The following is a 56,067-nucleotide window of genomic DNA, read 5'->3' on the forward strand; positions in this document are numbered from 1 at the left end:
CGGTCGCGCGCGCCCGGAACACGACAAGAAAGGCATGAGAACAATGGGGTTCAAAACAGGCGATTTCCCCCCGGTGGATACGGAGACATTTCTCGATCTGCCACTGCGCGACCGTGTGCGCACCCTGGCCCTGCACTGGGTCGAATACGGCTTCGGCACACCGAAGATGATCCATACCGTCTATGTGCTGAAACTGCTGGTGCTCTACATCTTCGGCGGTGTCCTGGTGTCGACGCTGACCTCGGGAACCGGCCCGTTCTGGGACATCGGCGCCTGGTGGGATCAGCCGATCGTCTACCAGAAGCTGGTGGTGTGGACCGTGCTGCTGGAGGCGATCGGCGTGGCCGGGTCCTGGGGTCCGCTGGCGGGCAAATTCAAGCCGATGACCGGTGGCGTGCTGTTCTTCGCCCGGCCCGGAACCATCCGGCTACGACCGTGGCGGCGGGTGCCGTTCACCGCGGGCAACACCCGCACGCCTCTGGATGTCGTGCTGTACCTCGGCTTCCTCGCGACCCTCGGGCTCGCGCTGCTGGCGCCGGGACGTACATCCCAGTCGCTACTGGAACGCCTGCCCGACAACACTTCCGGGCTGATCAGCCCCGCGCTGCTCATCGTCGCGATCGCGCTGTACATCCTGTGCGGGCTGCGGGACAAGACGATCTTCCTGGCCGCGCGTGGTGAGCAATATCTGCCCGCGCTGGTGTTCTTCGCCCTGCTGCCGTTCACCGACATGATCATCGCCGCCAAGCTGCTGATCGTGATCGTGTGGGTCGGTGCCGGGGTGTCGAAGTTCGGCAAGCACTTCGCCAATGTCGTGCCGCCGATGGTGTCCAACAGCCCTTCCGTGCCGTTCCGGTCGGTCAAGCGAGCCCACTACCGCGACTTCCCGCACGACATCCGCCCTTCCAGGCTGGCGGCGTTCATGGCGCATGTCGGCGGCACAACCGTCGAGGTGGTCACCCCGATCGTGCTGCTGTTCTCCACCAACCACTGGCTCACCCTGGCCGGCGTGGCGATGATGGTCGTGTTCCACCTGTTCATCACCTCCACCTTTCCGCTGGCGGTGCCGCTGGAATGGAACATCCTGTTCGCCTACCTGACGGTGTTCCTGTTCCTCGGCTACCCGAACGGCGAAGGGTACGCGGTGTTCGACATGTCCTCGCCGTGGTTGACCCTGGCGATCGTCGCGGGGCTGGCGTTCTTCCCGATCGTCGGGAACCTGCGCCCGGACCTGGTGTCGTTCCTGCCGTCGATGCGTCAGTACGCAGGCAACTGGGCCTCGGCGCTGTGGGCCTTCGCCCCCGGAGCGGAGCAGAAGCTGAACACCATCGAGCACCGGCCCACGGTCAACCAGCTCGAACAGCTCCAGGCCATGGGTTACGACCCGGCCGTCGCCGAGATCACGATGCAGCAGACCATCGGCTGGCGTTCCATGCACAGTCAGGGCCGCGGCCTGTTCTCCCTGCTGTACAAGCACATTCCCGATATCGACCGCTGGACCGTGCGCGAAGCCGAGTTCGCTTGCAACTCGCTGATCGGCTTCAACTTCGGCGACGGGCACCTGCACAATCTCGACCTGATCGAGGCGATCCAGCAACGGGTCGGGTTCGCGCCCGGAGAATGGGTCGTGGTCTGGGTCGAATCGCAGCCCATCCACAAACCCACCCAGGAGTACATGGTGATCGACGCCGCCGTCGGCGTGATCGAGCGCGGCACCTGGCGGGTCGCCGACGCGGTCGAGGCGCTGCCCTGGCTGCCCGGTGGTCCTATCCCCCATCAGGTGACCTGGCGACGCGAAGACGTCGACGCCCCGATCGTGTCGCACCGGCCGGACACCACCGTCCAGCCCGCCGAATAACCCGGAAACCGCAGACAGACAGGACGAGTCGATGAAGACGGCGACAGTGGTCGGCAGCGGCCCCAACGGGCTGGCAGCGGCGATCACCCTGGCCCGGGCGGGCCTGGAAGTGACAGTGCTGGAAGCGGCCGACACCGTCGGCGGCGGCACCCGCTCCCACGAGGCGATCGTGCCCGGCCTGCTGCACGACCACTGCTCGGCCATCCATCCGATGGCCGTCGGCTCGCCCTTCCTGCGCACCGTCGACGTGGAAGGGTACGGATTGCGGTGGGCGCACGCCGAATTGGACTGCGTGCACCCCCTCGACGACGGCACCGCGGGAGTACTGCACCGCTCGGTCCGCGACACCGCCGCCGGACTCGACGCCGACGAGCGACTGTGGCGGAGGCTGTTCGAGGGCCCGGTGGCCGGCTACGACAACACCAGCGCGGACATCATGCGGCCGCTGCTGCACCTCCCCCGGCATCCGATCCGGCTGGCCCGCTTCGGGATTCCCGCGACGCTGCCCGCCACGTTTCTGGCACGGGCCTTCCGCACCGAGCAGGGTCGGGCGCTGTTCGGCGGCGTCGCCGCGCACGCCTTCCACCCGTTGCACCGGCCGCTGAGCGCCAGTATCGGTCTCGGCATCCTCACCGCAGGCCACCGATACGGGTGGGCGGTGGCGGTCGGGGGTTCTCAGCGCATCGCCGACGCCATGGTCGCGGTCCTCGGTGACCACGGCGGCAAGATCGAAACCGGTGTCCCGGTGCGCTCGACGGCGGATCTGCCGCCCTCGGATATCACGATCTGGGATCTCGCGCCGACCGCGGTCGCCGAGATCCTCGGCGACCGGCTACCCGCCCGTGTCGCTCGCGCCTACCGTCGATTCCGTTATGGGCCGGGCGCTTTCAAAGTGGACTTCGCTGTCGAGGGCGGTGTCCCGTGGACCGCGACCGCCGCGCGACGGGCGGGCACGGTGCACCTGGGTGGCGACTTCCCCGAGATCGCCGCATCCGAACGCGACATCCACGCGGGCCGGATGCCCCAGCGCCCCTTCGTCCTGGTCGGTCAGCAGTATCTGGCCGACCCCGGCCGCTCGGTGGGTGACATCCACCCGGTGTGGACCTACGCCCACGTGCCCAACGGCTACACCGGTGACGCCACCGAGGCGATCATCGCCCAACTCGAACGCTTCGCCCCCGGCTTCCGCGACCGGGTGATCGGCATGGCGGTCCACAGCACAGCCGAATTCGCCGCGGGCAACCCGAATTTCGTCGGCGGCAACATCATGACCGGCGCCAAGGACATCACGCAGCTGGTCTTCGGCCCGCGAAAGACCCTCCAGCCCTACGACATCGGCGTGCCCGGCCACTATCTGTGCTCGGCGGCGACGCCACCGGGCCCTGGCGCGCACGGCATGTGTGGCGCGAACGCCGCCCAGCGAGCGCTGCAGAACGCGCACTCCTCACGGCGGCGATGACCAGGGGCGTACGCGGGACGTAGCTCAATCCACCGCGCGTCGGACCGAGTCGAGTCGGTGCACGGTGAGGGCGGCCGCGAGCATGCGGGATTCCCGGGGGACGGTGGGGTCGAGGCCGGTGAGTTCGGCGATGCGGTGCAGTCGGTAGGTGAAGGTGTTGGGATGGACGTGGAGGCGGCGCGAGGCTGTTTTGCGGTCGGCACCGTAGTGCAGATGGGCTTCCAGCGCGTCGAGCAGGTGGGGGCTGGCCAACAACGGAATCACACGTTGCGCCAGTCTCGCTCGGGCGGGTCCCGGACGCGTGAGCTGATATTCCAGCAGCAGATCGTCGAGCCGGTAGCAGCCACCCGGTTTGCCGCGCAGGCGCGCCAATTCGGTCAGTTCGATCGCGTCCTCGGCGGCGGCCGGAATATCCGCACGGCTGATGCCGGGGAGTTCGGCCAGATACACGGTGGCGCCGAATTGCTCCGACAACCGCGCGGCGAGGCGGTCGAACTGCTGGGATTCGAGGGCGCCGGTCTCGGAGCTGTCGCTCACCAACGCGATTCCACTCTTCCCGTCGAAAGTGGCCGGCGTGGTGGTGCCGGTGAGGTCGTCGAGTGCGTGCTGTAGCACCCGGATCCGGCGCCGGGCCACCAGGTTCGCGGCGCTGCCGGTCAGCGACGGTTCGTTCAGGTGTATCGCCAAGACGGTGTAGTGCTCGGCGAGAACCGTGTCCGCGCGTGCCGCGAGTTCCTCGGCGGGCAGGCCACGCACCAGTGCCGAGCACAATTCGCGACGCGCCTCCCGCTCGGCGTGATAGATCGAGCGCTCGACCTCGGTATACGCCTCCACTACCGTCAGATTGATATCGCGGAGCAGATCGAGAAGTCTGCCGAATGCCACCAGGAACTCGTCCATCTCGTCCGGTTCGACCAATTCCGATGCCTCGGCGAGCAACGACTTCGCCGAGGCGTGGATCGCGGCGATCAGCATTCGCAGCGGCAGCCGGTCCTCGGCGTGCCGTTCGGCGACGGGTCCGACGAATACCGCCACCTCCGCCTGACTGAAATCACGACCCGCGGCGATGGCCTCCAAAACCGCACGGCCGCAGGTGAGGATCGTCGGCAGCACCTCCGCGGTGAAGTGGTCGGCGGGTAGGTCGGCGGGAGTGGTCGCACCGAGACCTTCCGCGAGCATGCGCTCGGAGACCTGCGGCCATCGAGCGAGCATGCGGGCGGTCAGAGCGGGTCGCACGGAAACAGGCTTTTCGACGAGCATGCCCCGATTGTGTTCCGAAGACAGGCCGACAGTGGTAGGTCCGGTCGAATACACCCAAACCCTTGCGTCCGCACCAATTTCGTCGCCGCCATCTCGGCGCGCGAGGCAACGAACGTCGCCGACTACAACGTGTTACCACTCGTTATCGTCGCTCAGTGGAGTGACGGCGCAGTCGTGTGCACGGCAAACTTTCGTGACCCTACTCGCGGAGATGCGGCTCATACCAACGATGATCATGTTCGACACCAGTGCCATACCCCTCGCGCCACCCGCGCAGATCTCGCGGGCGACGCAGCGGATCGTCGACGGAGTTCTGCACGCGATTCGCCCGCACAGTGCGCACGGCGATGTCCTACGTGACGAAATACATGCCGTTGTCAGAGAGTGCCTCGAATTGGTGAGCGGTGCGCGCGAACACGATGTACCCGCGGCACTCCGCCCCGCTGCCGCACGGTGGGCGACCACCGGTGTTCCCATCGAAACCGTCCACCGGCTCGTGCGGACAGGATTCCGCGTTCATTTGAACGACCACATCTCGAATCCGCCGTATCGAAAGAATCTCGGCGACGTCACCAAGATCATGGAGGCAATGCACACGGTCGACGCGACGATCTACCGGGTCTACCTCGAGGTCGATCGGTTCGTCTCCGATCACCACGGTCGGCAGGCAGTCGCCCGCGCCCTGCTGAGCGGGCGAAACGCATCCGCGGTTGCCCGTGAACACGGAACATCGCTCACCGAGCGGTACATCGTCTTGTCGGTGGCCGCCCACTCGTCCGGGCAAGGGGCCCTTTCGCCCGGCAACTTCGTCGAGATGCTGGAAGACACTCTCGCACAACCCGTTTCCGCGCTACACAGCACGCTCGGTGGCACCGTCTTGATTCACGGCACGCCGGATACCGAGACCATTCGGCACATGCTCGTGCCGACATCGCTGGTCGTGATCGCGATGGAGGCAGCGCGTGACGACATTCCGGCGGCCACCGAAATCGGCCACGAATTGCTCGACGTCGTGCGCAGACTCCGCAAACGACCGGGCCTCTACCACTTCGACGATCTCGCGGTCGAATATCAGCTGACTCGCCCCGGCCCCGGCCGCGATCGCCTCGAAGCCGCGCTCGATGCGGTTGCGGTAGATCCCGAGCTGGTGGCTACGCTGCGCGTCCATCTGAACAACGGACTGCATCGTCGGCTCACCGCACGTGAGATGCATATCCACGAAAACACCGTCGACTATCGGCTTCGCCGGATCTACCGACTCGCCGGACTCGACCCCCGCAGCCCGGAACTCATCACGAGACTGCGAGCAGCCCTGACCGTGCGCGAGTACATGCAGGCCGCACGTTCCCACCGCGCGGACGAAGCTGACGGGCCAGGCTCCTGATCTGCACCGAGGGGCGCCCCGGCGTGGTGGTTCCATCACCGCCGAAGATCTGTTTCGGGAGGAGCTGTTTGGGTTCAACGCGCCTCGAGAGGCGTGGTCGCACCTATGACGGACAGCAGCTGCAGTTTCTCGTAGCTTTCGCTTCCTGGTACCGCTGTGTAGACGAGCAAAAGATTTGATTGGTCCGGGTCCAGAAGGATTTGGCAGTTCAGTTCCAATGGTCCGACGGTCGGGTGCAGGTATCGCTTGACCGCTCGTGGTTTGATGCCGACTTCGTGGTCTTTCCACAGGGTGCGGAACTGCTCGCTTTCGGTGGTGAGCAACTCCGCGAGATGGGCAGCTTTGGATGTCGGCCCGCGAAGGGCGAGCACGCCTCGAAGACCCGAAACATACATTCTCGACAAGAACTCGTGGTCCTCGGCAGGGTGGATGGCACGGGCCGCTAAATCGGTGAACCATCTGTATCCGATGCTGCGCGAAGGTCCGGTGTATCGAGTCAGGTCGCCTACGAGCGCGACACCGAGCGGAGTCTGGCGCAACGTTTCACCGAGTTCGGTCACGATCTCGGCCGGAGTGTCGTCGGTCAGTCTGTCGAAAATCCGCATCATGCCCGGACTGATGAACTCGCTGTCGCCATCTCGGCTCGGCGGCTGGTGTCCGGCTAGGCGGAAGAGATGATCGCGCTCGTCCCGCGACAAGTGCAGCCCCTGCGCGATGGATGCGATCATCTGCTCGGAGGGCTGCGGACCGCTTGCTCTTTCGAGACGCGCGAAATAGTCCGGGGACATGTGGCACAGCGCCGCGACCTCTTCGCGGCGCAAACCACGAGTTCGACGACGTTTGCCACGCGGGAGACCGACATCTTCGGGCTGCAATGCCTGCCGCCTGCCAAGGAGGAACTCCGCGAGTCCCGGTCGATCGATCATCTGTACATCCTCCCCCTTCTCCGCCCGGACGCGGTCTCTCAGCCACTGATCGTCGAGTCCTGGATAAGTTCCGTAGCGAGCGGAAGGCTTGTCCTGAGGTACCGAAACGGTGCACAACGCAGGTCGACATCAGGAGTAGCCCATGGTGCGCGAAAACTACGACATCGCGATTCCCGACCTTTCCGGAAAACGAGCGGTCGTGACGGGAGCAAGCGATGGCATCGGACTCGGTATCGCGACGATGCTCGCCGGCGCGGGCGCCGAAGTCGTTTTGCCCGTCCGTAATCGCCGCAAAGGCGAAGCGGCCATTGCGAAGATCCGCGAGCAGCACCCTGACGCGATACTTGTTCTGCGCGATATGGACCTGTCTTCCCTGGCGTCGATCGCGGCGCTCGGCGAGCGGTTGCGTGCCGACGGTTCACCGATCCATTTCCTGGTGAACAACGCGGGCGTCATGACCCCGCCCGAACGGCAGGCCACCACCGATGGATTCGAGCTGCAGTTCGGCACCAACCACCTCGGCCATTTCGCATTCACCGGCCACCTCCTACCACTCCTACGCGCCGGTCACGCGCGGGTGACCACGCAATCGAGCGTCGCGGCCCGCAATGCCGAGATCAACTGGGCAGACCTGAACTGGGAACGGAAATACGACGGAATGCGGTCCTACCGACAATCCAAGCTTGCATCTGGGCTGTTCGGGCTCGAACTCAGTCGCCTCAGCCGCGCGAAAGATTGGGGAATCACCAGCAACATCTCTCATCCCGGTGTCGCACCGACAAGCCTCCTCGCAGCGCGCCCGGAAATCGGACGGACCGGCGACACCATGCAGGTACGGATCATCCGCTGGCTTTCGGCACACGGAATCATCGCAGGGACCGTGGACAGCGCGAAACTCCCCGCGCTCATGGCCGCGGTCACTCCTGAGTCGAGAGACGGTGGCTTCTACGGTCCACAATGGCCGGGCCGAGTCGGCGGCCCGCCCGGAGCGCAGAAGCTGTGGAAACCGTTGCGCGACACCGACAGCGCCTCGCGACTGTGGAAGATCTCGGAGGATCTGACCGGCGTTTCGTACGGGTGAGCGGTTGGCTGTGCGACGGTGACGACGACTGCGGCGACGGGAGCGACGAACGCAACTGCCAGTAGCGTCCGAGTTCGCGGACCGGTCCGGGAACCACTAGCTTCGACCCATGTCGGTTGGTGCGCGCGAGCTCGCGGAGTTCGAGAACTCACGGGCGCGTTTGGAGGCGATCGCGTATCGCCTGTTGGGGTCGGCGAGCGATGCCGAGGACGCGGTGCAGGACACCTTCGTGCGCTGGCACGCCGCCGACCACGAATTCGTCGAGACGCCCGCCGCCTGGCTCACGAAGGTGCTCACCAATATCTGCCTCAACCAGCTCACGTCGGCGCGGGTGCGCCGGGAGGCGTATGTGGGCCAGTGGTTGCCCGAGCCGGTCTTCGCCACCGACCCGATGGCGGGCCCGGCCGACACCGTCGAGCAGCGCGAGTCGGTGTCGATGGCCGTCCTCACGCTGATGGAACGGCTCTCGCCGAGGGAACGCGCCGTGTACGTGTTGCGCGAGGCGTTCGGCTACGCGCACAACGAGATCGCCGACATCCTCGATATCACCGAGGCCAACAGCTACCAGATCTACCGGCGCGCCAAACAGCACGTGACCGACGACCGGACCCGCGTGCACGTCGACGAGGCGGCCGCGCGCAAGGTGGTCGAGGAGTTCCTGGCCGCCACGCTCAGCGGCAACACCGCCTCGCTGATCCGGTTGCTGACCGACGACGCGATCAGCGCGGGCGACGGTGGTGGGGTGGTCCCGTCGCTGGACCGGCCGATCACCGGTTCGCTTCAGGTGGCACGGTTCCTGCGCAGGCTGTTCGTGCCGAACGAACACAAGTGGGCGATGATCGGCGGCCGCGCCGACCTGTACGCTGCCGTCGCCAATGGCGTTCCCGCCCTGGTGATCGTGGCCGCCGACCGCATCGTCGCCCTCATCACCTTCGAGGTGACGACCGACGGGATCGTGGCCGTGCACACCCAGGCCAACCCGGCCAAACTCGAGCGCGCAACCCGGCACTGGGCGACCACCCCGCACGCCGACCCACTCCTCACCGGCTGGTGACCTAGCTCACATCACGCTGCTGTCAGGTTTCGCGTCGCTGTCCGGTTCAGGAAGCGAACAACACCCGGACAGGAGTGAGACCATGAAGCATCGCATCGTCGTTCTCGGCGCCGGCTACGCCGGAGCCAATGCCGCCGGACGTCTGGCCAAGCGGCTGCACCCGGCCGACGTCGACATCACCCTCGTCAATGCCGACCCGGAATTCGTCGAACGGGTCCGCATGCACCAGCTCGCGGCCGGACAGGACCTGCGGAGCCGCCCGCTGACCGAGGTCTTCGCGGGTACCGGGGTGCGCGTGCGACTGGGGCGCGTCACCGCGGTCGATGTCGACCACAAGACGGTCACCGTCGACGACGGGAACGACATCGCTTACGACACAATGGTTTACGCCCTCGGCAGCATGGCCGCCTCCGGCGCGCCCGGTGTGGCCGAGCACGCGTACGACATCGCGGGCAAGCTTCCGCGCTCCGGACACGTGCGCGGCTGGCGAGCCTGGGCGCCGGTGCGACCGTGCTGGTCGTCGGTGGTGGCCTCACCGGCATCGAAGCGGCCACCGAGATCGCCGAGGCCCGACCGGATCTCGGCGTCGTGCTCGTCGCGCGCGGTGGCCTGGGCGACTGGCTGAGCGACAAGGCGCGCCGACACCTGTACGCCGCGTTCGACCGGCTCGGCATCACGGTGCGCGAGCACACCGATATCGCCCGCGTACTGGAGAGCGGTGCAACCACCGGCGACGGCGACACCATCCATGCCGAGATGACGGTGTGGACAGCAGGTTTCGCGGTCCATCCGATTCCCACGGCCACCACCTTGACCGTGTCGGACACCGGCCGGATCGTCGTCGACGAGACGATGCGCTCGATCTCGCATCCCGACGTCTATGCCGTCGGTGACGCCGCGTTCGCCCCCGGCGCGGGCGGTGACCCGCTGCGCATGTCCTGCGCGTCCGGCGTCCCCACGGCGTACCAGGCGGCCGACGCCATCGCCGCCCGCCTGACCGGGCGCGCGGTGCCGCGCAACGATATCGGCTACACCGGCCAGTGCGTGAGCCTCGGCCGCCGCGACGCCATCGTGCAGTGGGTCACCCCCGACGACCGGCCCAAGTCCTCCGCGCTCACCGGACGACCCGCCGCACGCCTCAAGGAGTTCGTCTGCAAGAGCGCGGCCTGGAGCGTTTCGCACCCGACCACGATGATGCCGTCGCGCAGGCGACGCATCACCGCGGCCACGCCGAACTCCGCGCACACGGCCTGATTCGCCGCGCCTCGTCCGCGCGTCCGTGCCACTATTTCGCCGGTGCGATGTTCTGATTGAGATGGAACAGGTTGGCCGGGTCGTAGGCCTTCTTGACCGCCGCCAAGCGGTCGTAGTTGGGCCCGTAGTTGGCGCGGATGCGGCCCTGGTCGTCGGAGGCCATGAAATTGATGTAGCCACCATCGGCGGTATGCGGTTCGAGCGCGGCGTGGTAGTCCCGCACCCATTCGATGTTGGCGTCGTTGTCGGCCGGATCCGGCCACATGCCCGCGATGACCGGGGCGAAGTTCGCGGTCCGGTAGGCGAACGCGGTGTCCTCCGCCGCGACGTCGTGGACGGCGCCGTCGATGGGGTACAGGTGCATGGTGGACTGCATGGCGGGCACCCGTGGACCGAACTCCAGATGCGCGGCGAGGGCGCCGTCGGTGAGTTCGGGTTGGAACGCCGCCTTCCAGTAGTGCTGCAACCCGGCGGGGAGCAGCGCGTCGAACGCGCCGTTGAGGGCCGGGTAGGGCATCCGGCCCACGTGCTCGGCGACCGGTGTCGCGACCGCGCGCAGGTCCGCGAGCAGTGCTTCGGCCTCCTCGTCGCTGCCGTTGAAGCACGACACCAGGAGCATGAAGGGCTCACCGACCCGGTCTTCGGGGATGAACGGTAGCGGCGGGGCGATCTGGAAGGCGGGGAAGGCACCCATCGCGCGCGGTGCCGCGGCGATCCAGTCGCGGTAGGTCCGCAACAGTTGTTCGGCGGCTTCGAGTTCGAAGAACATGGGTCCGCCGTAGATGGTGTCCACCGGGTGCAGGTCGAACTCCATCTCGGTCACCACACCGAAGTTGCCGCCGCCGCCGCGCAACGCCCAGAACAGGTCGGGATGCTCGGTCGCGTTCGCGGTGACGAAGGTGCCGTCGGCCAGGACGACGTCGGCGGATCGCAGGTTGTCGATCGAGAGCCCGTAGGCACGGGCGAGGTAGCCGATGCCGCCGCCGAGCGTCAGGCCGGCCACACCGGTGGTCGAGATGATGCCGCCGGTGGTGGCGAGGCCGAAAGTGTGTGCGGCGTGGTCGAAGTCGCCCCAGGTGCAGCCCGCCTGGACCCGGGCGATCCGCCGCTCGGGATCGATGCGGATGCCCTTCATCGCGCTGAGGTCCAAGACGATGCCGTCGTCGACGGTGCCGAAACCGGGCACGCTGTGCGCGCCCGCACGCACGGCGAGGTCGAGGCCGCTCGCTCGGGCGGTGTCGACGGTGACGCGCACGTCGGCGACGTCGACCGCGCCGACGATGGCGAGGGGTTTGCGGTCGATCATCCCGTTGTAGACCGAACGGGCCTGGTCGTAGCCGGGTGACTGCGCGGTGATCACCTCGCCGCGGACCGCTTCGAGCATGGTCAGTGCTGGTGTGCCGTTCATTTCTGCTCCCTGAGGGTCGGCCGGTGCGGCGGTCAGCCGAACAGGCGCAGGACGTGGTCGTGGAATCGACGCATCTGCGCCACCGGGCCGACTTCGAGGAAGACGGCTCCCCCGGCGGAGGTGGCGGTGTGCCCGGCAGGCCAGTGGTAGACCTCCCCCGCGGCGGCGGTCTCCACCGTGCCGTCGGCGTGCTCGAGCCGCAACGATCCTTCCAGCACGATCCCCCAGTGCGGGCTGGGGCAACGGTCGTCGGGAAGGCCCTGCAGGACCGGGCCGAAGTCGGTTTCGGGCGGCACGCTGGCGTACCGGACCGCCATGTCGCCCCACTCGATATACCGGGTGGTCAACTCGCCCTGGGCGACCTCGATGGGCAGGTCTTCGATCCTCGTCGCCATGATGTGCTCCTCGGTCGGCGTTACCTGTGACGCTACGGAGAACCGGTGCCGCGCACCTGACCTGATCTGACCGAATCGGCGCGAGCGCGAGGGGGTCGGATCGGACTATCTCGATGGGCGTCGAATCCGGCTAAGGTCGAGGAGTGACCGAATCGGCGTCGCCGAGCAGCGGTACGGCCTTTGTCGGTCGCGGCGCGGAAGTCGCGCGGCTCGAGGCCGTGTGGGCGGCGGTCGAGAGCGATCGGCGGCAGGTCGTCTTCGTCGGCGGCGAACCGGGCGTCGGCAAGACCCGGTTGGTGAGCGAGGCGGCCACCGCGTTGCGCGCGCAGGGTGCCACCGTGCTGTGGGGCGTGTGCCGCGAGGATCTCGACATCCCGTACCGGCCCTTCGTCGCGATCCTCGAGCAGGCGATCGAACAGGCCCCGCCCGAGGCTCTGCGCGCTATCGCGCCCACCGCGGCTGCCCCGCTGCTGCGGCTCACCACGAGCGTGTCGCGGTACTGGCCGTCGGCGCGACCGAATCCGGGTGACCGGGACTCGCGACCCGACCTCTTCGACGCCCTCATGCGTGTCTTGCTGGCGGCCGCCGAGCGCTGCCCGCTGGTGCTCGTCCTCGAGGATCTGCACTGGGCCTCGGAACCGACGTTGGCGATGCTGTCTCATCTGGTCGAGTCCACGGCTGGTGAGCGGTTACTCGTGCTGGCGACCCTTCGGACGACCGCACCGGACCGCACGGACGCGGTGGGCTTCGCCCTCGCCGATCTGCATCGTCTCGACGGTGTCGCCCGGATCGACCTCGCCGGGCTCAGCACCGACGAGGTGGCCGAGTACCTCGTCCGGGCGGCCGGGGTGTCGCGGGGGGCGGCGCTGTCGGCCGCGCCGGTACTGCGTGACCACACCGGCGGGAATCCGTTCTTCCTCCAGGAGTACTGGCACGACCTCGCGACCCGCGGCGGCTTGACCGCGGTACGGTCCGCCGTCGCCGCACCGCGATCGGTCCAGGACGCGCTGGCCCGCCGACTCGCGGCCTTCGATGTGGACCACGCGCGGGTGATCGAACTGGCGGCGGCCGCCGGTGATGTCGTCGACATCGACATCCTGACCGACGGACTCGACTCGAACCAGGTCCTCGCGGGGATCGACTTCGGTGTGCGCGCCGGACTTCTCGTCGCGGGGGCCGCGGACGGCGAGTATCGCTTCGCGCACGCCCTCGCTCGCCAGGCCGTCCTCGACCGGATGTCGGCGGTCGACCTGGCGGCCGCGCATGCCCGGGTCGCGGTTGCCCTCGAGCAGCGCGACCCCACCCGGGTGGCCGCGCTGGCGCATCACTATTTCCGGGCCCGTGCCCTCGGATACGCGGACAAGGCGGTGCACTACCTGGTGCTCGCGGCCCGCCAGGCCGAGCGTGGCATCGCTCATCGCGAGGCGGCGGCGCTGTACGAGCGCGCGGCGCAGGCGCACGCCGCGCGCGGACCGACCCGGGTCGAGCTCCTCTCGGCGGCGGCGCGCTGTCGCCTGCACGGCGGTGACTTCGACACCGCCCGTCGGCTCTACGAGGAGCTCGCGACGGACGGGGACCCACGTGTCCGGCTGGCTGCCGCAATCGGGCACGAGAACGCGTCGTGGCGGCCCTCCGCGAGTGGTCAGCGCTCGCTGGCGCTGCTCAGCGAGGCGCTGGGCGCCGCCGCACTGGACCCTGACGACCCGCTGTCGGTGCGCGCTCGCGCGAGCATGGGGCGGGCCGCGTCGTTCACCGGCGATTCCGGGCGGGCTCGGCGGATCGGTGAGGACGCGTTGGCGCGGGCCAGGGTCATCGGCGATCCGGAATTGCTCGCGCACGCCCTGTGCACGACGCTGTGGCAGGGTATGCGCCCGGATCTGGCGCCCGAATTGCTGGCACGGGCGCTGGAGCTCAACGACATCGGGGCGCGCCTCGGTGACGACGACTACCGGGGACCCGCCGCCTTCCACCGCGCGGTGTTCGCCTACCTGCTCGGCGACGCGGTGGCGTGGAGCAGCGCCCAGCGCGACCTGACCGAGTTGGCGTTGGCTCGGGGTCAGCCGTTCTTTCGGTATGTCGCCGGATGCTCGCGATGCGCGCACCGGTTCGCCGTCGGCGATTTCGCGGGTACCGAGCGGATCATCGACTGGCTCGACGACCAGTTCGCCCAGGAGTTCGGCGGCGCCACCGAGGGCTCATGGGGTGTGCAGCAGTTCATGCTCCGGCGGGTCACCGGTGGCCTGGAGCAGGTTCGTCCGCTCGTCTCCGGCCGCGAGAGCTTCGACGATCACTGGTTGCCGGGCCTTTTGGCCTTGTACACGGAGCTGGAGATGTGGCAGCCTGCCGCGCGTCTGCTGACCCACCTCTGCGACCGGATCGCGGATCACCGTTTCGGCGCCCAATGGGCAGGGGTCCTGGCTTTCGCCACCGAGGCAGCGGTCCGGCTCGACGACACCGAGGTGGCGGCGATGCTGCGCCCGTTGGTCGCCGAGTACTCCGGTGCCAATCTGATGGCCGGTGCGAGTGTCGCGGTATTCGGCAGTGCGGATCGCTATCTCGCCGAACTCGACTCGGTGCTCGATGCAGGCAGTGCCGACCTGCACTTCGAGCATGCTCTCGCGATGGACCGCCGGATGGGAGCGGTGACCCACCAGGCCGAGACATTGGCGGCTTGGTACCGGCACCGGCTCCGTCGTCCCGCCGCCGTGCCCGGACCCACCGCCGCCGACCTCGCCACCGAGGCACGCGCGCTGGCACGGCGGATCGGGCACCGTCGCATTCTGCGCGATCTGGATGCGGACCCCGCGCCGCACCGGGAGCACGTGATCCTGCCGAACGGGCTGACCGACCGCGAGGTGGATGTGCTGCGCCTGGTCGCCGACGGGCTGTCCAATCGCGAGATCGGCGAGCGCTTGTTCATCAGCGCCAACACCGCTGCCAATCATGTGCGCAGCATCCTGATCAAGACGGCCGCGCCCAACCGGACGAGGGCCGCCATCTTCGCCACCGAGCACGGGCTGCTCTAGCCGGTGGTCGGCCCGCCTGCGGTCGACAGCGGGGCGAAGGCCCCGTCCGGGGTGATGGTGCCGGACAGTTCCATGATGGCGTCGGCGGGGATGCCGGCCCTGACCGCGGCGGCGCGGATCGCGTCGACGTTGTCGGCCTCGTAGAGGCAGAACGTCTTGCGTTTGTCCAGCGACAGAAACGAACTGAGCCAGCGCACACCGAACTCGTCGTTGATCCGGTTGATCTCCGCGGCGGTCTCCGGGGCCACCTCGAGCTGTTCGGCGAATTGCCGCTCCACCATGAATATCGGCATCGGATGCCCCTTGGTTGTGCTCGAGCGCGGCCCACACGGTGCACCGGTCCGAACGGCGGTCCCCGGTCTTCACGGTACTCGCTCCAGCAAGCTGTGATCTCGACCTGATTCCGAATGATGCTTGTCAACGCTGTAGGTCTACACTGGCAAGGAACTGGATCAGACGGAGGTGCCCTCGTGGCCGAGGATTCGACAGCCGGCACCCGCCGTTCCACCAGCGCGGTGACCAGGGAGTCCGTGCTCGCCGCGGCGCTGATGATCGTCGATCGCGACGGCGTCGACGCGTTGTCGATGCGGCGGCTGGCCGAAGCGGTCGGCCGGGACCCGATGGTGATCTACCGTCACCTGCCCAACAAGGCAGCCGTGCTCGACGGCGTGGCCGAGATGGTGTTCGAGCAGCTGGTGGTCGATGCCGACGATCCGGACTGGGCGGCACAGCTGCGCGCGGTGGCGCGCGCGTTCCGCGCGTTGGCGCTGGCGCACCCGAATGTTGTGCCGCTGCTGGCGATCCGGCCGCTGTCTACCCCCCTCGGTATGCGCCCGATCGCGGTGGTCCGGCCACTCGAGAGCATCCTGCGGCTGCTCACCAATGCCGGGTTCTCCGGCGCCGACGCGCTGCACGTCTACCGCGCGCTGTTCGGATTCCTCTACGGTCACGTACTCAACGAACTCCAAGAGGTGATCGAGCGGCCGGAGGAATCGGACGAGGTCCTGCGGCTCGGCCTGCACCGGCTCCCGATCACCGAGTTCCCGCTGGTGCGGGCACTCGCGCCGGTACTGGCCGCCTACGACGGCGCGGCCGAACTCGAGCGAGGCCTGGACATCCTGCTCACCGGCCTCACCGCGACCCTGACGCCACTCTCGAGCTGACCTACTCTGGCTCGCTTTCACCTCGGACCTCCACCCTGCGCGGCGGACTCGACGTCGACCGTGCCACCCGCAGGTGTAGCCGCACTGTCCGGCTCACGCCTACTCCGTCACACAGCGGTCACCGTGGGCATCTATACCGTCAGTCTACGGTGTAGACGTCTGCTGTAGATGGACGTAGAATCAGCAGTACGACCAGCGAGGAATCATGGCCATTACCGAAGTCGCGGTCTACGCGCACCTGAGCAAGGCCGATGTCGAAGCCCTCGGCGAGGAACTCGACACGATCCGACGCGACATCGAGGAGCGGCGCGGCACCCCCGACGCCGAATACATCCGGCGCACGATCGCGTTCCAGCGAATCCTGGACGCGAGTGCGCGACTGCTCCTGGCGGGCACCGGCTCACGACTGGGCTGGCTCGTCGGCACCTCGGCGCTGGCCGCGGCCAAGAGCATCGAGAACATGGAGATCGGCCACAATGTGTCGCACGGCCAATGGGATTGGATGAACGATCCCGAAATCCATTCCCGCACCTGGGAATGGGACATGGCCGGGGTGTCGTCACAATGGCGCTACTCGCACAACTACCGCCATCACATGTTCACCAACGTGGTCGGCATGGACGACGACGTCGGATTCGGCGTCATCCGGGTGACCAGAGACCAGCAATGGCGACCACGCCTGCTCCTGCAACCGCTGCAGAACCTGCTCCTGGCAGCCACGTTCGAATGGGGCATCGCCCTGCACGGGCTGTATTCCGAACGCGACCGCGCCGCGACCGCCACCGAGAAGACCGCGCACACCCGGGCACTGCTCCGCAAGATCGGCAGGCAGACGGCCAAGGACTATCTGTTCTTCCCGATCCTGAGCGGACGGCGCTGGCGCCGCACCCTGACCGCGGGCATCACCGCCAACGCGCTGCGCAATCTCTGGGCTTACGTCGTGATCTTCTGCGGCCATTTCCCCGACGGCGCGGAGAAATTCACGCCGGAAGCGATCGAGCACGAGACGCACGGCGAGTGGTACCTGCGCCAGATGCTCGGCACCGCCAACTTCGACGCAGGCCCGATCCTGGCCTTCCTCAGCGGCCACCTCTCACACCAGATCGAGCACCACCTTTTCCCCGACCTGCCGAGCAACCGATACGCCGAGATAGCCACTCGGGTCCGCGCACTCTGCGACAAATACGACCTGCCCTACACCACCGGTCCACTGCCCCGGCAGTACCTGCTCACTCTGCGCACGATCCACAAACTCGCCCTCCCCGACACCTTCCTGCTGGCAACCACCGACGACGCACCCGAAACCGCATCCGAACGCAAGTTCGGCACCGCGGTCCCCGCCGAGCCGGGAACGATCCGGCGTGGCCTGCGCACCGCACTGCGCGAGGTGAGCGCTCGACGCCCGGGCGGCCTCCGTCGTCGCGGCCACGCTGGTCAGTAGTCGAGGACGTGTTCGGGCTGGCAGACGTACATGGGTGACGGCAGATAGCGGACGACCGCGTCCAGGAGTGCGGCGATGTCGTCGCTCGCCCGGGGTGCGTCGCACAGGATGGGAACGATGTCGCCGTTACGGGTGCGGCCCCGGATGCAGTTGTGCAGGTCCCGGACGGTGAGGCAGTCCGACACCGCAGGGTCCGGTTCGGTCAGCGTCTCGACGAGCGCGCGGCACCAGCGCTCGGCTGACTCCCGATGTTGTCCGGCAGCCCCGAGCACCGCGGCCGAGACCAGATCGATGACACCGCCGAAGTCGCCTCCGGTGCCGACCGGGACCTGTAGTGCCAGCGGCGTTGCCCCGCGAATGTCGGCGATCGCATGAAGACAGCGGTCGAAGTCGGCGGTGGGTCCGTCGAGCCCGGTGACCAGGCACAGGCGCGCGACCTGATGGTCGTCGGCGACCCGCAACATGGTGTCCAGCCGCGGCGTGCTCTGCGCGGCGGCGTCCACGACCACGACGACTCCGTCGGCTAAGCGAATGCAGCGTTCCAGGTCGGCGATGAGCGCCTCGCTCGCCGGCGCGGTGACACGAATCGTGTGCTCGACCCCCTCCGTCGACCAGCGGACGGTGTTCTCGGTGTCGCCGAAGCACCGGCGCAGGCGATGGGTCAGTCGGGTCGCCCCGCCTGGATCGCCGATGATCGTGACGTTGCGGATCGCCTGCGGGTCAATAGCTTTGGTGCCCATCGCGTTGCGGTACTCCAGATCGACGTCATCGCATCCTCGACGCGCCAACCGTACCTCCGCCCGAGCGGCGCCGGATCGGAATTCCGCCCCAAAGTAGAACGTGTTCCTATACCGTCGGCCACGTGCAGAAAGAACAACGCCCCGCCGTGGCTGACTGGTTCACTGCGGACGACGGCCAGGTACGCCTCAAAGGCACCCGCTGCAACGACTGCGGCACACCGTACTTCCCGAAGAACACGCTCGCCTGCCGCAATCCGCAGTGCACAGGTACCCACGACGGCTCCGAGCTCGTCGAGTATCTGTTCTCTACGCGCGGGCGGATCTGGTCGTACGCCGACGCTCGGTACAAACCGCCGGCGCCCTACGTCTCGGCCGATCCGTTCGTGCCCTACGTCGTCGCGGCGGTGGAGCTCGAGGTCGAGCAGATGGTGATTCTCGGGCAGGTCGAGCGCGGTCTCACCGTGGACGACCTCGCCGTCGGCATGCCGGTCGAATTGACCGTCGGCACGCTGTACGAGGACGACGACGCCGAGCACACGGTGTGGATGTGGAGGCCGGTCGATGACTGACACCAATGATCGCGACATCGCCGTCCTCGGCGCGGGCATGCACCCGTGGGGCAAGTGGGGCCGCAATTTCGTCGAATACGGTCTGGTGGCGGCGCGTGCCGCGCTGGCCGATGCCGGGTTGGACCACCGCGACGTCGGCTACATCGCCGGCGCCGACACCATCCGCAACGGTTACCCCGGCTTCGTCTCGGGCGCGACGTTCGCGCAGGCGCTCGGCTGGTCGGGTGCGCAGATCTCGAGCAGCTACGCCGCGTGCGCCTCGGGCGCACAGGCCATCGCCAACGCGCGTGCGCAGATCCTGGCCGGACTGTGCGAAGTCGCGCTGGTAGTCGGCGCGGACACCACCCCGAAGGGGTTCTTCCAGCCGGTCGGTGGCGAGCGCCGTGACGACCCGGACTGGTTGCGCTTCCATCTGCTCGGTGCGACCAACCCCATCTATTTCGCCCTGTACGCCCGCCGCCGGATGGCCTTGCACGGTGCCACCCTCGACGACTTCGCCGCCGTCAAGGTGAAGAACTCCAGGCACGGCCTGAACAACCCGAACGCCCGCTACCGCAAGGAAGTCCCGGTCGAGGAGATCTCCGCCTCGACGATCGTCTCGGACCCGCTGCGGTTGCTCGACATCTGCGCGACCAGCGACGGTGGCGCCGCCCTGGTGCTCACGTCGATGGACTACGCCCGCCGCCACGGCATCGCCGATCCGGTCCGGATCTCCGCACTGTCGACGATCACGCCGACGTTCCCCAAGACCGTGCTCGATCTGCCGGACTTCTCGACGGATTCGGCCGTGGCCGTCGAGCCGCCCTCGCGCACCTTCCGGTCGGCCATCGCGCACGCCGCCTACGAGGAGGCCGGGATCGGTCCCGAAGACCTGTCCCTCGCGGAGGTCTACGACCTGTCCACCGCGCTGGAACTGGACTGGTACGAGGACATCGGGCTCTGTGAGACGGGCGAAGCGGAGGCTCTGCTGCGCAGTGGCGCAACGACATTGGGCGGACGGGTGCCGGTGAATCCGAGCGGGGGCCTGGCCTGCTTCGGCGAAGCAATCCCCGCTCAGGCCATCGCCCAGATCTGTGAACTCACCTGGCAGCTGCGCGGGCAGGCCGAGGGCCGCCAGGTGGACGACGCCCGCGCGGGCATCGCGGTGAACCAGGGCCTCTTCGGCCACGGATCGGCGATCATCGCCACGCGCTGACCCACGGCGTCGCTCCCCGCGCGCAGGATCGGATCCGCCGACCTGCGCGCGTGGGGTATCGGCACCGCGCGGATTTCGGGATACTGTTCGTTACCCCATCGACCGGGCGCTTCGACACATCGGAGGACTGCCGTGTCCACAGCGATATCCGCTCCGTCGACGATGCCGGTCGCGCAGGGCACCGAAGGCGGTGGTGCCGCCCTCGATCAGGTCGCGCTCATGACCGGTGCGGCCGCGGTGATCGGCGCGGTACTGCTGTGGGTGGCCTACCTGCACCGGACCCGGCGCATCACCTGGCTGCAACGGCTGGCCGACTTCAGCGGTCGCATCATGAACCGGCCGGGCTGGGTGGCGCTCCCGATCGCGATGTTCCTCGCGACCATCCTCACGGCGTTTCTCGGCTTCATCTGGGATGTGAGCCTGCACGTCGGCAAGGGTCGCGACGCCGGACCGCTGGCCAACCCGGCCCACTACTTCATCCTGGTCGGCCTGTTCTTCCTCTTCATGGCGGGCATGCTTGCCGTCATCCTGCCGCTCGACGAGAAGCCGGGCCGGGCCGCGGTGAAGATCACCCGCGACTGGTACGCCCCTGTGGGCGGCATCCTGATCGCCGGTGCCGGTTTGTACGCGCTGATCGGTTTTCCGCTCGACGACATCTGGCATCGGCTGTTCGGTCAGGACGTCACGCTCTGGGGGCCCACCCACCTGATGCTCATCGGTGGTGCGGGTCTGTCGCTGATCGGCGTGCTGCTGCTCGAACTCGAAGGCCGATACAACCGGCCCGACCCCGCGCGCATCGACGGCCGGGTGTTGTGGGCGATTCAGGCGTTCGCTTTCGGCGGCCTGGTGATCGGGTTGTCGGTGTTCGGCGTCGAATTCGACTTCGGTGTGCAGCAGTTCCGGCTGGTGCTGCAACCGATGCTCATCGTCTTCGCCGCGACGATCGCCCTGATCTCGGCGCGCCTCACGCTCGGCCCGCTCAGCACGTTGCTGCTCGTGGCCTTCGCCTTCGGTGTGCGCTGGGTCGTGGCGGTCCTGGTCGGCACCGGATTCGAGGCGCCGCGCAATGTGTTTCCGCTCTACCTCGGTGCCGCGGTCGTGGTGGAACTGCTGGCTCTCCTGCCGTTGATCCGCCGACCGCTCTGGTGGGGCGCGCTGGCCGGGCTCGGGGTGGCGACGGTGGGCATCTGGCTGGAATCGTTGTGGATCGAGCGGATGTTCGTCAATCCGTGGGTCGCCGGGATGTGGCCCGAACTGCTGGCGATGGCGGTGCCGGTCGGTGTGGCGGGCGGTGTGATCGGCGCGATGCTCGGCACCGTCCTACGCGGCAAGCCGCTGCCCAGGCCTGCCGTGCGGCGTGGACTGGTGGTCGGCGCAGTGGTGATCGCTGCCGCGGCGACCACGAACGGGCTGATCATCCGCGTGCCGGAGCACGCGTCGGCGACGGTCGTGCTCACCGACGCCGAGCCCGTGCGGGGCGGGCGGATGGTCACCGCCGACATCCGGCTCTCCCCCACCGATCTGATCGGCGCCGACCCGGAATGGGTGGAGATCCTGGCCTGGCAGGGCGGTACCGGCGACGACAGTCCCGGCCACGGCCTGGTCGTGGACAAACTGCGTCGCGTCGCCGACGACCACTTCGTCTCCACCCGCCCGGTGCCCGTGCACGGCACCTGGAAAACGGTGCTGCGCCTGCAGGACGGGCGTATGCAATCCGCGCTGCCCCTGTTCATGCCGCTCGATCCCGGCATCGGCGCCGCGGAGGTGGCCGCGCCCGCGAGCTTCACGCGGCCGTTCGTCGAGGAGATCTCGGTGCTGCAGCGCGAGCGGTCCTTCGATCATCCGTCCTGGTTGATCGGCCTTGCCGGCCTGGTGGTGCTGGCGTGCAGCCTGGCCTTGATCGCGGCGATGGCGTGGGGCGCGGCTCGTGTCAACGACCGCTATCTGGCGGCGGGCAGCACACCGGATCAGAAGGCAACGGTCGGCACGTGATTCGCGAGGAGAACGTCGACATTCTCGCCGACCACTCCCTGCTGCTGGCGATTCCGGCCTTCCTGCCCGCAGTCGCGTTGGTCGGGCTGGTGTTGTTCATCGCGATGCGCGATCGGCGCGCGGAGAGGCGCGAAAACGAGGGCGCCGAAAGCGAATCCGCGCGGACCGACCGCAGTGAGGAGAATCCGTGAGCACTCGTCGACTCCTGCTAGGTCTTGTGACGGTCTGCGCGGGTCCACTGCTGATGAGCTGCTCGTCGGGCGAGCCGACCGTCGAGCCGGTGGCGACAGCACGCACCATCGACATCCGGATAGCCGACGGTGAAGTGTCTCCGGTCAATACGCGCACCGAAGCCGAGGTGGGGCAACGCATCGTGTTGCGGGTCGACAGTGATGCCACCGACGAACTGCATGTCCATTCCGCTCCCGCACACACCTTCCCCGTCGCCGCGGCCGCGGGCCAGGAGTTCGATTTCACCGTGGCGGTTCCGGGCCAGGTGGACATCGAACTCCACCGGCTCGGACGGACGGTGACGACGCTGCTGGTCCGGCGGTGAGTCCCCTCGCTCACGGCCTCAACGGCGCCGAGGACCTGCCGATTCCGCTCGCCTACGCATTGGTCGGTGCGGCATGGGCGCTGACCTTCTCGTTCGCGCTGCTGTTCGTGGCCTGGCGTCAGCCGCGACTCGACCCGCAGTCGCCGGGATGGCCGCTGCCCACGCCGGTGCGCCGACTGATCGACGCTCCAACAACGCGGTGGGTCGTCGCCACGGTGAGTGTGGTGGCCACTGCCTGCGTGATCGTCATCGCGATACTCGGTTCCCCCGATCCGGCCCTGAATCCGGTGCCGGGAGTGCTCTATATCGGCGTCTGGGTCGGGGTGATGGTGGCGTCTCTGCTGATCGGGCCGGTGTGGAAGGTCGTCTCCCCGGTCCGGGCGATCCATCGATTCGGCTGTCTGCTGTTGCGGCGCGCGCCGGAGCACGGAATTCTCCGCTATCGCGAGGAATGGGGTCACCTTCCCGCCGCTGTCGGCCTGTTCTCCTTCGTGTGGCTGGAATTGGCCTGGCGCACACCGGGTTCGGTGAGCTCGGTACTGACCTGGCTGATCGGCTATCTGGTCGTCACCTCGATCGGCCTCGCCCTGTTCGGCACCGTGTGGGCAGAACGCGCCGACCCGCTCGAGGTGTACAGCACCCTGCTGGCGCACCTGAGTCCGTTCGGCCGCGACCGCGCGGGACAGCCGGTCCTGCGAATGCCGTTGAACAATCTCGCGGGGACCCCCGGGCTCGCCGGATCGGTAGCGGTCGCCGCGACCTTGCTCGGATCCACTGCCTTCGACAGCTTCTCCACGTTCCCGTGGTGGCGCGAACTGGTCGACGACCTGACTCCCGTCGTCGATGCGACGCTGGTGCGCACGGCCGGACTACTGGTTTTCATCGGGGTCGTGGGCGGACTGTTCTCCCTCGCCGCGCGCGCCACCGGCGGTGTCGCCCCCGCCGATCGCGCGCTGCTCCCCCGACGACTGACGCTCAGCCTCACCCCGATCGTCGCGGGGTACCTGATCGCCCACTACCTCACGTTTCTCGTCGAGAAGGGGCAGGCGACGGTGCTGCTGTTCGCCGATCCACTCGACCGCGGCTGGAACCTCGCGGGCCTGGCCGATCGAGACGTGGCCTACGTGCTGTCGAGCCATCCGGGCGTGCTCGCCACCTGCAAGGTGCTCGCGGTGCTGACCGGCCATGTCCTCGGCGTCGCCGCCGCACACGACCGCTGTCTGGTCCTTCTCCCGCCTCGTCACCGGTTGACCGGCCAGCTGGCCTTGATGCTGACGATGGTCGCCTTCACCTTCACCGGGCTGTACCTGCTGTTCGGGGGATAGCAATCGTTCGGCTACGACGTCCGCTGGTAGCTTGGCCCTGTGCGCCAAGCGCATTCGAAGCTGTCGGTAACGGCCTGTCTGTTGGCTGCGGTAGTCGGTCTCACTTCCGCCTGCGCGAACACGATCTCCGGTCACGCACAACCGAAACTCGGGCTCGCGGTCTGCGACGCGGTGGTGATGTTCGTGCTCGACACCTCGCTGTCGATGGAGGCCAGCGATGTGGCGCCTACCCGGCTCGCCGTCGCGACGACCGCGGCGAAGGAGTACGCCGACCGGCTGCCGCCGCGCACGCAACTCGGGCTGATCACCTTCGCCGGAACCGCATCGGTGCAGGTGAGCCCATCGACCGACCGCACCCCGTTCAAACGCGCGATCGATGCCGTTCGGCTGGCCGAACGCACCGCCACCGGTGAAGCGATCTTCACCGCGCTCGCCGCGCTCGGTGCGCTGCAGGCGGTCGCGTCGCTCGAAGGTCCGCGCCGGATCGTCCTGCTCTCCGACGGCAAACAGACCGTGCCCGCCGATCTCGACGATTCCCGCGGCGCCTTCACCGCCGCCCGCGAAGCGAGACGGCAGTACGCCGGGATCTCGGCTGTTTCGCTCGGAACCAGCGGTGGAACGATCGAGGTTCCCGAGGCGAACGGCCGCAGCCTGGTCCCGGTGCCCACCGATCCGGACTCGCTGCGCGAGATCGGCAGACTGTCCGGCGGCGATTTCCATTCCGTGACAACACTCGCCGAACTGAACGCGGTGCTGACCGGCCTGACCTGCGCCGCCTGACCGCGTGCCGACGTTCGGACCCGAGGAATGTGACAACGCAGTAGGCGTTCGGCAGCGGATCACGCCCGGGGTCAGGCGGTTGTCTGTGCGTCGCCGTAGACGACGAGCCAGATGGCGCGGCCGAGTGATGCGGCCAGTTCCTCGTCGGTGATGCCCGTTTCCGAAGCGAAAGCGACCGTGAGTGTCCGTTCGACCATCGAGGTGAGAACCAGGGCGGTCGACTGTGGGTCGAGTCGGGACGCTACGCGGCCTGCCGCGCGCTCGGTGTCGAGGCGGGTACACACCAGTTCGGCGAAGCCGGCAACCCGCGTCCGCCAGTAGCGCGCCACCGCGCGGTCGTAGGCAGACACCTCGCTGAGCGCCAACAGCAGGTAGCGGTGTGCACGGAAGCCGCTGATCATCGCGGCGATCGCCGCGACGACACCGGCCTGCTCGTCGGTGTGCTCTGCGCGCCACCACGTTTCGGCGGCCGCGAAGAGGTCGGCGGTGGCCAGTTCGGCCATCCGGACCAGCAGGCTGCTCTTGTCCGGAAAGTAGCGGTAGAAGGTCGACCGGGCGGCGCCGGACGCGGCCGCGATCCGCTGCACGGCGAGCTCGGTGTACGGCGTGCCGTCGGCGAGCAGGTCCTCCACCGCGCGCAGTACCCGGCGCTCGAACTCCACCCGCCGGTCGTCGGAGGATTTGCGGGCCGATCGCGGGACGCGCGTCAGCGAGGGCATCGGCGCCCTGGATCCCGCTCGGCGCCGCGCTCGTGTGCTGGAGGCATGCCCTCATTGTGCCTGCCGCGCCGCGTATGTCGATGCCGGGAGCGGTACACCTCCGGCAAACATGTTGTGGCCGTGCGGTATTGACTCGGGGTGTGACGCAGCTCATCATTTTATCGGACACACTGTCCGAGACTCGATGACCGAGGCGGCTCACATGACCCCTTCCCCCGTCCCCAGCATCGAGTCCGCCGATGTCGTCGTGGTCGGTGCGCGCTGCGCCGGTTCCGCGACAGCGCTGACCTTGGCCGCGGCCGGTCGCCGAGTGATCGTCTTGGATTCCGCTCCCCTGCCCTCGGATACGTTGTCCACGCATCTGCTCTGGCCCGCGGGCATGGCCGAACTCCAGCGACTCGGTGTCCTTCCCGAGGTGGCCGCGCTCGGCGCGCCCCAGTTGACCCAGGCCTACGCCGAAGGCGCGGGATTCGGTATCGGGTCGGCGTTCCAGCCGGTGGACGGCATCGACTACGCGATGTGTGTGCGGCGGACCGGACTCGACGGGGTGCTCGTGCGGGCGGTGATCGCGGCGGGCGCCGACGTGCGGCCGAGATGCCGGGTGGAGTCAGTGGTATTCGACGGAAATCGCTGTGCCGGTGTGCGATACAGCGACAGCGCGGGTGCCGTCACCGAGATCAGGGCGGCGCTGGTAGTCGGTGCGGACGGGCGGCGCAGCACCGTCGCCCGCGCGGTCGGCGCGGAGGAGCCGTTCCTGACGGTGCCCAGCGGCCGTGACTGCTATTTCGCCTATTGGCGTGACTCACCCGATGCCGCACGCCACATCGCCGCGCAGTGGCGTGTCGGGGCGGATCTTGGCACCGCGTTCCCCTGTGACGACGGTCTCGTACTGAGCCTGGTACAACCGCCACGCGCCGAGGGCAGGCTCGGCCCGGGCGTGGCCGAGCACCGCTATTCCTCAGCGGTTCAACGGATTCCGGGGCTGGTCGACCGGCTACGCGGTTGCGAACGAGTCGGGCGCGTCCGGTCGGCCGTCGGCATCGCCTCGTACTTCCGCCGTTCCGCGGGCCCCGGCTGGGCGCTGCCCGGCGACGCGGGCCATTTCAAGGATCCCGTCACCGCGCAGGGGATCCGCGACGCACTGCACTACGGCCGGCGGCTGGCCGAAGCCGTCACCGATGTCCTCGACGACCCGCCCGTTCTCGATGCGGCACTGGCACAGTGGGAACGCACGCGGGTGGTGGAGTGCCGCGACATCTTCCACTGGACCAACCGGCTCGCCCGCGGCGAGGCCATGCGGCCCTTGGAGATCGAGCTCTACCGCCGCGCCGAGATGGATTCCGAGCTGGCCGAGATCACCACCGGCATCTTCTCGCGCACGCGCAAACCCGCAGATCTCTACACCCCGGCTCGCGCGTTGCGGCTCGGCTGGGACGCGCTGCGCCATCAACGCGATCAAGTGCCCGCCGTCCTCGCCGACATGGCGCGCGAGATCCGCGACGCGGTCGCCGAACGACAGCTGACGCGAACCACGTTGCGCGGCACTCCCCCTCGGGTGCCGACGCCCACCCTGCTCACCTCTGCGACACCCGGAGCTCAGCATGTCCGATAGCCCGTTCACCTGCACCCGCCGCACAGCCCTGCGAGCCGGGCTGGCCGTCGGTGCCGCGCTGGCCGTCCCGGCACCCACGGTGGGCGCCGCCCCCGGCCCACGCTCGCCGCTGCTGCGAACGACGGGCAGAACCGTCGCGATCTTCGGTGGCGGGATGGCGGGCCTGAGCGCGGCGCACGAACTGGCCGAACGCGGCTACGACGTGACCGTCTACGAACCCGCTCATCTCGGCGGCAAAGCCCGCAGCCTCGGCGTTCCCGGCACGGCGGGCCCGGGCAGACAGGATCTGCCCGGCGAGCACGGCTTCCGCTTCTTTCCCGGCTGTTACCGCAATGTCCCCGACACGATGAGCCGAATCCCGTTCCCGGGCAACCCGAACGGCGTGCTCGACAATCTCGTGCGGGTCGAGGGCACGGTCGCCGGTTTCGAGAACACCGCGCCGATCTTCCTTCCTGTCGAACCGGGCGGCCTCACCCAGCTGACCCCGCAGGTGATCCAGAACAGCATCATCGGTTCGCTGCGGTTCATCCCCGACCTGCCCGCCCACGAACTGGCCTTCTTCGCCAAACAGATGGCCATGTGGTTCACCTCGAGCACGGAACGTCGCTTCGGGCAGTGGGAGTACGTCACCTGGGAACAGATCATGCGGGCCGAGGGCAAGTCGGCCGCCTATCGCAAGTACCTGGTCAGCGCGCTGACCCGGATCACCGTGGCCGCCAAACCGCAGACCAGTTCGGCGCGCACGATCGGCACCATCGGCGAGGCACTCGTCCTGGCAGGCACGGGGCTCGTTCCGGAGTTCTCCGGCGGGGTGGACCGCATCCTCAACCGGCCGACCAACGCCGCGTGGATCGATCCGTGGGTGGCGTATCTGCGTTCCCTCGGAGTCCGGTTCGTCCTCGGCCAGGCCGTGACCTCGTTGCGGCTGGCCGGCGGCCGGGTCGAGTCGGCCACGGTGGCCGGTGGCGGTGCCGCGACCACGGTGACCGCGGATCACTACATCTGCGCCGTTCCCGTCGACCGGGTCGTCGACCTGTTGAGCCCGGCCATCCTCGACGCCGACCCACGCTTGGCCGGGATGCGCGAGCTGGTCACGGACTGGATGGTCGGCATCCAGTACTTCTTGCGCCGCCCCACCGACATCCCCGAGGGCCACATCGCCGCACTCGGGTCACCGTGGGCGATCACCGCGCTGCGCCAGGCACCGATGTGGGTGGGAGATTTCGCCGCAACCTACGGCGACGGCTCCGTCGTGGAATGCCTGTCGGTCGACATCTCCGACTGGGACACCCCCGGGATCCTCTACGGGCGCACCGCCAAGGAGTGTGGTGCCGAGGAGATCGCGGCGGAGGTGTGGGCGCAGCTCACGACCTGGCTCAACACCGGCACCGGCTGGTTGCGCGACGAGGACATCCACTCCTGGCACCTCGATCCCGGCATCACCTGGTCCGGGAACGGCATCCACAACGAGACCCCGCTCTTGGTCAATACGGTCGGGTCCTACGACAACCGGCCCGACGCGCACTGCGCGATTCCGAACCTCTATTTCGGCGGCGACCACATCCGCAGCCATATCGACCTGGCGACGATGGAGGGGGCCAACGAATCCGGCCGCGCCGCGGCCAATGCGGTCCTCGACGCGGCCGACGATCCGGGCAGCCGGGCGACCCGCTTCCCGCTCGTCGACCTGCCGGTCTTCGCCGGTGCCAAAGCCGTCGACGCCGACCGCTTCCGCGCCGGACTTCCGCACCTGCTCGACAGCTGAATCCGCTCAGCGCACCCGCACCATCGGCACGTGGCAGGCCGACTCCGTGAAACACTGTCCGGTGACCGCGGAACGAACGGTAGACCGCCCGCGATGCCGAAAGGAGACGGCCATGACCGACGAGCCCGGCAATTCCCGACCGCCGGCGCCGGTGTCCAAACGCAAAGCGGCGGCCCGGGGAACGGCCCGCAGGCTCGGTGTCGAGGACTGGACGAGCGCGGCGTTGCGGGTGTTGCTGCGCGACGGCGTCGGCGCCGTCACCATCGCCAAGGTCTGCGAGGAACTCGGGGTCACCAAGGGCAGCTTCTACTGGCACTTCGACGGAATCGACCAGCTGCTCGAGACGACAGCGCAGTTCTGGTGCGCCGATCACAACGACGCCGCCCGTGGCTTCCACGACCTCGACGACCTGCCCGTCGAGCAACGCCTGGAACGCATGGGCGCGTTGCTCACCGAGGAGCGGGTCTGGCAGATCGAGCTCGCGGTCCGCGACTGGGCACGCACCAACGCCAAGGTGGCCGATGCGGTGAAGGCGCTGGATCAGCGGATCTTCCACACCCTGTCCAAAGCCCTGATCGAGCTGGGGTTCTCGCCCGAACAGTCGGAGATGCGGGCCGGGCTGATGTGCTTCGCCGGCATCGGTTTCGTGCACGGCAATCAGAACCTGCCGGTGCCGACCGAGGATCAGCGTCGGGAGTTCTTCCGGTTCATCACCAGTGCCGGGCCGCGGTGCTGATCCCGCATTTCCGCGGCGGCGCTCAGGTCAGTGCGACCAGTTCGTGCAGGGTCGTTCCGTCACGCTGTGCGGTGCCGTTGCCGGTGTGCACGCTCAGCTCGAAGGTGGACTCGAACCGGAAGTAGCCCGGGTGCCCGACGAGCCGGTGTACGAGGGGCTTGACCAGGCGTGAACGCACGACCGGCAGATCGTCGAGCAGATCGTGGGCGTGGATGACCCGGGTGATGTCCAGGCGCAGTTCGAGTCGCCCCGGCACCCGCAGTTCGACCCATTCGGGGTAGGTGCGGCCCGCGATGGCGTCGAAGCGGGCGGGGCCCTCGGTGAGGACTGTCTCGCCGGTGGACAGCACGATATCGGCGTGGTCGGCCAGCATCAACGGGTTGATCTCGTGGCCGCCCTTGCGCTGCTGGGTCAGCACCGAGGCGAAAAGCAGCGAGTAGTCCTCGACGTACAACCGGCCCCAGTGCCAGCGCTCGATGATCTTCTTCATGTCACCGACGCCCCAGTTGTGGTCGTGGTAGCCACGTCCGGTGACCTCGTGCCGCACGCCGTCGAGCTCGATGGTCCCGGTCACTCGCGCGCGGGGCGCGGCGACCATCCAGCCGAAGGAATCCTTACCGCCGAAACGGGTTTCGCCCTTGCCGGGCATCCAGCTGGGCACCTCGTTGTGGAACCGCAGGTCGAAGACCAAGCCGTCCTCGGCCATCCGCAGATGGTGGGTGGGCAGACCGTCGTCGCGCGATTCGGTACGGGCGGTGTTGTCACCGATACGCACATCGCAGGCGTCCGGCGAGAACGAGGCCGCCGAGTGCGGATACCGCCGCGACACCTGGCGTCGGGTGCCGTCGGGCGCGTAGACGATCATCTCCACCCAGGGTCGCGCCAGCGGCAGGTCCTCGGGGCGACGTTTGATCAGGAAGCCGATCACCACGTGGCCGGTGTCGAGGTGCGCGTCGAAATACCAGTGTTCGAAGGCGAGCCTGCTCGCGGCGGGATGAAAGGCGTTGTGGTGCGGCTCGATCGGTGTCAGCTCGCCGTCGCCGCGGCCGGGCCCGTTCCATACTTCGACGATGTCGGTGGCAGTCATGGTCGCTTTCTGTCCGTTCATCGGCGCAGGGCCCCGCCGGCGTCGAAGGCCGCTTCACGCCCCTGCATCTGGGCCCGGTACCAGTTCTCGCGGTGGGCGAGCATGAGTTTCTCGTGTGCCCGCGCGAACGGCGGGCAGAACCGGCGCACGAGTTCCGTCACGGTGATCAGCGGGAAGCGCAGGATCGGGACGAGGATCCACGGGAACGCCGGTGGCATGGTGTAGTGCCGACGCGTACCGGGGGCCATGTACATCGCGGCGTACACCGAATTGATCCGGAAGTTGTACATCTCGCGTAGCCGGGTCAGGCCGCGATGACCGTCGCGGGGTGCGAACGCCGCCGGATACGACTCGATCAGTTCCGTCCCGTGCTGTCCGGCGTCGTAGGACCGCGACGCGATGGTCATCGCCAGCACGCGCAGTGCGTCGAGAACCGTGTCGGGGTACCAGCGCAGCCGGACCCCGAGCAGGTGGCCCATGTACTTCTGGAAGTGCAGCAGCGCACGGATTTCCGACGGTGTCGTCTGGTAGCCGAGCGCCCACAGACCGAGCCCGGGTGTCACGCTGCCCGCCAGCAGGGTCAGCATCTGGTAGGTCTGGCTGATCGGCAGCCCCCACCGTTCGATGTCCCACTCGGGATGACCGGCGACCTTCGCACGCACCGACACGTGCATGACCCGCACCTTCAGCGCGGTGGCCCGGCCCGCCGAACCGGCGGTGAGCAGCGCGCCGCGCTCGGAGACGTCCATCCAGAACCGGCAGGTCTCGAGGAACCGGCGCAGCGCGCTGTCGCCCGCGTACCCACCGGCCAGCGACAGCGGCGTGGCGACCGCCGCCTCGGTGTACATCTCGAGTGTCTCGGCCCCGGCGAAACCGAACAGCATGGTGCCCCAGCGCCGCCAGATCGCGGCACCCTGCTCGACGAGGTCGGGCACCACCCAGTCGGGCACCGTCTCGAACTCGGCGAACAGTTCACGCATCGATTCCGGTGCCTCCGGGACCGCGTCGATGCCCTCGCGCATGGCCTGCTCCAGCATCCGGCGCCCGGCTTTCGGTCCCATCTCACCGTGCATCACCTCCGCGACGAACCGCTCGGCCACCGGGTCACCGGCGAACAGGTCTTCGCACAGGGCGATCGCCTGCTCGTCGGTCGGGAACAGCCGCTGCCTGGTCACGGCCGTGAAGACACGTTCGACGCGCCGCACGCGCGGTGTGTCGCGCACCTCCCAGTAGCGAAACGCGCTGGGGCACTTCACCGTTGCCCCGGCGTGAAGGTATTCGACCTGACCTTCGACGGATTCGGCCACACCGGGCCTCCTGACGTGAGCATCCACCCGCTGACTGCGATCGGGTCGACCATACTATGTCGAATAGTCTTCCGTACCTGAAAGTACGGAAGACTGTGCGATCGCTCGATCAGCTCTCCGGAAGGAAGCGGCTGTCGATCACGGTCGCGTAATCCGGCAGCGGGGTGCCCGCCGGGATCTTGCCTTGACTCTCGGCCCACCGTCCCAGCTCCGTGAGCTTGCCCGGAAGGGTCGGCGGCAGTTGCAGTGTGAAATCGAATTGCGGGAGCACACCGCGCAGGAGGTCGGGTCGCAGCTGAGTGGCGGCCGAGACGGCCTCGACGGCGGGCTCGGCGAGTGCTTTCAGCTGCTCGCCCGCCTCCGACAGCGCCGCGAAGAACGCGGTCATGGCCCCGGCCTTGCGGGCGACGGCTTCCTGAGTCGCGAGGTAGAGGCTGTGCTGGTGATAACTACCACCCGTCAGCTCGACGGCGTCGGCGCCGAGCGCGGCCACCACCTGGGCCTGATACGGCTGGAAGATCGACACCGCGTCCACGTCGTGCCCGCTCGCCGCCGTGACCGTCGCCGACGGCGCGACCTGCACGAGGTTCGCCGTGATGTTGTTGTGCGACAGCGTATTCGCGGCGAAGTACGCGGCACTTGTGCCCAACGGCGTTCCGATGGACTTGCCCGCCAGATCCGCCACGTCGTCGATGCCCGCGCTGCGGCGGGCGATGATGCGCGAACCTTCCCAGCGTGAACCGTCGCCGACGATCCGCAGCGACGGCGAGCGGGTGAGCACAGCGGAGGTCGGCACGTCGGCGGCCGTGGCGATGTCGACCTGTCCGGCGGCGACCGCCTGCAGCGCTTCCACTCCGGACGGGAAATTGACGACTTCGACTGTCACATTGTGCTTGTCGAACAGCCCGACCCGGTCGGCGACGGGTATCTGCGCCCAGGACGGGTCGACGACGAATCCGACGGTCAGCTTGGTGGGATCGTCGCTGTCCGCGTCCGCGCACGCGGTCACGGTCGCGAAGGCGAGAACGGTGAGCGCCGCGGCGACGATGCGGCGAGGAGAGATCTGCACGATGGTGTGTCCTAGCTCGAAGGGGGGTCAGGCGATGGCGTGGTCGATGCCGAGCTCGTGGTGCAAGAGCTTTCGGAGCCTGCTGTAGCCGGGTTGCTCGGCCAGCGCGTCGGAAGGACGCGGCCGGGTCAGTGGGTTGGCGATCCGGTCGACGATGAGACCGTCGCGAAGCACACCGACGGTGTCGGACAGCCGGATCGCTTCGTCGATGTCGTGGGTGACGAAGACGACGGTGCGGTGGTATCTGGTCCACAGGTCGATGAGCAGGTCCTGCATTCGCAGCCGGGTCAGCGCGTCGAGTGCCGCGAAAGGTTCGTCCATCAGCATCACCGTCGGCTCACCGGCGAGCATCCGGGCGATGCTCACCCGCTGCCGCATGCCGCCGGACAGTTCGCTGGGCCGGCGTGCGCCGGTGCCATCGGGTAGCTCGACCACCTCCAGGAGTTCGGCGACCCGCCGCGGGCGTTCGCGCGCCCGGACACCGCGGGCGCGCAGGGTGAACTCGACGTTGTCGGCCACCGACATCCACGGAAACAGCACATCACGCTGAAAGGCCATGCCACGGCGCGGATCAGGGGCCAGCACGGGAACGTCGTTGTCGGTCACCTGCCCGGAGGTGGGGGTGATGAGACCGGCCAGGCAGTGCAACAGTGTCGACTTGCCGCTGCCGGAGGCGCCGACCAGCACGGTGAACGAGCCGTCGGGGATCGACATGGTGATCCCGCCGAGTGTCGGTGCCGGTTGCCCGGGATAGTGCACGACCAGGTCTTGGATACGAATTGCCATGTCAGCGCTCCTTTTCCGACCACTTCGTCAGGGGCGCCGTGACCGAGGCGATCGCCAGATCGCAGGCGGCGCCGATGATGCCGAGCACGATCAGGCAGGCGATCACCCGGTCGGCCTGGGAGAACATCTGCGACTGATAGATCCGGTAGCCGATTCCCGCGGTGGTGCCGGTCATTTCGGCGACGACGATGAGGACGAACGACATCGCCGCACCGACACGCAGCCCGGAGACGATGTCGGGAGCCGCCTCGGGCAACACGATCCTCAACAGGGTCTGGCGCCTGCCCGCGCCGAGGCAGCGGGCGGCCTGCAGGTAGTCGTGTGGCGTGCCCGACAGGCCGGTGTGGCTGTTGATCCAGACCGGCACGAAGACACCGAGCGCGATGACCAGCGCTTTGCTGTCCTCGCCGAGCCCGAACCACAGGATGGCCAGCGGAACGAGGCCGATGGTCGGGACGGGAGCGAGCAACCGCAGCACCGGCTGGAGCAGTCGTCGCCCGGTCGCGGTGTTCGCCGTCAGCACGGCGGCGGCGATACCCGCGACCGCACCGAGGACGAATCCTGTTGCGGCACGGCGGGAACTGGCGACGATGTCCTCGGCCAGCAGGCCGTCGACCCACATGCCGTACCCGGCTCGCCAGATCTCGGGCAGCGCGGGGAACAGCTCCGCGGGGAACTGCCCGCTCGCCGCGACCAGCGTCCACGCCGATGCTGCCAGTCCCAGCCCGGCGACCGTCCAAACCAGTGCCTTCGAACGCACGATCCACGTCGGCGGGCCGGGCCTGGGCCCGCGTCGTGGCCGGGATCCGGAGGTCGCGGGCGGATCCGGTGCCGTCGCGGTTCCCACGCTGATCGTCATCTCGTCGTCCTTCCTTCAGCTGTGGGCCGACGTGGGTTCGGGCACCCAGTCGAAGGGAACCGCCTGTGCCCGGTAGACCAGGGGGGTCAGGGTGAGGCGGTCGACCCCGGGGACGCGGGGTTCGCGGACCTCGGGCTCACCGGCGACGCCGTAGCCCTCGTAGGGACTGTGGTATTCCCAGACCACCGCACCGTCCGAGGTCGCCTGGAAGATTCGGCCGCGCATGCCCTCGGTGATGAGGGTGTTGCCGTTGGGTAGTCGCTGCGCGTTGCTCACGAAGGAGCTGAAGAACGTCCACGACGGGCGCTGGGAGTCCTCGGCGGTGTACTGCCAGACGATCTGCTCGGTCGCCGGATCGATCTCGAGTACCCGGGAACCCGCGTAGATGCCGAGCGGAGCGGGCGGATAACCCGCGCCACCCTGGTTGTCGAAGACCAGGATGTTGCCCGCGCCGGGCAGGCCCGGCGCGATCATGTGTGGGTTGTGCTGGCCCGAGATCTGATCGAGCGGGCGCGGCACCTTGTGGACGTTGATGCGCTGATGCTGGGCGCCCGGAACAGCGTCGAAGTACGGGCCGAGCTTCCAGGCGATCGAGCCGGAGGCCTTGTCGATCAGCGCGACGATATTGGCCTTGCGGAAACTCACGAGAATGTTGTCGGGCTGGAACACCGTGTCGGGGTCATCGGCGTGCCAGGCGTTGGGGCCCAGCGTCTTCGCGCTGTTCATCTCCAGGTAGCCCCACGGGTCTTCGGGGTCACGGGACGCGGTGGCGCGCAGGGCTTCCCAGCCGTGTTCGCTGAAGCCGAACTCGTGCAGGTGGTCACCGGCGAGCCACTGCCAGACGATGGCGCCCCGGGGGTCGACTTCGAAAAGTCCCTGGTCGCCTACGGTCATCGCACCGAGGTCGGGGACCACCCGTGGCACGGTCACCAGGAGCAGGCGCTTGCCGTTGGGCAGCAGTTCCCAATCGTGGTTCTGGCGTGCCGCGCCGCCGGGGGCCTGCGTGCCCCATTCCCACACGGTCTCACCGGTCCAAGTGAGTTGCCCGACCGTGCCGTTGGCGTAGATGCCGCCGCGGGCGTCACCGCTCTCGCTGAGCTGGACGCCGATGTCACCGAGCCGGCCCGCGTTGAGTGCCGGGTCGATGATGCGGGGAGGGACCCCGGCGAACGGCCACTCCCGCACGACGGTGCCTGCGAGATCGATGAGGCGGGTGATCGAGTCGGCTCCGGTGAACAGGATGTAGCTGTCGTGGGCGTTGCCGGGTTCGTGATGGGTGACTCCGCTGAGTCGTACGTAGGACATGTCGTCTACTTCACCTGTCGTTTGTTGCGGCGGAGGGTCGCGCCGGTAACGTATCTAATCGATTAGCGTAGGAAGAAATACGGCGCTGGACAGGGTAGAAATCGGGATGAGTGAAACCAGGACGAACTCGGGCGCGGCCCGCGATACTGGAGCGAATGTGACGACCAAACGGCCAACCCTCGCCGATGTCGCGACACTCGCAGGCGTCTCGACCGCCGCGGTGAGCTACGTCCTCAACGACGGTCCCCGCCCGGTGTCCGACGCGTTACGTGCCAAGGTTCTCGCAGCCGCCGACGAACTGCGCTACCGCCCCGACCGCAACGCCAGGGCGCTACGCCGACCACGCAAGTGGCGCCAACTCGGCCTGCTCGTCCCCGACCTCACGTTGCCGCTGTATGCCGCGCTGGCCGGGCGGCTCGAAATCGAGGCGCGCGCTCGCGATCACCTGACGATGATCGGCAACACCGGCTACGACCCCGACCTGGAACTGGAGTTCACGGCGGCGTTCACCGATGTCGGCATCGACGGCCTGATCGTGGTCGGCGCGGTCAACACCCCCGAGATCGGCAAGGTCTGCCGCCGCGCTCGCGTACCCGTCGCCTGGGTGCACAACCGCAGGGGAACCGTCGACACCCCGACGCCTCTCGTCCGTGCCGATCATGTCGCCGCGGGCAGCCTCGCCACCACACATCTCACCGAGGTCCACGGTTGTCGTGACATCGCCTTCGTCGGCGGCTTCACCGCCACCGACGTGGAATACGGCGACCGGGAAACCGTCGCCGAGCGGTACGAGGGCTTCGCCTCGATCGTCGACGGGGGCACCGTGATCCGCACAGATCTCACCCCGGAGGGGGCCTATCGGGCAGTCGGTGCACACCTGCGGGCGGTGCACAGACCGCAAGCTCTGGTTGTCGGCACGAACGGCCAGGCCGCGGCCGCGATGCGTGCTGTCACCGATGCGGGCCTGCGTGTTCCCGGCGACCTCCGCATCGTCGGCTTCGACGGTGGCGTGGCCCAGCAGTTCGGGCAGATCACCCTCACCTCGGTGATGCAGCCGATCGACGTCATCGCCGCCCGCGCGATCGGCGATGTTCTCGATCCGGCCGAGCCGGACCCGGCGACGTGGGCGCCGATGCCGGTCACCCTCCATCGCGGCGAGTCCTGCGGCTGCCCGTCCGACACCGATCCACCCCGGCGCCTATCCACTAGGTGACGGGAGTCGCGCGATCCTCCGCTCCCCCATGGCTTTCGACGGGGCGACGCAACCATGCCCGCAATGCCTCGGTGACCTCGGCGGGACGCTGTTCCATGATGAAATGCCCGCCGTCGATCCGGACGAGAGTCGCGTGCGGGATGTGTGCGGCCAGGTCCTCGGCATAGCGAAACGGGATCGCCGGGTCCTTATCGCCCCAGATCACCGATGTGGGGCAGCGGATGGCGCCGAGTCCCGCCGCGAGTTCGGGGCGCACCCGGACGCTGTAGCCGGCCCAGAAGTGGGCGTACCAGCGGCGTCCTTCGCGGGTGTTGAGGAAATCGAGGTAGCCGGACAGGCGGTGGGTGTCGAACGAGCCGTTGCGGACGAACTGTGCCAATCCCAGGCGGTGCACGAGTCCGATCGTTCGTGCCGTGAGGAGCGGGCGAAGCAGCGGGCGTCGCGCCGCGGCGGAGAACAGCCCGAACAGTTGGTAGTACGGCGTCGTGAAGGTCCGGTGAGCCCGGGAATTGAGGATCGCGAAACGCTGGACCCGCTCGGGGTATCGCTGCACGAACCCGAGTCCGAGGAAACCGCCGTAGTCGTGGCAGGCCAGATCGACGCGGTCGAGGCCGAGTGCGTCGAACAGTCGCGCGATCCGGTCGACCTCGGTGTCGTAGTCGCAGCTCAACCGCAGGTCACGAGTCGAAGCACCCCAGCCTTGCCAGTCGGGGACGATCACCCGGCGCGATCGGGACAGCGGCCCGATCTGGTGCCGCCACGCGGCGTGGCTCTCCGGCCAGCCGTGCAGCAGAACCAGCGGATCGCCCTGTCCCACATCGGCATAGGCCAGGCGCGCGCCGTCGACGCCGACCTCGTTCAGTTCGAAGGTTGTCGTCATCTTTGCTCCACATCTCGCACGGTGGTCACGATCGGTGGATGTATGGTCGCGTGCATGGCGTTGCCCGCACTTCCAGAAACGTGCGCTACCGAGCCGGCGGCCGCCACCGCACCGGCACGGCTGTGGCTGCGTCTCGGACACGCGGTCTATATCGGTCCCGGTATGGCGCTGGGGCCGCATTCCACCGCCGTGGCGAGTCTCGGTGTCGGTTTGGACGGGCCGTTCCGGGTCCGCGCGGCGGGCGTTCCGGATGTCACCGCGCGCAGCTTCCTGTTCCGCGCCCGGGTAACCCACCACATTCTCGACACGGACGGACGAAGACTGTTCTGTTTCTTCGACCCGACCTCGTCCCGGATGACCCGTTGTCTCGGCGGGATGTCGCGCGACATCGGTGGTTTCAGCGCCGATCAGCGCAACGAAGCCGCCCTGATCGACCTGGGCAACTCCCCCGACCCGGATATCGATCGAGTACTCGATCTGGCCAGCGTCCCGGTCCCGACGATCGGCGATCCACGCATCGCCGCCGTGGCCGCGCAGATCCGCGCCGATCCGACCCGGCAGCAACGCGCGGCCGAAAAGGCCCTGGCCGCAGGCCTTTCCACCTCGTACTTCCTGCGTACCTTCGCCGAGCAGACCGGCACGAGTTTTCGCCGCTATGTCCAATGGGCGCGAATGCTGCGAGTGGCGAAAGCGTTCACCGAGGGCCACGACCTGACCCGGGCCGCAACCGACGCCGGCTTCGCCTCACCCTCACACCTCAGTGACACGTTCCGGGCCATGTTCGGCCTGACTCCCACCGCCTTCACCGCGCTCGGCGCCGAACTGCACATCGACGACTGAGGCGCGGCCCGGACGCTCAGCCCTCCTTGACCAGGTCCGGCTCCTCCTCGGCCATCACGGCTTCGCCGCGCGCGACCATGCCTGCCTCGTCGGACAGCGTCAGGTGCGGGATGAACAACGCGAGCGCGAACGCGAGGATCGCACCGGGGATCAGGTACCAGAAGCCGGGGACCAGCGCGTCGACGTAGGCGCCGACGATCGCGTCGTGCAGCTTGTCCGGCAGGTTCTTGACCACCGAGGGGATCAGCGCGCTCGGGTCGATGTTCGCCGCCGCCGCTTCCTGCCAGTTCGCCTGGAACGCGCCGGTGAGATTCTCGGTCAACCGGCCGGTGAAGATGGAACCGAAGATCGCGATGCCGAGCGCGCCACCCATCTCACGGAAGTAGTTGTTGGCACTGGTCGCCGTGCCGATCTGGTCGGGGGCCACCGCGTTCTGCACCACGAGCACGATGATCTGCATGATCAGGCCGAGGCCCGCGCCCATGACGAACAGCATGGCCGAGACCACCCACATCGAGGTGTTCGCGTCCAGCCGGGTCAACCACAGCATGTCGATGGCGATGAGGGCGGCACCGATGGGCGGATACACCCGGTAGCGACCGGTCTTGGTGATCACGTTCATCGAGGTGATGAGCGTGAGCATCATGCCGATCATCATCGGGATCAGCAGCAGACCCGATACCGAGGCAGAAGTACCGCTGGCCATCTGCAGGTAGGTGGGGATGAAACCGATCGCCGCGAACATCACCAGGCCGACCAGGAATCCGATCACCGAGGTGAGCACGAAGGTGCGATTGCGGAACAGCCACAGCGGCAGCATCGGCTCCTCGGCACGCGACTCGACGAAGACGAACGCCGCGACCACGACGACGAACGCCGCGATCATCGACAGCATCACCGTCGAACCCCACTCGTACTGCTTGCCGCCCCAGTCGGTGATCAGGATCAACAGGGTGGTCGCGGCCGACATGAGCACGATGCCCAGGTAGTCGGGCCGGAACTTGGGTCGATGGCTGGGGATGCTCAGGTAGCGGAAGGCGATGAACAGCGCGGCGATGCCGATCGGCACATTGATCCAGAAGCACCAGCGCCAGTCGAGGTGGTCGGCGAACAGACCGCCGAGCAGCGGCCCGGCGACCGAGGTGATGCCGAAGACAGCGCCCATCGGCGCCATGTACTTGCCGCGGTCCTTGGCGGGCACCACGTCGGCGATGATGGCCTGCGCCAGGATCATCAGACCGCCGCCACCGACACCCTGCAGGCCGCGGAAGGCGATGAACTCCCAGAATCCCGTCGACGCGGCGGCACCGACGGAGGCCGCGGTGAAGACGGTGATCGCGAACAGGAACAGCCAGCGCCTGCCGAACATGTCGCCGAGTTTTCCGTAGATCGGCATCACGATGGTGGTGGCGAGCAGATACGAGGTGGCGGTCCAGGCCATGTGGGAGACCCCACCGAGTTCGCCGACGATGGTCGGCATCGCGGTGCCGACGATCATCTGGTCGAGGCTGGCCAGGAACATGCCAGCGATCAGCGCGGAGAAGATCAACCAGATCCGCTTCTGCGTGAGGACGATCGGGGTCGGCGGCGAGTCGGCCGTCGTGGTCATCGGTGCGTCTCCCTTGTCGTGTCGCCCGGCCGGTCGAACAGCCGGGCGGCCATGGCGCAGTGCTCGTGCAGCGCTGCGGCGAGCGACCCGTTCGGATCGGCGGCCAGCGACATCGCCGCCCGCGTGGTGATGGTCGTCATGATTCCCGCGGTGAGCGAGGCGAATTCGGGCTCGACCTCGGCACCGAGCCGCGCCGAGAGGAGTTCGGCGGTGGCGGCTTCCAAACGGGCGCCGGAGGCGATGAAGGCGGCGAGCACTCTCGGCTCGGCGGTGATCAGCTCGGTGACCAGCGAGATACCTTCGCGCACTTCATCTTCGGGCTGGAATCCGGCGGCGTGCAGCCAGGTGAGGTCCTCGATGAGCACCCCGGTCGGACCGCCGGCGACGAACTCCTGCCGCGCTTCGGGTGTGCCGATGTCGCCGATCGGGCCGACCACCGCGTCGAGCTTGGTGTCGTAGTAGTTGAAGAAGGTGCGCGGCGAGACGCCGACCGCCTTGGCGATGTCGTCGACATTGGTCGCGTCCAGCCCGTGCTCGACCGCCAATCGCCGTGCGGCAAGGCACAGTTCGATCAGGGTCCGCTGCTTCTTCTGTTCACGCAGACCGATCGGGGGCTGCTTGGCCGGCTCGGAAGACATGCCGCCAAGTTAACACAAACTGCAATTTTTCAGAAACTGCAACTACATGAGCTCAGGCCTCGGCGGTACGACCCGACAGCGGCATCGCGGGCAGGCCGAGCTTGCGGTGGTCCCAGGACCTGACCCTGGTCTGGTCGACCCGGATCACGATGCGCTTGTTCATCATCTGCTCGACGAACGGATGGACCTCGGGGCTGTACGGGCCGACGTAGCGTTCGTAGATGTCGACGGCGGCCCGCCAGTACTCCTCGTCCTGCGTGTCCTCGATCAGGTGGGCGGTGCCCTCGATCGACACGCCACGCAGCTGGTCGTAGGTGTCGCCCGCTTCGGCCATGCAGGCGATGGTCGGGTCGCGGCGCAGGTTCACCGCCTTCTGCGATTTCGACTTGGTCTCGAAGTAGACGACACCGTCGATGTGGCCGAACCACATGGCGGTGAGGTGTGGTTTTCCGGACCGGTCGAGGGTGGCCAGCGTGAGCACCCTCGTGCTGTCGAGAAATTCCGCGATTTCCAGCGCATTCATCCGCACCACGGCTCGCTGATCGATCCCCACTACTGGCCACCTTCCGGTCCTGGTCACTTTCCGCCGACCCTACTCAGCCGAACAGCGCACCGCGGTCGGTCTGCCTAGGTGCGGGTTTTCGGGGTCGCGGGTGGGGTCCGTGCCTCGTTGCGGTGCTGGTCCCACCAGGAGGCGCTTTCCTGCTGGGCGGCCTCCTGGTCCTTGGACGGCGCCGGTGTACTCGGTATGCCGAGGACCCTGAGCCGCCAGTCGTCCTGCGGGATGGCGGCCACGATGCGCACGGGGACGACCGCCGTGAGCAGCAGGCAGTTTCCGACGCAGACCATCAGACAGATCGGGGGAACCGAGACCACGATCGCGGTCGCGAGGGTCCCCATCTGGATCGGATCGCGCGAGATGGACACGACGTTGCCGCAGATGCTGGCCGCCACGGTGACGAGGAGCAGCAACTCGTAGAACCGGACGAGGGACGTGGCCTTCTCGTCACGGATGCCGACCAGCGTGATGAAAGTGCAGGCGACCAGCGCGACCGTCAGACCGACGACGAGCGGCCACAACCACGTCAGGTGTTCCGGAACCCCCGCCACCGCCGCGAGAGTCGAGGTGAAGGTGAAGGATGCGATCGCCGCGGCGACAACCAGTACCGCCCCTAAACCGACCAGTAGCTTCGGCACCGTCACTGGAACAGGACGAGGGAAACGGTCCGAGTGGTCCATCGGGCTCCATTCTACGGGCTTTTGACCGCCAAATACGCAGGCACTCAACAGAGTACGGGCACGCGGCGGGCCGCGCCGCGAGCGGACCGAGCGGACACCGTAAAGTCCCGTCACACATGATTCGCAACAGGATTTCGGCGCGGGGCACCGGATCCGGCGATCGGCGCGAAGCCAGGGTCAAGCCGTGGGTTTTCGGGGTACCGGCCCTGGGAGAATTGTGGAACTCTTCCGCTTCACGCGGTACCGATCGAACACCGGGACCGACTACACCGATGCGAAGGACCACCGAACCCATGCGAATCGCAGGACTGACCGCCCTCGCGGCGGGCGCACTGATCCTCCCGGCCACCCTGGCCCCCGCGGCCTCGGCGGAGGTGGAGGACATCACCATCTACGCCTGGGGCAACAGCGAAATGCCCGTCGCCTGCGACTATGTGGGTGCCAACTGCACGGTCATGGCCCGGATGTTCGGCGCCGACTACGCACTGCCCGCCACCGTCACGATCAACGGCAGCGAGCTCACCTCACCCGAGCGCCTCGACTACCCGGACCGGCAGCGCAGCGCGATCCGCGGCACCTGGCGCCCGTCGGCCAAGGGCACGTACACGATCGTGGCCACCCAGGGCTCCTCCACCAAGACCCTCGTCGTCGAGGTCACCGGTGACCCCCAGCTGGGCAGCGGCTCGGCGGGGCTGCCCAGCGGTTCCAGCTGATCAATCGGCCGACCGGCTGACCGCCCGGTGCGGGCGGTCAGCGCGTGCACCGATCACTGCCCGAGCAAACCCTTGGCGACGTGGGTCACCTGGATCTCGTTGCTGCCCGCGTAGATCATCAGCGACTTCGCGTCGCGGGCCAGCTGCTCGACCCGGTACTCGGCCATATAACCGTTGCCGCCGAACAACTGCACCGCTTCCATCGCGACATCGGTGGCGGCCCTGGTGGAATACAGCTTCATCGCCGAGGCCTGTGCCAGCGTCGGCATCTTGCCCGCCGCCGAGCTCTCCAACGCCCGGAACACCATGTTCTCGACGTTCAGACGCGCGATCTCCATTTCGGCCAGCTTCAACTGGACCAGCTGGAAGCGGCCGATCTCCTGCCCCCACAGCTTGCGCGACTTGGCGTATTCGATGCACAGCCGGTGGCATTCGTTGATGATGCCCATCGACAAGATCGCGCAGCCGACCCGTTCGACGATGAAACTCGCCCGCGCGCTTTCCCGGCCGTCACCGCCCTGGTGATCCTCGGTCTCCCCGAGCAGGCGGTCCTTGCCCAGCCGCACATTGTCGAAGAACAACTCACCGGTGGGCGAGGAATGCATGCCCATCTTCTTGAACGGTTTGCCCTGAGTGAACCCCTCCATGCCCTTGTCCAGCACGAAGGTGAGCACCTTGCGGTCGCGTTTGTCGCCCCCGTCGCCTTCGTCGAGCTTGGCGTAGACGACCACGGTGTCGGCGAAGGGGCCGTTGGTGATGAAGGTCTTCTGCCCGTTGAGGATGTAGTCCTCACCATCACGGCGGACGTAGGTCTTCATGCCGCCGAACGCGTCGGAACCGGAGTCCGGCTCGGTGATCGCCCACGCCGCCACCTTCTTCAGGGTGACGATGTCTTTGAGCCACCGCTGCTTCTGCGCGAGCGTGCCGCGTGCGGCGATGGTCGCCGCACCGAGGCCGAGGCTGACACCGACCGCCGCGACGCTACCCAGGGTGACGCCGGTCAGTTCGCTCACGAGTACCGCGGCCATACTGCCCTGCGCCGCAAGCGGGTTCGACGCGGCTTTCTTGTCCGGCTTCTCCGGCGCGGGCTCACCCGCCGCGATCCGGTCGGCCCTGGCCTGTTCTTTCGCCAGCATCTTGTCGACAGCCTCACCGGCCATCACATCGAGCCCGAACTGGCTGAACAGTGTGCGCATGATGTCGTACGGCGGCAGCTCGCCGTGTTCGAGTTCGTCGATGTGGGGACGAACTTCCTTGTCGATGAACGCGCGCACGGATTCGCGGATCATCTCGTCGGTCTCGGACCATTCGAACATCGTTGTTCACTCCAGGATTCGTGGTTCAGGGCAGTCGGGCGGCGATGTCGTCGATCGACCACGCCTCGTCGGTCTCGATGGTCTTGACGTCGTGCCAGCCGGCGAGTTCGCTGATCGCGCCGCCCTGCACCGCGAACACCTTGCCGGTGATCGGGCACTTCTCGCCTGCCAGGTAGGCGACCAGCGGTGAGATGTTGGCCGGGCTGAAAGCGTCGAAGCTGCCCTCGGCTTCGGCGTCGGCCGCCTCGGCCGCCATCAGCGCGCCCATTCCCGGGGTGGCCAGGGTCAGGCGGGTGCGGGCGATCGGGGCGATCGCGTTGGCCCGCACGCCGTAGCGCTCGAGCTCGTCGGCAGCGACCAGGGTCAGCGCCGCGATCGCGGCCTTGGCGGAACCGTAGTTGGCCTGGCCCGCGTTGGGCACCGTGACGCCGGAGGCCGAGGCGGTGTTGATGATGGCGGCGTTGGGTCGACGGCCTGCCTTGGACTCGGCCTTCCAGTACGCCGAGGCGTGGTGGATGACCGCGAAATGGCCCTTGAGGTGCACCGCGACCACGGCGTCCCAGTCCGACTCGGACAGGCTGGGGATGAAGCCGTCGCGGAGAATACCCGCGTTGTTGACGACCACGTCGAGGCCACCGAACTCCGAGATCGCTTGCCCGACCAGAGCTTCTGCGCCCGCCCAGGTGGCGACGTCATCGGTGTTGGCCACCGCCCGGCCGCCCGCGGCGACGATCTCGTTCGCCACTTCCTGCGCCGGGCCTACATCGACACCGTCACCGCTGTTGCTGCCGCCCAGGTCGTTGACGACGACCGCGGCACCCACGCGGGCGAACAGCAGCGCGTGCTCACGTCCGATACCGCGACCGGCACCGGTGATCACCGCGACCCGTCCTTCCAGGGCACCCATGCTTACTCCTTCGTTCACAGTCTTGGTCGGTCGCCACGGATGTGGGTCCGACAGCCGGCGAAGACCTGCCCGCGCACGAGGATTCGGCGCGGGCGGATATGGGTCAGTCCGCGATTTCGGCGATGCCGTTGCTCAGCACCACATCGGTCCCGCGCACGGTCTCGAACGCGTACGTGGTGACACCGTTGTCGGTGCCCGCCTTCCAGATTCGCGTCTCGAGGTCGTCACCGGGGAAGACGAACTTGGAGAAGCGCACGGCCAAGCGCCGCACCCGCGAAACGTCGGAATCGGCGACTTCGGCGAGGACTCCCCACCCGGCCATCGCCATCGTGCACAGACCGTGCGCGATGATGCCGGGCAGACCGGCGTCCTTGGCGACTTCCTCGTCCAGATGCAGCGGTACCGGGTCACCCGAGGCGGGCGCGTACCGGAACGTCTGGTCGTCGTCCACGTGGTGGGCGGTCTTCGCCTGCGGCGAGGACTGTTTGAGCTCGGCATAGGGCTCGATCACCGGGATCGCCTCGCCGACTCTGTCGCCGGCGTCCACTCCGCGGAAGAACCCGGACAGGTACTGCTCGTTGACCAGGTCACCGCTCACCTCGTCTTTACAGGTGAGGTGGATGTAGACCAGCGAGCCGGTGGACTTGGTCTCCCAGCCGATCACCCGCCCCTGCGAGACCAGCTTGTCACCGGGCTTGATCGGCCGGTGGAAGTGGAAGTCGTGCTCACCGTGAGTGATCCGGCCGAAGATTTCCATCGGCACCACGTCGACGGCGGGCATCATCAGCGCGTCGAAGACCGGGACGATGGCGAACACCGGCGAGCCCACGTCACCGCGGCGGTGCGCGGTGATCGGGTCGTTGGTGGCCGCGGCGTACTCGGCCAGCCGCTCACGGGTGACCTCGAAGCGCTCCGGGTCCGACCACAGGTTCAGAGCGTCGAGGTCGAATTCGGCTACGTCGCCCATGGTCAGGCTCCGGCGGCGAGGGCGGCGAGCTTGTCCAGCGAGGTCTGCAGCTGCTTGGTGCCGTCCTTTTCGACGGCCTTGCCGAGGGCGCCCTTGATCAGCGAGCCCTCGAATTCGCCTGCGACCTGGACCTCGGTCTGGTCGCCGTCGGGCGTCAGGTCGAAGGAGAAGGTGGCCTTCACCCCGGCCATCCCGGTTCCCGTCATGACCAGCCTGGTCGGGGCGACCTCGCCGACGACCCACTCCATCTTGTTGGCCATGCCGAGCATGAAGATCTTGGCGGTCAGCGTCGCGCCCTCGGTCAGGGTGGCCGGCGGTTCGACCATCCAGCGCTCGTGGATGGTGAACCAGTCGCCCCAGGTGGACGGGTCGGTGATCACGCCCATCAGCTTCTCGGCGGGGGCGTTGAGGGTGGCGGTCTTCTCGATGTGACCCATGAGTGTTCTCCTGCGAATGGTGGTGTGGTGGAAGGCCGGTCAGCGGTCGGCGCGCTGGTACGCGGTGACGACCGCGGCGCCGCCCAAGCCGATGTTGTGCTGCAGGGCAGCGGTCACGTTGTCGACCTGACGGGCATCGGCGGTGCCGCGCAGCTGCCAGGTGAGCTCGGCGCACTGCGCCAACCCGGTGGCGCCGAGCGGGTGCCCCTTCGAGATCAGGCCGCCGGAGGGGTTCACGACCCACTTGCCGCCGTAGGTGGTCTGGTTGTCGTCGAGCAGCCGACCGGCCTCGCCCGGCGCGCAGAGGCCGAGGGCTTCGTAGAGCAGCAGTTCGTTGGCCGAGAAGCAGTCGTGCAGTTCGATGACCTGGAAGTCCTCGGCGCCGAGTCCGGCCTGCTTGTACACCTCGGCAGCGGCGGCGACGTTCATGTCGTAGCCGATGATGTTCTTGGCCGTGCCGTCGAAGGTCGAGGCGAAGTCGGTGGTCATGGCTTGACCCACGATTTCGACCGCCTGGCCGGCGAGGTCGTGTTGGTTCACGAAATCTTCGCTCGCCAGGATCGCCGCACCGGAACCGTCGGAGGTCGGCGAGCATTGGAGTTTGGTGAGCGGGTCGTAGATCATTCGCGAATCGAGGATCTGGTCCATGGTGTATTCGTCACGGAATTGCGAATACGGGTTGTTCACCGAGTGCCTGTGGTTCTTGAACCCGATTTTCGCGAAATGCTCGGCAGTGGTGCCGTATTCCTTCATGTGCTCCCGGCCCGCGGCGCCGAACATCCAGGGCGCGGGCGGAAAGAGCACCTCGGAGATTTCGGCGAGGGCCTGCATGTGCTTGGCCATCGGCTGCTCGCGGTCGTCGAAGGTGGTGCCGAGCGAGCCGGGCTGCATCTTCTCGAAACCGAGCGCGAGCGTGCAATCGGCCAGGCCACCACGGATCGCCTGCGCCGCCAGATACAGCGCCGTCGACCCGGTCGAGCAGTTGTTGTTCACATTGACCACCGGGATACCGGTCATACCGAGTTCGTAGACCGCGCGCTGCCCCGACGTCGACTCGCCGTACACGTATCCGACGTAGGCCTGCTGCACCTCGGAATAGGAAATGCCCGCGTCGGTGAGGGCTTTGGTGCCCGATTCCCGTGCCATATCCGGGTAGTCCCAGATGCTGCCGTCTTCGTTGAATCGCCGACCCGGCTTCTCGAATTTCGTCATACCGACACCGACGACGAATACCCGTTGCGTCACAGGACAGTCCTCTCCATAGATCAGCCGTGCGGCTGTCACCTATGACGCTAGGAGTTCGGCTGCCGCCCGACGAGGACCGCAGCGGGCCGTTCGGGGGACCGAAACGATCATCGCCGCTGCGGTACCGTACGAATCGCCTCGCCCGACGTCGAAGGAGCCAAGTGGCGCAGACGATTCCGATGCGGTTCTTCCGGGCGACAGTCGAGTCGATGGTGAAACGCGGCCTCGATGTGGAGCGCGCGCTGCGCGGAGCGGGACTCGACTGGCGGCTCTACGCCGAGGACCGTGCCCGGATGACACCGGAGCAGACGACCGGGGTGATCCGCGCACTCTGGGAGCAGACCGACGACGAACTGCTGGGCTTGGGTCCGCGACCGGTTGCACGCGGCACCTTGCGACTGGCCGGGCTCACCGTCATCCACACCCGGGATCTGCGCGGCGCGCTCGGTCGCATGTTCGAACTGTCCTCTGTGACCACCGGCATCCGCTGGACGTTGCGCGCCGACGACGCGGGCCGCGCGACGATCAGCATCGCCGATCCCGACGTGCGCCTCGATCCGTTCGTCGCGTTCGCGATGACCGGTGGGGTGCACCGGTTCGCCGGCTGGCTGATCGGAGCGCCGATCCCGTTGCTTTCCGTGGATTTCCCGTTCGATGCCGAGCACCTGGCCGAGGAGTACACGACGATTTTCGGCGTCCGGCCCACCTTCCGTGCCTCGCGGTTGGCGATGTCGTTCGATGCGGCGTTGCTGGCCAAGCCGGTGGTGCGCGACGAAGCCGACCTCAAACGATTCCTCCGTGACTCCCCCGGTGTGCTGTTCTACGCGCAGGACCAGGCCACGACCACCACGGCACGGGTGCGCGCGATCATGGAGCGCAACCCGAACGGTCCCTGGCTCGGTGCCGACGAACTCGCCCGCCGCCTATCGATCAGCGCGCCGCACCTGCGGCGGCTGCTGCGTGCCGAAGGCACCAGCCAGCGGCGGATCCAGGAGGAGATCCTTCGCGACCGCGCCATCGAAGCTTTGGTCCACGGGGACGAGTCGATCGCGGATCTCGCTGCCCGCCTAGGGTATTCGGAGGCAAGCGCCTTCCGCCGGGCGTTTCACCGCTGGACCGGTAGCGCGCCGAGCGACTACCGCTCGACCCGAATCAGGAAGCCGTGACCGTATGACGCACACCGAGTCGGAAGCCCGCTTGGACGACACGAGCAATGTCTTGATCGCACCGACGGGATCGCGCGACACCGCGATCACGGACTTCTTCGGGTCAACGATCACCCCGGCGGATCTTGCCGCCGGATCGACGGATCTCACGCAGAAGACCGTCTACCTGTGTGGTGATATGGCAGCGATCGACGAACATCAATTGCGTTCGGCCGCACGGGTGTTCGTTGTCCGGGAGCTCTCACATGGTGACCGCGACAACGAACTGCCGGCTCGCGTCGACCTCGGTCGTGTCCCGGTTCGTGTGCATCGCGTCGGCGTGTACTACCGCCGCTTCTTCGCCCTCGAAGACGACCACTTCGGGCGGATCAGTGCCGAGCACACCTTCCAGTCCCTGACCGAGTCCACCAAGCCGGGTTCGGCCCACCGCAGCGGTATCTACCTGACACCTGTCACGCGAAGAGATGACGAACTGCATTTCCGGCTGCTGCGCTGCTCGACGAATCTCTCGGGGCCGACCGAGGGCTTCGGCCCGACCGACACGAGCATCGTCGACGCCCTGAACAACGAGGCCGCCACCGTATTCCGTGGCCACGCGCCGCTCAATCACGTTCTCGCCCAGATCTATCACAACACCCCGGCCACGGCCGGGCGCAAACAGTCCAAGGCCAAGATCTCCGCCCATGCCGACAAGACCAAGGACATGCCCGTCGGCGGCATCATGGCCTTCTGCACCTTCTACGACGGGCTCGACATGCTGGCGCCCATGACCGCCGACCCCTTCGACTACGGCGTGCGGAATACCAGCGGTCTGACCGAACTCCGCTTCCGCCTGAAGGATTCGGCCGACGCACGCGACGGGGTTCCCGTGCGATTCGATCTGACCCTGTATCCCGGTTCCGTGTTCTTCATGCCGCTGTCGACCAACCGCCTCTACACCCACGAGATCCGGCCCCCGGCCCCGGACGTCGGATCGCTGCCGACCCGTCTGGGCTACGTGGTGCGCTGCTCGAACGCCGAAGCCGTTCACAGGGAGGGCCAGACCTTCCTGAAGCGCGCCGGCGGCTTGGTGAAGCTGGAGCCGCCCACCCCCGAAGGAGTCGACGAATTGCGCGGGCTCTACGCCGAACAGAACAGAACCACGTCCTTCATCGACTACGGCGACCGGTTCCCCTTCAGCATGAACGCAGGAGACTACGATGCTCCCCGAATCTGACATCTCCGACGAAATAGCCTCGTACGCTTTGCCTTTCGAGCGCAATCTTTTCACGGAGCTTTCCGGTTCGGCTCGCCTGGAGGAAACGGGAAGCGGCCGGCGCGGCGCGACTCTCACCGCCCCCGATGCGGCGGGTCGCGTGCCGCTCGTCCGGACCACCACCCGCTATGCCCGCCCGACGCAGCGCTTCCAGCCGCTACATCACCACCTGGCACAGCGGATACAAGCCCGAGCGGGAATCGCGGTCGGTTTCGACAACGCGCTCATCGAGAGCTATACGAACGCCTACGCCACCATGGGCAGCCATTCCGATCAAGCCCTCGACCTCGCCGACCAGTCCTTCATCGCCGTCTTCTCCTGCTATCGCCACCCCGAGGCACCACCGCGGACGCTGATCTTCGAACGGAAGGGGACCGAGGAGAATTTCGCGATCCCCCTCGCGCACCACAGCGTCGTCGTGTTCTCCGTCGCCGCCAATCGGCGGTACAAGCACAAGATCGTGCTCGAGCCGTCCGCACGGTCGGTCGAGAACCAGTGGCTCGGCGTGACTTTCCGGAAATCGAAAACCTTCGTCCGGTTCCGCGAGGGCCGGCCGTACCTACCGCAGGGCGCACGTCTCACCTCGGCCGACGACGATCAGCGACGAGAGTTCTACCGCCTGCGACGACGTGAGAACAACGAAACAGACTTCGTCTACCCGCCGCTGACCTACACCGTCAGCGAAAGCGACCTGATCCCACCGGCCTGAGCCACCGACTGCTCCCCGCGTCGAGGACGGTCAGCTCAGGTGATGCACCTCCTGCATTCCGTAGACCGGGGTCGGCACCCCTTCGAACCGGGCCTTCAACTGCAAGGCCAGGTACAGCGAATAGTGGCGGGATTGGTGCAGGTTGCCGCCGTGGAACCACAAGCCGGGCTGCTTGGTCGGCTTCCACATATTGCGTAGCTCCCCTTCCCAGGGGCCCGGGTCTTTGGTGGTGCCCGAGCCGTAACCCCAGCATTTGCCCACCGTGTCGGCGACGTCCTGGCCGATGAGATCGGCCGCCCAGCCGTTCATCGACCCGTAGCCGGTCGCGTAGACGACGAGATCGGCGGGCAGTTCGGTGCCGTCGGCCAGGATCACGCTGTCCTCGGTGAGTTCGCGGACCTGCCCGTGCGCCAGCCGGATATCGCCGTTGGCGACGAGTTCGGCGGCGCCCACATCGATGTAGTAGCCCGAGCCTCGACGCAGGTATTTCATGAACAATCCGGAGCCGTCGTCGCCCCAGTCGAGTTCGAATCCGGCGCGTTCCAGGCGCGCGTAGAAGTCGGCGTCGCGTTCGCGGATCGCGTCGTAGACCGGGATCTGGAATTCGGGCATGATCCGGTACGGCAGCGACGCGAAGGTGAGATCGGCCTTCTGCGTGGTCATTCCGGCAGCAAGGGCTCGCTCGGAGTACAGGTCGCCGAGGCCGAGTTCCATCAGCGAGTCCGACTTCACGATGTGGGTGGAGGACCGCTGCACCATGGTGACCTCGGCACCCGCCTCCCACAGGGCGCCACAGATGTCGTGGGCGGAGTTGTTGGCCCCGATCACCACGGCACGTTTGCCCGCGTAGCGGTCCGGCCCGGGGTGCCGGCTGGAGTGGTGCTGGTCGCCCCGAAAGCGGTCCATCCCTGGGAAATTCGGGATGTTCGGTTTGCCCGACATCCCGGTCGCGAGCACCAGGTGGTGTGGGCGCAGCACGAGCGGGTCGCCGTCGCGTTCCACCTCGACCACCCAGGTCTCGCTCGCGGTGTCGTAGCGAGCCGAGGTGCAGGTGGTCTTGGACCAATACGGCACCTCCATCACCTTGGTGTACATCTCGAGCCAGTCGCCGATCTTGTCCTTCGGCGCGAACACCGGCCAGTTGTCGGGGAACGGCAGATACGGCAGGTGGTCGTACCAGACCGGATCGTGCAGGCACAGCGACTTGTACCGCTTGCGCCACTGGTCACCGGGCCGATCGTGCTTGTCGACGACGAGGGCGGGCACACCGAGCTGGCGCAGCCGCGCACCGAGGGCGATGCCGCCCTGTCCCCCACCGACGACGAGCACGAACGGCTGCCGGGTGTAGCCGAGTTCGTGCTGTTCGCGTTCGCGTTGCTCGGACCAGGTCACCCGGGCGCGGTCGGCGCCGTGACGCACACCCCGTGGCCGGCGCGGACCCTTGTTCTCCTCGAAACCCTTCAGCTCCTGCATGGTGGTGAGCAGCGTCCAGGCACCCTCGTCGGTGAGCCGCAGGTGCCCGACACCGCGTCCGGCCCCCGTCTCGAAACCGATCCACGCGCTGATCACCCCGTCGGCCTCGGTCGGTGTCTCGGTGGTGTGGAATCCGGACGGGTCGGTGTCGGCGAGCTGGGCGCGCAGCATGTCGGCGACGCCCGCCCGGCCTTCGACGGTCTTGATGTTCCAGGTGAACGCGATCAGGTCGCGCCAGAAGCTGTCGGTGGCGAACATACTCGCCGCCGTGTCGACATCGCGCGCGGCCAGGGCCGCTTCGAACGCCGTCAGCCAGGCGTCCACGCGCTGCTGGGGTCCGGCTACGTCCGATCCGTCGACGACGGGATCGAGTGTCTGGGTCATCGAATCCTCCTCCACAATCTGTGACATGAAGCACACGTCATGCGGGGCGGGTGGCACAATCGTTGCAGCGCGTTGCAGCGCTGGCAGACAGCACCGATGAAGGGCGCAGGCGTGGGCGATTTCGGCGCGTTCGAACCCGGCACCGACCTCTCCGGATACGCGCGTGAGCTGATCCGCATGCACGACGCCGTGATCGCCGGAGGGCGATCGCCGCTGCGGCCTCGTCCCCTCGTGGCCCGGTCGTGGTCGCGGGTGCTGGCGGCGGGTCTGGTGCCCGACCAGCCGAGGGCGCGCTCGGTGCTGGCCGTCGACGATGTCGAACGCAGGCGCCGCGAATCCTCGCTCACCGCGGTGATCGAGGACCTCACGCAGGCGCTGTCCGACCTCACCGACACCGCATCCCAACTGATGCTGGTGGTCGCCGACGCCGACGGTGTGATCCTCTGGCGGCACGGTTCGGCGAAGGTGCGCCACCGGGCCGACACCCTCGGTTTCCGCGAGGGCGCGCGCTGGACCGAAGACGCGGTCGGCACGAACGCGATCGGCACCGCGCTGGCCGAGGCCAATCCGGTCCAGTTGTTCTCCGGTGAGCACTTCGAGCAGTTCCAGCACCCCTGGTTCTGCACGGCGGCCCCGATCCACGACCCGCGCACCGGCACTCTGCTCGGAATCGTCGACATCAGCGGTCCCGCGCTGGCCCTGCATCCGGCTGTCACCGCGCTGGTGCGCACCGGCGTGCGGCTCGCCGAAGCGCAACTGTGGCGTCATCACGAGACCCGGCTCGACCGGCTGCGCTCGGCGGCGGGCCCCGCCCTGGCCGGGTTGTCCGGCCCCGCGCTGGTCGTCGACGACAACGGCTGGGTCGCCCAGGCCGTCGGTGTCGGCGCCACGCACCGGGTGGCCGTGCCGGGACCCGACCGCCCGATCACCGTCCCCGGGCTCGGACTGTGCACCGCCGAACAACTCGCCGACGGATGGCTGATCCGCCCGGACTCCGACTCCCGGCTCACCCGATTGGAGCTGGACCTGTCCGGTACGCCGACCCTGCGCGCACTCGGCGGCGAATCCGCCTGGCGCTGTGCACTGTCGGCGCGCCATGCCGAGATCCTGCTGCTGTTGCACCTGCACGGCCGGCAGGGCATGACGGTCGGACGGCTCAGCGAAGCGCTGTTCGGCGATGCGGACCACGCCGTCGCGGTCCGGGCCGAGATCTCCCGATTGCGGCGGACGCTCGGTTCGGTGGTGGCGAGCCGACCCTATCGGATCGCCGAATCTGCCAGTCTCACAGTTACTTTCGGCTCGGTCGAGCGTCTCGCCGACTGCGATTTCGTCCGGCACAGCGCGGGACCGGGCCTGCGCGCACTCTGCCGGTGACTTCGCGGTCGATGCTGCACTCGGACGATCGGCGCCGGGAATGGAATTCACGACATCCCGGCGCCGAGAGCACAGCTGAGCCGATAGTCAGGGCAGCCTGGTGCCAGGTCAGCTGACCGTGGCGGTGATCTTGATCGCCGGTGTCACCTTGTACTCGGTGGCGAAGGTGATCGTCTCACCCTGCGTCAGGAGTCCCTGACACGTCGGCGTTCCCTCGGCCGTGGCCAACTTCACCACGGCCGTGGTCGCTTTGAGGGTGGAGGTGGCGTTCGCGTAGGTCATCGCGGTGTGATGAGTCCAGAACCCGCACGAGTTTCCGACGACCGTAGTGAAGACCAGGTTGATCGAGTTGAACAGGTCGCCATTGACCAGCGAGGTCGTCCCTGTGGCCGCATTGTAGGACTTGCCCGTGAAGTTCGAGGCGCCTGCCGCTGCGGTGAACTGCCCTCGCCACGCCGTGCCGTCGGGAGCGGTGCAGTTGATCAGGTCCGTGTACTTGATGGCACCGAGCCCGGAGGTCGTCCGGGTACCTGCGGGCAAGGAGCCCGACGAGGACAGGCTCGGACAGGTGAATATCGTTGTGCCGCTTTTGTTCTTGACGACCAGCGGTCCCGACACCGCCGAGAAGGCGCCGTTGCTGTTGGGGTTGACGACTGTCCAGGTGGTGGTTGCCGCGTGCGCGGGCGCCGAGAGCGCGGCGGTCGCGAGCAAGGGTGCGGCCACGGTGATCGCTGCCAGTAGGTGGCTGGTGCGGATTCCGAACATAGTGGTCTCGATTCATCAAACCAAAGAACGCATCAGGCGACCGACTAGATCGTCATGCCGCGAGATGCACCGGGCATAACGGCCCAGTCAGATGACCGTATCAACGAAACTTGTTGCTTAGCCCAAGATTTGAACTAATTCGTTTTCAAACCAATCAGTCAGGAATTATTGCTCCACAGCAGCACGTCCACAGCACGGCGTTCGACTCAGACCGGGAACACACCGGCCAGCACAGCCCCGATCTGCGCCACCGCACGGTCGACACTGCCGGTCGGCTGGAACAGGTGACTCAAGGTGAGCCGGACCATGATCTCGACGATCGTGGTGATCTCCTCGTCGGACAGCTGAGGCAGTCGGTAGTAGTCGCGCACCGTGATCGTGAGCGCGTCGACCGCCCGGACGAGCACCGGCTGAGCGTCGCTCACCAGGGCGGGCAGCAGGGCGGTGTCGGCGTCCTGACGAGCGGAGAGGACGGCCTTGATCAGCGTGTTGTCGCCGGCGGTGCGCAGGGTGTACTCGGCAGCGGCGGTGATCCCGGCGAGTGGGTCGCCCGGATGCTCTGCCAGCGTGTCGGCCACCCCGCTCAAGTAGATGCCGGTCTCGCGCTCGATGAGGGCATCCGCCAATGCCTGCTTGGTGCCGATCTCCTTGTAGAGGACCGGCCTGCTGATGCCGACTTCCTTTGCGATGCGCGACATGTTCACCGCGCCCCACCCTTCGGACACGACCATGGTGCGGGCGGCGTCGAGCATGCGGTCGCGCAACAGCTGACGCATCTCGGACTGGAAGTTCGGCGATTCGGCCACCCAGTCATCGTACATGTGCC

At 67.6% G+C, this 56,067-nt stretch carries 54 protein-coding genes; 27 read left to right on the forward strand and 27 right to left on the reverse strand.

Annotated features, from left to right (window positions below):
• Positions 1-43: 43 nt before the first annotated feature.
• Entirely contained in the window at positions 44-1,858 is a 1,815-nt protein-coding gene (locus AB0I19_RS05090) for a DUF3556 domain-containing protein (protein ID WP_357144627.1), read from the forward strand.
• A 31-nt stretch (positions 1,859-1,889) separates the two neighbouring features.
• Complete coding sequence (locus AB0I19_RS05095) at positions 1,890-3,317, forward strand: NAD(P)/FAD-dependent oxidoreductase (protein ID WP_357144630.1); 1,428 nt, start codon at positions 1,890-1,892, stop codon at positions 3,315-3,317.
• A 24-nt stretch (positions 3,318-3,341) separates the two neighbouring features.
• On the opposite strand, the gene AB0I19_RS05100 is transcribed toward AB0I19_RS05095, so the two are convergent.
• Positions 3,342-4,577, reverse strand: coding sequence for a helix-turn-helix domain-containing protein (locus tag AB0I19_RS05100; protein ID WP_357144633.1), 1,236 nt, complete (start codon positions 4,575-4,577; stop codon positions 3,342-3,344).
• Positions 4,578-4,929: 352 nt separating this feature from the next.
• Positions 4,930-5,301, reverse strand: coding sequence for a hypothetical protein (locus AB0I19_RS05105; RefSeq protein WP_357144636.1), 372 nt, complete (start codon positions 5,299-5,301; stop codon positions 4,930-4,932).
• Positions 5,302-5,337: 36 nt separating this feature from the next.
• Here AB0I19_RS05105 and AB0I19_RS05110 point away from each other — a divergent pair, with 36 nt between their 5' ends.
• Positions 5,338-5,961 carry a helix-turn-helix domain-containing protein gene (locus tag AB0I19_RS05110; protein WP_357144639.1) on the forward strand — a complete coding sequence of 208 codons (624 nt, stop codon included), beginning with the start codon at positions 5,338-5,340 and terminating at the stop codon, positions 5,959-5,961.
• A gap of 74 nt (positions 5,962-6,035) precedes the next feature.
• Here the strand turns inward: AB0I19_RS05110 and AB0I19_RS05115 are convergent, their stop codons facing one another.
• Positions 6,036-6,887, reverse strand: a complete 852-nt coding sequence (locus tag AB0I19_RS05115; RefSeq protein ID WP_357144642.1) for a helix-turn-helix transcriptional regulator — start codon at positions 6,885-6,887, stop codon at positions 6,036-6,038.
• Between the two features lie 142 nt (positions 6,888-7,029).
• On the opposite strand from AB0I19_RS05115, the gene AB0I19_RS05120 reads away from it, so the two are divergent.
• From AB0I19_RS05120 to AB0I19_RS05135, 4 genes are all read left to right on the forward strand, one after another.
• Positions 7,030-7,968: an SDR family oxidoreductase gene (locus AB0I19_RS05120; protein WP_357144644.1), complete on the forward strand. Its 939-nt coding sequence runs from the start codon at positions 7,030-7,032 to the stop codon at positions 7,966-7,968.
• Between the two features lie 109 nt (positions 7,969-8,077).
• Positions 8,078-9,022 (forward strand): RNA polymerase sigma factor SigJ, encoded by a 945-nt coding sequence (gene sigJ / locus AB0I19_RS05125; RefSeq protein ID WP_357144646.1) that lies wholly within the window; start codon positions 8,078-8,080, stop codon positions 9,020-9,022.
• A gap of 82 nt (positions 9,023-9,104) precedes the next feature.
• Positions 9,105-9,647 carry an FAD-dependent oxidoreductase gene (locus tag AB0I19_RS05130; protein WP_357144649.1) on the forward strand — a complete coding sequence of 181 codons (543 nt, stop codon included), beginning with the start codon at positions 9,105-9,107 and terminating at the stop codon, positions 9,645-9,647.
• The gene (locus AB0I19_RS05135; protein WP_357144652.1) at positions 9,533-10,276 is read left to right on the forward strand and encodes an FAD-dependent oxidoreductase; all 744 of its coding nucleotides are present in this window, start codon (positions 9,533-9,535) and stop codon (positions 10,274-10,276) included. Before AB0I19_RS05130 ends, AB0I19_RS05135 begins: the two co-directional genes overlap by 115 nt.
• Positions 10,277-10,307: 31 nt before the next feature.
• Here AB0I19_RS05135 and AB0I19_RS05140 read toward each other — a convergent pair whose 3' ends face one another.
• On the reverse strand, positions 10,308-11,684 hold the full coding sequence (locus tag AB0I19_RS05140) for an FAD-binding oxidoreductase (protein WP_357144655.1): 1,377 nt from the start codon (positions 11,682-11,684) through the stop codon (positions 10,308-10,310).
• 32 nt (positions 11,685-11,716) lie between these two features.
• A complete protein-coding gene (locus AB0I19_RS05145; RefSeq protein WP_357144658.1) occupies positions 11,717-12,079 on the reverse strand; it encodes a cupin domain-containing protein in 363 nt (120 codons plus the stop codon).
• A 143-nt stretch (positions 12,080-12,222) separates the two neighbouring features.
• Here AB0I19_RS05145 and AB0I19_RS05150 point away from each other — a divergent pair, with 143 nt between their 5' ends.
• Positions 12,223-15,105 (forward strand): AAA family ATPase, encoded by a 2,883-nt coding sequence (locus AB0I19_RS05150; protein ID WP_357144660.1) that lies wholly within the window; start codon positions 12,223-12,225, stop codon positions 15,103-15,105.
• On the opposite strand, the gene AB0I19_RS05155 is transcribed toward AB0I19_RS05150, so the two are convergent.
• A complete protein-coding gene (locus AB0I19_RS05155; protein WP_357144662.1) occupies positions 15,102-15,398 on the reverse strand; it encodes a DUF4242 domain-containing protein in 297 nt (98 codons plus the stop codon). The two genes, AB0I19_RS05150 and AB0I19_RS05155, sit on opposite strands and share 4 nt — an antisense overlap.
• 177 nt (positions 15,399-15,575) lie before the next feature.
• Between AB0I19_RS05155 and AB0I19_RS05160 the strand changes: the two genes are divergently transcribed.
• Positions 15,576-16,268, forward strand: coding sequence for a TetR/AcrR family transcriptional regulator C-terminal domain-containing protein (locus AB0I19_RS05160; protein WP_357144665.1), 693 nt, complete (start codon positions 15,576-15,578; stop codon positions 16,266-16,268).
• 205 nt (positions 16,269-16,473) lie between these two features.
• Positions 16,474-17,709: an acyl-CoA desaturase gene (locus AB0I19_RS05165; protein WP_357144668.1), complete on the forward strand. Its 1,236-nt coding sequence runs from the start codon at positions 16,474-16,476 to the stop codon at positions 17,707-17,709.
• On the opposite strand, the gene AB0I19_RS05170 is transcribed toward AB0I19_RS05165, so the two are convergent.
• Complete coding sequence (locus tag AB0I19_RS05170) at positions 17,703-18,497, reverse strand: GTP-binding protein (protein WP_357144671.1); 795 nt, start codon at positions 18,495-18,497, stop codon at positions 17,703-17,705. The genes AB0I19_RS05165 and AB0I19_RS05170 overlap by 7 nt on opposite strands.
• A 98-nt stretch (positions 18,498-18,595) precedes the next feature.
• Here AB0I19_RS05170 and AB0I19_RS05175 point away from each other — a divergent pair, with 98 nt between their 5' ends.
• The 7 genes from AB0I19_RS05175 (at position 18,596) to AB0I19_RS05205 (ending at position 24,866) form a co-directional block, all read left to right on the forward strand.
• Positions 18,596-19,018, forward strand: a complete 423-nt coding sequence (locus AB0I19_RS05175; RefSeq protein ID WP_067487857.1) for an OB-fold domain-containing protein — start codon at positions 18,596-18,598, stop codon at positions 19,016-19,018.
• The gene (locus tag AB0I19_RS05180; RefSeq protein ID WP_357144674.1) at positions 19,011-20,213 is read left to right on the forward strand and encodes a lipid-transfer protein; all 1,203 of its coding nucleotides are present in this window, start codon (positions 19,011-19,013) and stop codon (positions 20,211-20,213) included. Before AB0I19_RS05175 ends, AB0I19_RS05180 begins: the two co-directional genes overlap by 8 nt.
• A 162-nt stretch (positions 20,214-20,375) precedes the next feature.
• On the forward strand, positions 20,376-22,205 hold the full coding sequence (locus AB0I19_RS05185) for a hypothetical protein (protein WP_357145134.1): 1,830 nt from the start codon (positions 20,376-20,378) through the stop codon (positions 22,203-22,205).
• The gene (locus AB0I19_RS05190) at positions 22,205-22,396 is read left to right on the forward strand and encodes a hypothetical protein (RefSeq protein ID WP_357145137.1); all 192 of its coding nucleotides are present in this window, start codon (positions 22,205-22,207) and stop codon (positions 22,394-22,396) included. The genes AB0I19_RS05185 and AB0I19_RS05190 overlap by 1 nt, the downstream gene beginning before the upstream one ends.
• Positions 22,393-22,761 (forward strand): hypothetical protein, encoded by a 369-nt coding sequence (locus AB0I19_RS05195; RefSeq protein ID WP_357144677.1) that lies wholly within the window; start codon positions 22,393-22,395, stop codon positions 22,759-22,761. Before AB0I19_RS05190 ends, AB0I19_RS05195 begins: the two co-directional genes overlap by 4 nt.
• A complete protein-coding gene (locus AB0I19_RS05200; protein WP_357144679.1) occupies positions 22,758-24,086 on the forward strand; it encodes a hypothetical protein in 1,329 nt (442 codons plus the stop codon). Before AB0I19_RS05195 ends, AB0I19_RS05200 begins: the two co-directional genes overlap by 4 nt.
• Positions 24,087-24,125: 39 nt before the next feature.
• Positions 24,126-24,866, forward strand: a complete 741-nt coding sequence (locus tag AB0I19_RS05205) for a VWA domain-containing protein (protein WP_357144682.1) — start codon at positions 24,126-24,128, stop codon at positions 24,864-24,866.
• Between the two features lie 71 nt (positions 24,867-24,937).
• Here the strand turns inward: AB0I19_RS05205 and AB0I19_RS05210 are convergent, their stop codons facing one another.
• Entirely contained in the window at positions 24,938-25,585 is a 648-nt protein-coding gene (locus AB0I19_RS05210) for a TetR/AcrR family transcriptional regulator (protein ID WP_357144685.1), read from the reverse strand.
• Between the two features lie 202 nt (positions 25,586-25,787).
• Between AB0I19_RS05210 and AB0I19_RS05215 the strand changes: the two genes are divergently transcribed.
• From AB0I19_RS05215 to AB0I19_RS05225, 3 genes are all read left to right on the forward strand, one after another.
• Positions 25,788-27,197 (forward strand): FAD-dependent monooxygenase, encoded by a 1,410-nt coding sequence (locus AB0I19_RS05215; protein WP_357144688.1) that lies wholly within the window; start codon positions 25,788-25,790, stop codon positions 27,195-27,197.
• Positions 27,187-28,962, forward strand: a complete 1,776-nt coding sequence (locus AB0I19_RS05220; protein WP_357144691.1) for an FAD-dependent oxidoreductase — start codon at positions 27,187-27,189, stop codon at positions 28,960-28,962. Before AB0I19_RS05215 ends, AB0I19_RS05220 begins: the two co-directional genes overlap by 11 nt.
• A gap of 112 nt (positions 28,963-29,074) precedes the next feature.
• Positions 29,075-29,698 carry a TetR/AcrR family transcriptional regulator gene (locus AB0I19_RS05225; RefSeq protein WP_357144694.1) on the forward strand — a complete coding sequence of 208 codons (624 nt, stop codon included), beginning with the start codon at positions 29,075-29,077 and terminating at the stop codon, positions 29,696-29,698.
• A 22-nt stretch (positions 29,699-29,720) separates the two neighbouring features.
• Here the strand turns inward: AB0I19_RS05225 and AB0I19_RS05230 are convergent, their stop codons facing one another.
• The 6 genes from AB0I19_RS05230 to AB0I19_RS05255 form a co-directional block, all read right to left on the reverse strand.
• Positions 29,721-30,785 carry a lipocalin-like domain-containing protein gene (locus AB0I19_RS05230; RefSeq protein ID WP_357144695.1) on the reverse strand — a complete coding sequence of 355 codons (1,065 nt, stop codon included), beginning with the start codon at positions 30,783-30,785 and terminating at the stop codon, positions 29,721-29,723.
• Positions 30,786-30,802: 17 nt separating this feature from the next.
• Complete coding sequence (locus tag AB0I19_RS05235; RefSeq protein WP_357144698.1) at positions 30,803-32,092, reverse strand: oxygenase MpaB family protein; 1,290 nt, start codon at positions 32,090-32,092, stop codon at positions 30,803-30,805.
• 109 nt (positions 32,093-32,201) lie between these two features.
• Positions 32,202-33,161, reverse strand: coding sequence for an ABC transporter substrate-binding protein (locus tag AB0I19_RS05240; RefSeq protein ID WP_357144700.1), 960 nt, complete (start codon positions 33,159-33,161; stop codon positions 32,202-32,204).
• Between the two features lie 27 nt (positions 33,162-33,188).
• Positions 33,189-33,947 carry an ABC transporter ATP-binding protein gene (locus tag AB0I19_RS05245; protein WP_357144703.1) on the reverse strand — a complete coding sequence of 253 codons (759 nt, stop codon included), beginning with the start codon at positions 33,945-33,947 and terminating at the stop codon, positions 33,189-33,191.
• Position 33,948: 1 nt separating this feature from the next.
• Entirely contained in the window at positions 33,949-34,806 is an 858-nt protein-coding gene (locus AB0I19_RS05250; RefSeq protein ID WP_357144706.1) for an ABC transporter permease, read from the reverse strand.
• A 15-nt stretch (positions 34,807-34,821) separates the two neighbouring features.
• The gene (locus AB0I19_RS05255; protein WP_357144709.1) at positions 34,822-36,111 is read right to left on the reverse strand and encodes an aryl-sulfate sulfotransferase; all 1,290 of its coding nucleotides are present in this window, start codon (positions 36,109-36,111) and stop codon (positions 34,822-34,824) included.
• Between the two features lie 106 nt (positions 36,112-36,217).
• On the opposite strand from AB0I19_RS05255, the gene AB0I19_RS05260 reads away from it, so the two are divergent.
• Positions 36,218-37,324, forward strand: coding sequence for a LacI family DNA-binding transcriptional regulator (locus AB0I19_RS05260; protein WP_357144712.1), 1,107 nt, complete (start codon positions 36,218-36,220; stop codon positions 37,322-37,324).
• On the opposite strand, the gene AB0I19_RS05265 is transcribed toward AB0I19_RS05260, so the two are convergent.
• Positions 37,317-38,204 carry an alpha/beta hydrolase gene (locus tag AB0I19_RS05265; RefSeq protein WP_357144714.1) on the reverse strand — a complete coding sequence of 296 codons (888 nt, stop codon included), beginning with the start codon at positions 38,202-38,204 and terminating at the stop codon, positions 37,317-37,319. The two genes, AB0I19_RS05260 and AB0I19_RS05265, sit on opposite strands and share 8 nt — an antisense overlap.
• Positions 38,205-38,258: 54 nt before the next feature.
• On the opposite strand from AB0I19_RS05265, the gene AB0I19_RS05270 reads away from it, so the two are divergent.
• Positions 38,259-39,044 (forward strand): AraC family transcriptional regulator, encoded by a 786-nt coding sequence (locus tag AB0I19_RS05270; protein WP_357144717.1) that lies wholly within the window; start codon positions 38,259-38,261, stop codon positions 39,042-39,044.
• A 16-nt stretch (positions 39,045-39,060) separates the two neighbouring features.
• Here AB0I19_RS05270 and AB0I19_RS05275 read toward each other — a convergent pair whose 3' ends face one another.
• From AB0I19_RS05275 to AB0I19_RS05290, 4 genes are all read right to left on the reverse strand, one after another.
• Positions 39,061-40,653: an MDR family MFS transporter gene (locus AB0I19_RS05275; protein WP_357144720.1), complete on the reverse strand. Its 1,593-nt coding sequence runs from the start codon at positions 40,651-40,653 to the stop codon at positions 39,061-39,063.
• Positions 40,650-41,291, reverse strand: a complete 642-nt coding sequence (locus tag AB0I19_RS05280; protein WP_357144723.1) for a helix-turn-helix domain-containing protein — start codon at positions 41,289-41,291, stop codon at positions 40,650-40,652. The genes AB0I19_RS05275 and AB0I19_RS05280 overlap by 4 nt, the downstream gene beginning before the upstream one ends.
• Positions 41,292-41,343: 52 nt before the next feature.
• Positions 41,344-41,844, reverse strand: coding sequence for a TIGR03618 family F420-dependent PPOX class oxidoreductase (locus tag AB0I19_RS05285; RefSeq protein ID WP_067635347.1), 501 nt, complete (start codon positions 41,842-41,844; stop codon positions 41,344-41,346).
• A gap of 74 nt (positions 41,845-41,918) precedes the next feature.
• A complete protein-coding gene (locus AB0I19_RS05290) occupies positions 41,919-42,494 on the reverse strand; it encodes a DUF2637 domain-containing protein (protein ID WP_357144726.1) in 576 nt (191 codons plus the stop codon).
• Between the two features lie 329 nt (positions 42,495-42,823).
• On the opposite strand from AB0I19_RS05290, the gene AB0I19_RS05295 reads away from it, so the two are divergent.
• Positions 42,824-43,243, forward strand: a complete 420-nt coding sequence (locus tag AB0I19_RS05295) for a hypothetical protein (protein WP_357144729.1) — start codon at positions 42,824-42,826, stop codon at positions 43,241-43,243.
• 53 nt (positions 43,244-43,296) lie between these two features.
• Here the strand turns inward: AB0I19_RS05295 and AB0I19_RS05300 are convergent, their stop codons facing one another.
• From AB0I19_RS05300 to AB0I19_RS05320, 5 genes are all read right to left on the reverse strand, one after another.
• Entirely contained in the window at positions 43,297-44,559 is a 1,263-nt protein-coding gene (locus AB0I19_RS05300) for an acyl-CoA dehydrogenase family protein (RefSeq protein WP_357144731.1), read from the reverse strand.
• Positions 44,560-44,584: 25 nt separating this feature from the next.
• Complete coding sequence (locus AB0I19_RS05305) at positions 44,585-45,466, reverse strand: SDR family oxidoreductase (protein WP_357144734.1); 882 nt, start codon at positions 45,464-45,466, stop codon at positions 44,585-44,587.
• Positions 45,467-45,569: 103 nt separating this feature from the next.
• Positions 45,570-46,433: a MaoC/PaaZ C-terminal domain-containing protein gene (locus tag AB0I19_RS05310; RefSeq protein WP_357144736.1), complete on the reverse strand. Its 864-nt coding sequence runs from the start codon at positions 46,431-46,433 to the stop codon at positions 45,570-45,572.
• A gap of 2 nt (positions 46,434-46,435) precedes the next feature.
• The gene (locus AB0I19_RS05315; RefSeq protein ID WP_357144739.1) at positions 46,436-46,870 is read right to left on the reverse strand and encodes an SRPBCC family protein; all 435 of its coding nucleotides are present in this window, start codon (positions 46,868-46,870) and stop codon (positions 46,436-46,438) included.
• 39 nt (positions 46,871-46,909) lie between these two features.
• Positions 46,910-48,115: a lipid-transfer protein gene (locus tag AB0I19_RS05320; protein ID WP_357144742.1), complete on the reverse strand. Its 1,206-nt coding sequence runs from the start codon at positions 48,113-48,115 to the stop codon at positions 46,910-46,912.
• A gap of 161 nt (positions 48,116-48,276) precedes the next feature.
• On the opposite strand from AB0I19_RS05320, the gene AB0I19_RS05325 reads away from it, so the two are divergent.
• Genes AB0I19_RS05325 through AB0I19_RS05335 form a run of 3 tightly spaced genes read left to right on the forward strand, consistent with a single transcriptional unit; the run spans position 48,277 to position 51,245 of the window.
• Entirely contained in the window at positions 48,277-49,281 is a 1,005-nt protein-coding gene (locus AB0I19_RS05325) for an AraC family transcriptional regulator (RefSeq protein ID WP_357144745.1), read from the forward strand.
• 4 nt (positions 49,282-49,285) lie between these two features.
• Positions 49,286-50,497: a hypothetical protein gene (locus tag AB0I19_RS05330; RefSeq protein WP_357144748.1), complete on the forward strand. Its 1,212-nt coding sequence runs from the start codon at positions 49,286-49,288 to the stop codon at positions 50,495-50,497.
• A complete protein-coding gene (locus tag AB0I19_RS05335) occupies positions 50,481-51,245 on the forward strand; it encodes an alpha-ketoglutarate-dependent dioxygenase AlkB (protein ID WP_357144750.1) in 765 nt (254 codons plus the stop codon). The genes AB0I19_RS05330 and AB0I19_RS05335 overlap by 17 nt, the downstream gene beginning before the upstream one ends.
• Positions 51,246-51,275: 30 nt before the next feature.
• Here the strand turns inward: AB0I19_RS05335 and AB0I19_RS05340 are convergent, their stop codons facing one another.
• Positions 51,276-53,102, reverse strand: a complete 1,827-nt coding sequence (locus tag AB0I19_RS05340; RefSeq protein WP_357144753.1) for an NAD(P)/FAD-dependent oxidoreductase — start codon at positions 53,100-53,102, stop codon at positions 51,276-51,278.
• Between the two features lie 96 nt (positions 53,103-53,198).
• Here AB0I19_RS05340 and AB0I19_RS05345 point away from each other — a divergent pair, with 96 nt between their 5' ends.
• Entirely contained in the window at positions 53,199-54,476 is a 1,278-nt protein-coding gene (locus AB0I19_RS05345) for a transcriptional regulator (RefSeq protein ID WP_357144756.1), read from the forward strand.
• A 108-nt stretch (positions 54,477-54,584) separates the two neighbouring features.
• On the opposite strand, the gene AB0I19_RS05350 is transcribed toward AB0I19_RS05345, so the two are convergent.
• Complete coding sequence (locus AB0I19_RS05350; RefSeq protein ID WP_357144758.1) at positions 54,585-55,241, reverse strand: hypothetical protein; 657 nt, start codon at positions 55,239-55,241, stop codon at positions 54,585-54,587.
• 206 nt (positions 55,242-55,447) lie between these two features.
• Positions 55,448-56,047 carry a TetR family transcriptional regulator gene (locus AB0I19_RS05355; RefSeq protein ID WP_357144761.1) on the reverse strand — a complete coding sequence of 200 codons (600 nt, stop codon included), beginning with the start codon at positions 56,045-56,047 and terminating at the stop codon, positions 55,448-55,450.
• Positions 56,048-56,067: the final 20 nt, after the last annotated feature.

Origin of the sequence: Nocardia sp. NPDC050413 (assembly GCF_040655475.1) — a bacterium.
In the GTDB taxonomy this organism is placed as follows: Bacteria; Actinomycetota; Actinomycetes; order Mycobacteriales; family Mycobacteriaceae; genus Nocardia; species Nocardia coubleae.

What these genes read in the sequence shown, in the direction of transcription:
- AB0I19_RS05090 (WP_357144627.1), top strand. Translation starts at nt 44, where the DNA reads ATGGGGTTCAAAACAGGCGATTTCCCCCCGGTGGATACGGAGACATTT.
- AB0I19_RS05095 (WP_357144630.1), top strand. Translation starts at nt 1,890, where the DNA reads ATGAAGACGGCGACAGTGGTCGGCAGCGGCCCCAACGGGCTGGCAGCG.
- AB0I19_RS05100 (WP_357144633.1), bottom strand. Translation starts at nt 4,577, where the DNA reads ATGCTCGTCGAAAAGCCTGTTTCCGTGCGACCCGCTCTGACCGCCCGC.
- AB0I19_RS05115 (WP_357144642.1), bottom strand. Translation starts at nt 6,887, where the DNA reads ATGATCGATCGACCGGGACTCGCGGAGTTCCTCCTTGGCAGGCGGCAG.
- AB0I19_RS05120 (WP_357144644.1), top strand. Translation starts at nt 7,030, where the DNA reads ATGGTGCGCGAAAACTACGACATCGCGATTCCCGACCTTTCCGGAAAA.
- sigJ (WP_357144646.1), top strand. Translation starts at nt 8,078, where the DNA reads ATGTCGGTTGGTGCGCGCGAGCTCGCGGAGTTCGAGAACTCACGGGCG.
- AB0I19_RS05130 (WP_357144649.1), top strand. Translation starts at nt 9,105, where the DNA reads ATGAAGCATCGCATCGTCGTTCTCGGCGCCGGCTACGCCGGAGCCAAT.
- AB0I19_RS05140 (WP_357144655.1), bottom strand. Translation starts at nt 11,684, where the DNA reads ATGAACGGCACACCAGCACTGACCATGCTCGAAGCGGTCCGCGGCGAG.
- AB0I19_RS05145 (WP_357144658.1), bottom strand. Translation starts at nt 12,079, where the DNA reads ATGGCGACGAGGATCGAAGACCTGCCCATCGAGGTCGCCCAGGGCGAG.
- AB0I19_RS05155 (WP_357144662.1), bottom strand. Translation starts at nt 15,398, where the DNA reads ATGCCGATATTCATGGTGGAGCGGCAATTCGCCGAACAGCTCGAGGTG.
- AB0I19_RS05165 (WP_357144668.1), top strand. Translation starts at nt 16,474, where the DNA reads ATGGCCATTACCGAAGTCGCGGTCTACGCGCACCTGAGCAAGGCCGAT.
- AB0I19_RS05180 (WP_357144674.1), top strand. Translation starts at nt 19,011, where the DNA reads ATGACTGACACCAATGATCGCGACATCGCCGTCCTCGGCGCGGGCATG.
- AB0I19_RS05185 (WP_357145134.1), top strand. Translation starts at nt 20,376, where the DNA reads ATGCCGGTCGCGCAGGGCACCGAAGGCGGTGGTGCCGCCCTCGATCAG.
- AB0I19_RS05210 (WP_357144685.1), bottom strand. Translation starts at nt 25,585, where the DNA reads ATGCCCTCGCTGACGCGCGTCCCGCGATCGGCCCGCAAATCCTCCGAC.
- AB0I19_RS05215 (WP_357144688.1), top strand. Translation starts at nt 25,788, where the DNA reads ATGACCCCTTCCCCCGTCCCCAGCATCGAGTCCGCCGATGTCGTCGTG.
- AB0I19_RS05220 (WP_357144691.1), top strand. Translation starts at nt 27,187, where the DNA reads ATGTCCGATAGCCCGTTCACCTGCACCCGCCGCACAGCCCTGCGAGCC.
- AB0I19_RS05225 (WP_357144694.1), top strand. Translation starts at nt 29,075, where the DNA reads ATGACCGACGAGCCCGGCAATTCCCGACCGCCGGCGCCGGTGTCCAAA.
- AB0I19_RS05230 (WP_357144695.1), bottom strand. Translation starts at nt 30,785, where the DNA reads ATGACTGCCACCGACATCGTCGAAGTATGGAACGGGCCCGGCCGCGGC.
- AB0I19_RS05245 (WP_357144703.1), bottom strand. Translation starts at nt 33,947, where the DNA reads ATGGCAATTCGTATCCAAGACCTGGTCGTGCACTATCCCGGGCAACCG.
- AB0I19_RS05250 (WP_357144706.1), bottom strand. Translation starts at nt 34,806, where the DNA reads ATGACGATCAGCGTGGGAACCGCGACGGCACCGGATCCGCCCGCGACC.
- AB0I19_RS05255 (WP_357144709.1), bottom strand. Translation starts at nt 36,111, where the DNA reads ATGTCCTACGTACGACTCAGCGGAGTCACCCATCACGAACCCGGCAAC.
- AB0I19_RS05260 (WP_357144712.1), top strand. Translation starts at nt 36,218, where the DNA reads ATGAGTGAAACCAGGACGAACTCGGGCGCGGCCCGCGATACTGGAGCG.
- AB0I19_RS05265 (WP_357144714.1), bottom strand. Translation starts at nt 38,204, where the DNA reads ATGACGACAACCTTCGAACTGAACGAGGTCGGCGTCGACGGCGCGCGC.
- AB0I19_RS05270 (WP_357144717.1), top strand. Translation starts at nt 38,259, where the DNA reads ATGGCGTTGCCCGCACTTCCAGAAACGTGCGCTACCGAGCCGGCGGCC.
- AB0I19_RS05275 (WP_357144720.1), bottom strand. Translation starts at nt 40,653, where the DNA reads ATGACCACGACGGCCGACTCGCCGCCGACCCCGATCGTCCTCACGCAG.
- AB0I19_RS05280 (WP_357144723.1), bottom strand. Translation starts at nt 41,291, where the DNA reads ATGTCTTCCGAGCCGGCCAAGCAGCCCCCGATCGGTCTGCGTGAACAG.
- AB0I19_RS05295 (WP_357144729.1), top strand. Translation starts at nt 42,824, where the DNA reads ATGCGAATCGCAGGACTGACCGCCCTCGCGGCGGGCGCACTGATCCTC.
- AB0I19_RS05300 (WP_357144731.1), bottom strand. Translation starts at nt 44,559, where the DNA reads ATGTTCGAATGGTCCGAGACCGACGAGATGATCCGCGAATCCGTGCGC.
- AB0I19_RS05305 (WP_357144734.1), bottom strand. Translation starts at nt 45,466, where the DNA reads ATGGGTGCCCTGGAAGGACGGGTCGCGGTGATCACCGGTGCCGGTCGC.
- AB0I19_RS05310 (WP_357144736.1), bottom strand. Translation starts at nt 46,433, where the DNA reads ATGGGCGACGTAGCCGAATTCGACCTCGACGCTCTGAACCTGTGGTCG.
- AB0I19_RS05315 (WP_357144739.1), bottom strand. Translation starts at nt 46,870, where the DNA reads ATGGGTCACATCGAGAAGACCGCCACCCTCAACGCCCCCGCCGAGAAG.
- AB0I19_RS05330 (WP_357144748.1), top strand. Translation starts at nt 49,286, where the DNA reads ATGACGCACACCGAGTCGGAAGCCCGCTTGGACGACACGAGCAATGTC.
- AB0I19_RS05335 (WP_357144750.1), top strand. Translation starts at nt 50,481, where the DNA reads ATGCTCCCCGAATCTGACATCTCCGACGAAATAGCCTCGTACGCTTTG.
- AB0I19_RS05340 (WP_357144753.1), bottom strand. Translation starts at nt 53,102, where the DNA reads ATGACCCAGACACTCGATCCCGTCGTCGACGGATCGGACGTAGCCGGA.
- AB0I19_RS05345 (WP_357144756.1), top strand. Translation starts at nt 53,199, where the DNA reads ATGAAGGGCGCAGGCGTGGGCGATTTCGGCGCGTTCGAACCCGGCACC.
- AB0I19_RS05350 (WP_357144758.1), bottom strand. Translation starts at nt 55,241, where the DNA reads ATGTTCGGAATCCGCACCAGCCACCTACTGGCAGCGATCACCGTGGCC.